The following is a 57,671-nucleotide window of genomic DNA, read 5'->3' as shown; positions in this document are numbered from 1 at the left end:
GTCCTGAGCCGTTTTCCGGACTACGAGCCTCTGGCCGCCAGCAGCTGACGCCTGGCGGCGCGCAACGCGAAGGCAGCCGCGGTTGCCGCGTGTAACGGCGTATCCGACGGTCCGGCGCAAGGTGAAAGGCACAGGCAAGACGTGGTGATCGCAGGCAATCTACTCGTCACGGGCTGCGCCGGCTTCATCGGCTTCCATCTGGCGGAGCATCTGCTGAGGGCAGGGCAGCCGGTCATCGGCATCGACAATCTGAACGACTATTACGACCCGGCGCTCAAGCGCGCGCGCCTCGATCTGCTCAAGCAGCACCGTGGCTTCACCTTCGTGGAGCTCGACCTCGCCGACCGCGCCGGCATGAAGGCGCTGTTCGAGCGTTATCGCTTCGAGGTCGTGGTGCATCTCGCCGCGCAGGCCGGCGTGCGCTATTCCCTGCAGAACCCGCACGCCTATGCGGATTCCAATCTGGAGGGTTTCCTCAACGTCCTCGAGGGCTGCCGGCACACTGCGTGCAGGCACCTGTTGTTTGCGTCCTCATCGTCGGTCTATGGCGCCAACACCAAGTTGCCGTTTTCGGTCCACGACAATGTCGACCATCCCGTCAGCCTGTACGCCGCAACCAAGAAGGCCAACGAGCTGATCGCGCATTCCTATAGCCATCTCTATCGCGTGCCGGCAACCGGGCTGCGGTTTTTCACCGTATATGGGACGTGGTATCGGCCGGACATGGCGCTCTATGCGTTCGCCGACGCGATCACCAAGGGCAAGCCGATCCAGCTGTTCAACAATGGCAACATGCGGCGCGACTTCACCTATGTCGACGACGTGGTCGAGGCGATGGTGCGGTTGATCGGCCGCGCGCCGGAAGGCGACGTCAACTGGTCGGGAGCGCATCCCGATCCGGGTTCGAGCCGGGCGCCGTGGCGGGTCTACAATATCGGCAACAGCAGGCCGGAAGAACTGATGCATGTGGTGGCGCTGCTCGAGCAGGGCTTGGGGCGACAGGCCGAAAAGCAGTTGCTGCCGATGCAACCGGGAGATGTACTGGAGACGTCGGCCGACGTCTCCGACCTGGAGCGTGAAATCGGCTTCCGCCCGCAGACGCGGATCGAGGATGGCATTGCCAGGTTTGTCGCCTGGTATCGGGCCTATCACGACGTCGATCGGACCTAGGCGCCGCGAGAATCGTCGTCGTGTTTCAGCTCGCAGTCAGAGCTTGATCTTCGCGCAAATGCGATCCGCGTTTTGTTGCGACGGAAAACCGCTTCGCACTTTTCCGGATCATGCTTTAGTGCGCTCCTTGCGAGTCCGGGCTCGAGAAAAAAACTGATTCAGTTTGGAACGGAGTGTGGCAATGCGAGTTATCTCTGGTTTTGCGATCGCCTCAGCCGTGATCATGATCTCCAGCGCAATGGTTCCCGCGCATGCGATCGACGTGCAGGTGGCGCGCGCCTGCGATGCCTTGGTCGCGAAGGCATTTCCGCCGCTACAGCCCGGCAATCCCGCTTCCGGGAGCGCGCGGGGAGGCGCCAAAGCCCAGCGGGACTATTTCAACAAGTGCGTCGCCAATGGTGGCAAGATGGACGACGATACGCCTCCTAAATCGAAATAGCGCGCGATCGCGACGCGGGGCGAATTAGCGATGCTTATGGCGAATCTTCGCTGTCGCTGCTGTTCGTGGGGACTGTGCAAGCGCGTGCGAATGCAGCGACAGGCGCGCGAAAGGCGTTCACTCCCACTGTTCAAGCCGGACGCTTCGGTCCCGCTCATTTTAATTAGAATAGCGTTAGCGCGGTTGGGTCCGGCGGAGGCGAAATCGCGTTTGGTCCGATGTTCAGCGTTGAATTCATTTCGCTGGATTGCTCGAGCGCTTCAGGGCACCGTGAGCCGCTTCAATATTCGCAACCGGTCGAAACACTCTGCGATCCTTGATGGACGTGGCAGCAGCAGATTTTGCGTCTGCGGAGCAGCTTTGGTGGAATATCTTGTGTGCAGCTGAGCGCGTCCCTTGAAGCGCGATCGCTGTAACACGGCGACATTGTGATAGCCGGACAATGCACGTTCGGTTGAAACAACTCGGCAGCCATCAATGATCACCAAGCAATATCATGCGCTTGGTAGAGCTTCCGACCCACATTGAGCCGCGTTGTCCAGCCGCGCGCCTCATAGCTGCCGCTGCCAACTCATCTGTACGACACATCAAAGGCCGCCGATCGAGCGCTTCGCGATCAGGTTGTGGAACCTGATTGAGAAAATTTAACTCGGAGCCATGTTGGTCGCAAACCTGCCCCATTAACCGCCTTCCATGTGCGCGGAATAACCTTGTCATCGAAACTTCAATCACATCGCTCATACCCTTAACCGCAGAGCGAGGGCGCGCCATGAAGCAGCACAAAGTTCAACATTTGCATCAGCCGATCGAAGAGGCGTTGCTCGCGACCAATCAATCGCTGCGCAACGAAGTCGTTGCGCTGATGCTTGATATCGCTGAGTTACGTGAAATCCAGGAACGCCCGGGCTCGTCGCGTTCGTTCGGCATGTCTCGAGAGCAGAACACCCCGCGCGTCGCGCTGCGCCGGGTTCACAGCTGAAGTCCGTCAGCCTCTTTCTCATCGGCAGAATATGCGGCCACATCCTCGCCAATCCGGCGAGCATGCTGGCGCGCCTGCAGTTGCGGACATTTCAATTCTAAATTGAATGATGCGCTGGCCCGATGCTCGTTTAGGCGAGCTGGCGGACGTTGCTGCGGTTGCTGCGGATAATCGCGGTCGTGAGGGTGGGGGCGGTCAGTGCTCCAGCGGCACGGACTTGCGTGCCCCGACATCGGACAGACGCTCGCGCAGGATCCAATTCTGCAAGACCAGTTCGACCGCGGTATGCCGGAGCTCGCAATTCTCCGCGACGAGGCGTTCCAGGATGTCGGCCGCCTCGCTTGACGCGGGTTGGTTCCCCTCGAAGACCTTGAGACGCGCCATGGTGTCGATCCTCGCAAAAATGTTGATCAGAGACTGGCTCTGACAAGCGTCAGCACGGAATGGTTCGCGGATTATCGGGCGGACGTGGTTCCGCCTGATGGCCTCGGGTGGGAAAGCGCTTAATTGATAATTCGTGGATCGAGATATGAGCGTTAGGTTTCGTGAAAATAATCCTCAAATATGTTGAAACCCTCATGACACCTAACGTCCTAGTAACTACTGCTGGGCGTGTACGCCCGCAAGCGGCCGGACGCGAAAGTCGCGGGATTAATTTGTTAGAAATTTGTGAAAGTTGCGCTTGACCGGTGGGGCGATTATCGCGGCGAGGCATGGCGCACTCACAATCTGTCGAGAGACCGATTGAATATTCTCATTTGCTTCCCGTTTGAGAATGCAAACAGTGCGCCAGTTATCCCGATCAAACTCTCATACACAGAAAGTCGTATAACTTTTTTTATCGGGCCCTTTCAGCGGAGGAATATTCCCCGTATATTCCGCTCAATACCTTGCAGCTTCGGCGTTTCTTCGCACTATGTGTTGCTGCCGACCGGCAAGTTCGAGGCTCCCGAAAGGCCCCCGGGAAACCCTCAATTTGAATTTCCTGTTGCATTTACATAGCTTATAGGCCATGCGATGATTGCTAATCTAGGGGGCAATGAGATGACCAATGAGGCGTCATTCTACTGAGGAGATCAGTTCCAAGGTCAAACAGGCCGAGGAACTCATGGCGCGGGGGCAGTCCCAGGCCCAAGCGTGCAAGGTGCTGGGCGTTAGCGTGATGACATTTCATCGCTGGCGCAAGCAGGAGGCCGCACGTGGCCACCAGGCGAATGGTACTGTTACCGAATTCGCCGCTCGCACCGATGATAGAGATGGGATCCCCCCTGTCCATAACCGTATTGATGAATTACGGCTGGAAAATGAACGGCTGCGCCGTATCGTGACCGACTTGCTGCTCGAGAAAATGAAGATCGAGGAAAAGCTTGCGCTCAGGTCCGGCGGCGGGAGCGGCTTGCCCCGCCGTGGTGAAGCCCAAAGCTGACGTAAGCTATCCGTTAGTGGATGCGTGAAGGCCTGGGAGCCAGCAGCAGCTGGTCGCTCAGATGTGCCTTCTCCGACCTTGCGCGCAGTTCTGCGAAGATCGGACGCAGTCTGGCCTGTGCAAGGTCCAAGCCCCTGACGATGTCCTGATTCGGCATGTCGGCCGGGAAGCGGGCCGCGCGCAGCTTTGTCTCGATCGCCTTGACCAGCACCTCGACGTCGTCGCGGTGCTGGCCCGCGACGAGCTCGGCGCCCATCAGGCGGATGAGATGGAGGAGGGCCACCAGCGCGGCCTCGGTTTCGCCAGCCGATGAACTCATGCGCGCTCTCTATCCGATATCCGCAGCAGGTCTTGCGAGCTCACAACCCGCCTGATAATACACATATGAATTGTTAACACGAATGTTAATTCCCGATGACCGACCTTTCGGACGCTCGATTGGCGAAGGTACCGGTTAACTTCGGCGCCTTCTCGTTGGCTTTCGCCTCCCTCGAGGCGTTTGCCGTCGCGTTCGAGATGATAATCGTCGTGCTGTCCAGCATCGTCGGCGGCGCGGCCTATCACCTCTTTTACTACCACACGGTTTATAGCAGCAGCTTCGAGGGTTTTCTAGGGATCGGGGTCCTCGCCGCCATCCTTCACATGTTCGTGGCGAAGTCGCAGGGCCTCTACAATGCGCAGGTGCTGGCCGGTCTCGACCGGCGCTGGAGCAGCCTGCTCGGCGGATGGCTGCTGGTCGTTCTGCTGATGACCCTGATCATCTTCCTTTTGAAGGTGGGTTCCGGCGTCTCGCGCGGGTCGGTGCTGTCATTTGGCCTGATCGGCGGCCTCGGGCTGGTCGGCGGACGGATGCTGCTGCAGGCGCCGCTGCAACGCGCGATCGACCGCGGCATGCTGGCCACGCGCCGCGCGGTCGTGGTCGGGATGGCGGACGAATTGTCCCGGGTGCGGCAAGCGAGCCTGCTGCGCGATTTCGGCCTCAGCGAGGTGCGACGGGTCCAGCTCTCCGGATCGTCCGACGACGCCGGCGACCGGGCCGCCGTCGCGTCGGCCATTCTTGCAGCCCGCGAGTGCGGCGCCGACGAGATCATCCTGGCCATGCCCTGGCAGCAGGAGCCGCGCATCCAGTTCGTGTGCGATCAGCTGCGGGCATCGCCGCTGCCGGTGCGGCTGCTGCCGGACCGGACCGCGGAGCGGTTCCTGGCACTGCGGATGGTGGCGACCGGCCCGATCCCGACGCTGGAAATGCAGCGCTCGCCGCTTACTTCGCTCGAGCGCGCCGGCAAGCGACTGTTCGACATCGTGGCGTCCAGCGGCCTCCTGGTGCTGTTCGCGCCGCTGCTGATCGGAACGGCGATTGCGATCAAGCTCGACTCCAGGGGGCCGGTCCTGTTCCGGCAGCGCCGCAACGGCTTCGACGGCAAGCAATTCACCATTCTCAAATTCCGCTCGATGCACGTGCTCGAGGATGGCGATATCATCACGCAGGCCCGCCCGAACGATCCGCGGCTGACCGGGATCGGCGCGACCCTGCGCCGCCGCAGCATCGACGAACTGCCGCAGCTGGTGAACGTATTGCGCGGCGACATGTCGCTGGTCGGGCCGCGGCCGCACGCGCTGGCGCATGACGACAAATATTCGAAGCTGATCGCGAGCTATGCAGAGCGCCAGCACGTCAAGCCCGGCATCACCGGTCTCGCGCAGGTGCAAGGGCTGCGCGGCGCGACGCCGGCGATCGAGGACATGCAGCTGCGGGTGGCGCATGACCTCATCTACATCAAGAGCTGGAGCTTCGTGCTCGACCTGCGCATCCTGCTGCGCACGGTCGGCGCGGTGTTGCGTCACAAGGGTATCTGACGGCTGGGCATCTGGGCGCCAGGCGCGCGTTACTGCGGAATGCTCTGGTTGGCGTCCTTGAACTCCGCCTCGATGATGCGCCGGTTGGCGTCGCCAGCCACGCGATAGGCCTGCCCGATCGCGCCCTTCAGTTCCGGCGCCCGCGTGAGGATCAGGCGGATCTGCCGCTGCAGCAGGTCGACCAATTCGACATCGCGCGTGGTGTCGACCTGCGCCAAAAGGATCAGGCGCGGCGCGATCAGGTCGCTGCGGTTGAAGCCGGTATAGTAAGACATCTTGAGCGCCTTCGACGCGGTCGGGTTCAGCCAGTCGAACCGTCCGGTTGCCGAGGCGAGGCCGAACCAGGCACCGGCGTCCATCGGCGAGAGGCGAAGCGCGCGCGTGAACGCGGCTTCGGCCGCCTCCGGTGACGTCTGCAATTGGCTCCAGCCGTCGCGCAGCCACAGCTCGCCTCTGACCATGCCGACCTCTGCGGCGATCGCCGGTTTGGCGCTCAATGCATCGGCGGCAAGCCACCAGGTCGACAAGGCCAGCGTCGCCGCGCCGATCGCAGCGGCGGCCGGCACGAAGGCCGGCGAGAGACGCCTCGCATTCCGGCCGATCGCGTCAGCCATCGTGTTAGCCATCGTATTAGCCATGGCGCGCGGCCCGGTTGCCGGTCATCAGCAGGGTTCGCCGGGCTCCCTCAAGCTTGACGCAGGTCAGGCGGCCGGTCGCATAGGCACCGGTGTCGACATTGATGCGGTTGCGCAGCAGCTCGGCCTCATGCACCGGCGTATGGCCGTGGACCACGACCTTGCCGAAATCATCTTCCGAGATAAGGAAGTCGTCGCGGATCCAGAGCAGATCCTCCTTGCGCTGCTGGTTGAGCGCGACGCCGGGCCTGACGCCGGCATGGACGAAGAAATAGCGTTTGTGCACATAACAGAGCGGCAGCGAGCGCAGGAAGGCGAGATGGGCCGGCGGCATCTGGCGGATCAATTGCCGGGCGAGCGCCCTGCGTTCGGAAGCGTCGGGATTGGGCGAGGGCGTCAGGCCGTAGGACATCAGCGTTTGCAAGCCGCCAAACTGCCGCCATTGCGCGAGCATGTCGGGATTGACGAGAAATTCCAGCAGGCAGGCCTCGTGATTGCCGAGCAGGCAGACCATGCTGCGGGTGCGGCGGCGTTGTTCGAGCATGGCGATGACATCGCGCGAATCCGGTCCGCGATCGATATAGTCGCCGAGGAACACCTGGATCGGTCGCGCCGGCCGGAACCGACGGATGTCGGCATCGATGCGGGCGCAGATCTCGTGCAGCAGGTCGGCATGACCGTGGATATCGCCGACGGCGTAGATGCAGGTCTCGTCGCCCTCATGTTCGAGATCGCCGGTCTGGCCGACAAGACGCTGGAGGAAGCTGCGCATCTGGCGTCTAGCCCGCCTGCGACCGTGAACGGCTGATCCGCTGTGCCAGTCCTGTTCCGATCACGGCTCCCAACACGATCACTCCGGGCAGCGCCGGCAATTCCGGCAAGGTGAAGCCAGCAAGCAGCAGCGTCAGCAGGACGGCTGCCGCCGATGCAGGGTAGGACCAGTCGCGGCCGCGATTGCGCGCACCGGCCGTGAACGCTGCGATGCCGACGATGATAGCCGCAACTAGAGTCCAGAACATGGCGGAACCGAATTGCGCGATCAAGGCCGCCGCGCTGGTCGCAACCACAGGGCGCGTGGTGGCGCCCTGCCAGTCCATATAGGTCGACGCCAGCGTTGCCGTGGCGCCGGCGCCGCTGCCGAGCGCGGGCAGGTCGGCGAGCAGATTGTGGGTCGATTGCACGAACTCGGACGGTGCATGAACAAAGGCGACCGCAAGCGGCACGTCGGGATGACGGTTGCCGATCGCCGTCGCCAGGGCGATCAGCGCGATCGCTGCCGCAGCAGCAGCGCTGCTCCAGCGGTGCAGATGAAGTTTCCGCGCGGCGAAGGTCATCAGGACGAGGGCGATGCCCGCGGCAATCGCGATCGCGGCGCCGCGCCGCCCAACCCAGCAGGCGCTGGCGGCGCAGAGCAGCGCGCCGGCAGCGAGCAGCCAGCGCAGCCGTCTCAATTGGGCGGCGGTGCGGCCATCGGCGTGTCCGCCGACGTCGAGCGCGCGCGCAAGGCCGAGCGGAACGCCAACGAGAACGACGACCAGGAATCCGTTTGCCGTCTCATCGCGTGCAGCGCCAGACCAGACTTTGACCGGATCGCTTGATAGCAGCAGGATCAGGGCCGCGACGGCCGCGGTTGCTGCAACGGTGCGGGCCACCATATCGGCGCGGCGGGCGTCGATCGCGACAGCGGCGGCGGTGATCATGGCTGACATGAGTGACAGCCAGATCAGCAGCGCGCCGAAGCTTGCGCCGGTGTCGATCGTGATGCTGCCGCTGAGCTGTGCTCCCAGCGTTTCGCCGGCGAACTTCCACACCGGATGCGCCAGGGCCGCCAGCGGAAACATCTGCAGGATGATCCAGAGCATCGGCAGAAGCGCCGCCGCAACAGCGGGACCGGCGACCGACTTGAGGAACGACAGCTCACCTGGACGGATCGCCAGCAGGCTTGCGAGCAGCCCGAGCGACGTCGCCGCGCCGACGAGACCCGTCGCGAGCGATGCGTCGATGAGACCGAGCGGAATCGACGCCCCGATCAAGATGCAGATGAAGGCCGTGACGTTCCACACGAGAGGGGAGGTCCTGCAGAATGGCGGGCGCGCGCGCCCAAGGCAGCGGGATGCCCCGGGCTTGCCGCGAGGTCAACGGAAATCGGGCACGCCAAAGGGGGCAGTGTTATGCCCTGCTATTGCGAACGGCGCAGGGCGAGACGTGGCGTCGAGGTGCGAGACCAGAACAGCGACGCGAAGGTGCTTGCCAGATATCCGACTTGCAGCGCTACGATCGCAGCGATCATGAGCAGCGCGGTTTCCGACCACGACAGGCGCGCGCCCCCGATGGCGGCCAGCAGCGCGACTTCCGCGAGCGCCACCGGCGCCAGCACCAGACAGTGCTGGCGCAGCCCGAGAACGGTGCCGCCGATGAAATTGCCAAGGAAAACAAATAACATAACCAAACCCTGCGCCCGCATGATATCGGGCCGGGCCTAAGCCGGGGTTAACCCGCACGTCGCAGAGCCGTCGGCGCGGTGCCGGCCGACCTCGATGACCTGTGGTTTTGTTAGTCGATTAACATTCAGAACGGACGCAGATCGCCGTAACTATAGGCAGCCCAATAATCGCGGCCGCCATACGGTCCATAGGCGCCATAGAGCGGCGCGCAGGAGTAGCGATCGGGACAGCCGTGCCAGCAAACCCGTTTCCACTGGCAGACGTCGCCACGACAATATTGCAGCCGCTGACAGTTGCCGTTGACCCGTTGCACGGCGCGCGGCCCAGGGGAAATACCCAATTCAGCGGCAAAAACTGAGCTGCCAACAGAACCGCCCAACAGCAAGGCGACCATTCCCAACGCGATCGCCAGTGGCTTCAAGCGGGCCATCGAACCCTCAATTGGTTAACTCAAACCATCTCATTCACAGATAACGGGAACATCGGACAAAAGCAAAGCCGGAGTGACGGCGCGCGGGGCTTTGTCTCACGGCGGTGCGCCGGTGTCGCCGAATTGCCTCACCTCGCTAACATTATTTATCAATTGCATTGCAATATATCGCGGAAACTTGTGATTGTGATAGTCGACGTGTTACGGCACGGCCGGAGTATTTGAATGTCGCGTGCGAATTTCATTCGGGTGATGTTATTGCTTGCGGCCGGCTGTTGGGTCAGCGGTTGCCATTACATGCCGACCAACGGCCCGACGAGCTCCGATGTCGTGGCCGGGCAGCGCGATCCCGAAAGCCTGCCCTATGCGATGGTCAAGATCACACCGCAGATCGAGAATGTGCTGGCGTCATTCGCGCCGCAACTCGCCGGTGGCATCCAGGGCCCGCCGCCGAAGGACATCCGCTTCGGCATCGGCGACGTCGTCAGCGTCACGATCTTCGAGGCCGCGGCCGGCGGTCTGTTCATTCCGGTCGAGGCCGGCGTGCGTCCCGGCAACTACATCACGCTGCCGAACCAGAACGTCGATACCGACGGCAACATCTCGGTGCCTTATGCAGGCGCGATCCGCGCCAAGAACCGCACACCGACCGAAGTGCAGCGCTCGATCGTCGATGCGCTGAAGAACCGCGCGATCGAGCCGCAGGCCGTGGTCGCCCTGATCGAGCAGCGCACCTCGCTGATCTCCGTGCTCGGCGAGGTCAATTCGCCGAACCGCTTCCCCGCCAATGCCGCGGGTGAGCATGTGCTCGACGCCATCACGCGCGCCGGCGGCCCGAAAGGGCAGGGCTTTGACACATGGGTCATGCTCGAGCGCGACGGCAAACGTACCACGGTGCCGTTCGGCCAACTGGTCTACGAGCCCAAGAGCAATATCTACGCCCACCCCGGCGACACCATTTATGTCTACCGCGAGCCGCAGACCTTCGTCGCCTTCGGCGCGTCGGGCGCGCAGGGCCAGTTCAATTTCGAGGCCTGGCGCATCTCGCTCGCCGAAGCCGTTGCCAAGGCGGGCGGCCTGAACGACTCCTCGGCCGATCCGGCCTCGGTGTTCGTCTATCGCGGCGAACTGCCGGAGGTGGCCGCCAAGCTTGGCGTCGACGTCAGCAAATATTCAGGGCCGATCATCCCGGTCGTCTACAACATCAATTTCCGCGATCCGGCCGGCTATTTCCTGGCCACGCGTTTCCAGTTGCGCAACAAGGACGTGCTCTATGCGTCGAACGCGGCATCCGTCGAGGACGCCAAGGTGATGCAGCAGATCCGCCTCGTGACCGCAACGGCGAACGATCCGATCGTAGCCGCCTACAACGCAACCTTACTTCGTAATTCGATCAAGCTTGCGCCCTGATACTGGGGCGTGAGCCGGCACGGCCGGCTTCATGACACGCTTAAGATTAGCTTCCGGCTCAAGCGAGGCGACGGCGTTGCCGTGGCCGGTGCGCTGGTCATCGTGGCTGTTCTGCGCCGTCGTCGCTTTGGCGCCTCTGCCGCTCGGCTCGGTCGGTGCTGTTGCGCCCGCGATCTGGTCGATCCTGCTCGGGATTGCACTGCTCGGGGTGTTGCCGATGCGCCTGCGCGGCAGTCAGCTCATGATCCTCGCCGTGACGGCGTTGTTGACGGCGCTTGCCATGCTGGTGCTGCACGAGCAGTCGGCGCTCCACCCCTGGTCGGGTGTGGCGCCGAACGCGTTGTGGGCGGAGGCCGGCAAATTGCTGCCTGCCGAGTTGCCGCCGGCCGTGTCGATCGCGCGCGGTCAGCCGTTCTATTCGATCGGCGTCGGAATCGTTTGCCTGCTCAGCTTCGCCATCGGCGTCGTGCTCGGTGCCAACCGCGGACTGGCGCGCGGGTTGTTGCGGGCGGTGGCCGCGGCGGGCCTGGTCTATGCGATCTGCGGCATCATCACTTTCGTGATCGATCCCACCCGGATCTACCTGCTGCACGAGAAGCAGGCGCACCTGGCGTGGCTGACATCTCCCTTCGTCAATCGCAACACTGCCGGCATCTATTACGGTTGCTGTGCGCTAATCTGGCTGTTGTTCAGCTGCGAGCTGATCGAGCGGCATTGGCCGCCGCGCCGTGCCGGCCTGTCACGGCTGCTCGGGCGCCTCGATATGCCGGCGCGGCGCCGGCTCGCCGGCCATGCGTTCGGCTGGCTCACTTGCCTGCTGGCGATGTTTCTGACCGGCTCGCGCGGCGGCGTCGGGATCTCGCTGCTCGCCGCGGTCGCGGCTGCCGCGATCTTCTTTCGCAAACGGGTGCCGCGCCGCTACGGCATGATCGTGGTGCTCGGGGTCGGCAGCCTGGTCGCGCTGGCACTGCTGCAGCTTCTCGGCGGCGGCGTTGGCGCGCGCTTCAGCACGATGGGCCTGTCCGATGAGGGACGGTTCTCGACCTATCGCGCAACGTTGCGGATGATCTGGGATCACCCGTGGCTCGGCGATGGTTTCGGGACCTTCGAATGGGTTTATCCGGCCTATCGCACCGACGACATCTCGCTGCGCGGGACCTGGAACCGGGCACACAACAGCTGGCTCGAACTGGCGTCCGACGGCGGAATGTTAATGGCCGGCGCCGCTATGATCGCGCTGCTCGCGGCGTTCGTCGTGCTCGCGCATGGCGTGCGGACCCGTCGCCGCGACGTGATCGTGCCGCTCGCGGCGCTCTGCGCGTCGGTCGCCGGCGCACTCCATTCGATAATCGATTTCTCGCTCCAGATCACCGGCTATGCCGTTGTTATCGCGGCCTTGCTCGGGGCAGGCCTGTCGCAATCCTTCCGCTCCGGCCGGGGCGCCGGCGGTGGCGGCTCCGACCGTGACGCCCGTGCTACGGTCGGACGGCCGGTTAACGCTGATTTCGCGCGCCACGGCCCGGCCGCGGCCGGCGAGGCTATTTAATTGGCGCGATAACTCTGACTATGCTAACGAACTGTTAGTATTCGTTAGGGAGATAGCTGTGTTCACATTTGAGCGATCCGGCGGCTTTTCCGCCCCGCGCCTGGCGACGTTGGTGGTGATGTTGGTGCTCGCGACACCCGGTGGCGCGGCGCTGGCGGAGACACCTGGCGGGCTGATCCAGCTGTCCCAGGCGGTCACCAATTTCAAGGCCAATCCCGAGCAGCTGCTGACCCAGTATCCGAATGCAGGCGTGGAGTTGACCTCGCGGGCGCGCGATTTCGCCCTCAACGATCCGACATCGCTCGATCCGCTGATTGCGCTGCTCGCCAAGGCAAGCAAGGACCAGAAGACGGCGATCGCTGCCGGCCTCGCCCAGGCCGCGCGCATCGTGGTGCGCAGCAACCAGCCCTACGCGACGCGCATCCAGCAGGCGATTGCCGACACCAAGGATCTCGACACCGTGATGGCGTTTGCTGCTGCATCGGGTGACAGCGGCACCGCGGCGACCGGCGCCGGCGGCGCGGGCAGCGCCGGCGCATCCGGCGGCCAGACCAGCGCGCTGGGCGCCAGCGGCGCCGGCGGCGGCACGCTCGAGGCCATCGACGGCAACAGCGTGAACACCGGCATCTTCAGCTTCACCTCGTCGGTCAGCAGTTCGGGCAGCACGACGACCGGTACGGCCACGGGCACCGGCACCACACTCATTTCAACAGTTACCCCCTGAGCGGACGTCCGATCGCCAATGGAGAACTTTCTGCAGCAACGCGCTTCGGTGTCGGCGGCGGGACGCTTCCCAGGATCATTGGAGGGCGCGAGGGCAGGATCTATCCTGCCGGCGCGGCGATAGGACGAGATGCTTCAGCGCAACCAGATTTCGCCGTCTGTCGATCTGAGAAATCGTCCGGCTGAATTGCCGTCGCTGGCGGAAACCTTCGACGCCTTCGTCACCTATCTGCTCCGGCAATACTGGGTCATCCTCGGGACCGCCGCGCTCTGCCTGTTCGGCGGCATCTGCTACCTGGCGACGGCGGCGCCGAGCTATACGGCGCTTGCCACGATGATCATCGACACGCGCAAATTCCAGGCCTTCCAGCAGCAATCGCCGGTGAGCGAGGCCCCCGTCGATTCCGCCGCGGTCGAGAGCCAGGTCGAAATCCTGAAGTCGGAGAATGTGGCGCTCGCGGTGATCCGCGACCTCAAGCTCAACGAGGATCCGGAATTCGTCGGCTCCAGGGCCGGCGCGGTAGGAGCCGTGCTCGATTTCGTGTCCGGCCTGCTCGCCGGCGGGGCGCCGCCCACCGAATTCGACCGGACCCGGCGCGCGGTCCGCACGTTCCAGAAGCAGCTCGACGTCCGCCGCCGCGGCATGACTTATGTGATCGAGGTCAGCTTCCGTTCGCTCGATCCCGAGCGCGCGGCGCAGATCGCCAACGCCGTCGCCGACGCCTACATCGTCGACCAGCTCGATTCCAAATATCAGGCGACGCGCCGCGCCAGTGTCTGGCTGCAGGACCGCATCCAGGAGCTGCGCACGCAGGCATCCAACGCCGAGCGCGCGGTGCTCGACTACAAGAAGACCAACAACATCGTCACCTCCAGCGGCAAGCTGCTCAACGAGCAGCAGCTCGGCGAGCTCAACACCCAGCTGCTCCACGTGAAGTCGCAGGTCACCGACGCCAAGGCCAAGCTCGACCGCATCGAGGCGGTGGTGAAGGGAGGCGTCCCCGATGCGACGGTGGCCGATACCCTGAACAACCAGGTCATCACCAAGCTGCGCTCGCAATATCTCGAGCTGGCCAACCGCGAGGCCGACTGGTCGTCGCGCTACGGCTACAATCATTTGGCCGCCGTCAACCTGCGCAACCAGATGCGCGAGATCCAGTCGTCGATTGTGGACGAGCTGAAGCGGCTCGCCGAAAGCTACAAGAGCGACTATGCGATCGCCCTGCAGCGCCAGAACGAGATCGAGCGCGCCGTGAACGACTCGGTGTCGCAGTCGCAGTCGACCAACCAGGCGCAGGTCACGCTGCGCGAGCTCGAGAGCTCGGCGCAGACCTATCGCTCGCTCTACGACAATTTCCTGCAGCGCTACATGGAAAACGTGCAGCAGCAGTCGTTCCCGGTCAGCGAGGCGCGGGTGATCACCCGTGCCTCGCGTCCGCTCAGCAAGAGCCATCCGCAGACCTTGGTCGTGCTCGCGCTCTCGGCGCTCGGCGGCCTGATCGCCGGGCTCGGGCTCGGCGTGTTGCGCGACCTCTATGACCGGGTGTTCCGCACCGCTGAAATGGTCGAGACGATCCTCGAGGCCGACTGCGTCGCCATCGTTCCCCGCGTCTCGCCGGGCCAGATCAAGGCGCCGGTCGCCGGTCGTCCCAATCTGCCGATCGGTCCGCGTACGATCCGGCGCGGCGACGAGCCGGTGCTGTGGGCGGCGATCGATTCGCCATTCTCGCGGTTCTCGGAAGCGATCCGCTCGATCAAGGTCAATGCCGACCTCAACGTCACCAAGCCGTCAAAGATTCTCGGGCTGACCTCGGCGCTGCCCAACGAGGGCAAGTCGACGCTGGCCTTCGTATTTGCGCAACTGGTTGCCCAGAGCGGGGCCCGCGTGCTCCTGATCGATTGCGATCTGCGCAATCCCTCGCTCAGCCGCAAGGTCGCGGCGACTGCCGAGCGCGGCATCCTCGACGTGCTGTCGAACAATGCGACATTGCAGGACACGCTCTGGCGCGATCCCGAGACCGGCCTCGCCTTCCTGCCTGGCGCCACGCGATCGCGCATCGCCCATTCGCACGACGTGCTTGCCTCCGACCAGATGAGGGATTTCATCGACGGGGCCCGCAGCCACTATGACTACGTGATCGTCGATTTCCCGCCGCTCACGCCGGTGGTCGATGTCCGCATCACCGCCCACTTCGTCGATTCCTTCGTCTTCATCGTGGAATGGGGCAAGACCCAGGTGCAGGTGGTCGAGCGCGCGCTGCGCAGTGCGCGAGCGGTCAACGAGAACCTGCTCGGCGTCGTGCTCAATAAGGCCGATATTGCCGCGATGAGCCGCTATAGCGGCTATGGCGGCAAGAACTACTATTACAACTCGCACTATGGGCGATATGGCTACACCGAGTGAGACGCACGGCGGGATGCCCGGGCGCGCAGCCGCCTGGCTTGCGCGCGGCTTGCTGGCCGCGGTCGCGTGCTCGTCCGTCGCCTGGGGCGCGACCACCTTGCCGGACTTTATCGACCAGACCCGACTCGACGGCGCAAAGGACCTGATCCTTCGCAACGTACCGGTCAGCGACGCCGAGCTCGACAACCTCGGTCCGCTGCTGTCGCGCGCCGTGGCGGAGAAGGATTGCATGCCGGCCATCGATCGCAGCGCGGCGGTGATCCGGCTGCGGCGCGCCGAGAACGCGCTCGCATCCGGCGCGCAGGTCGACGCCCGGATGGGCGAGCTTGACGAAGCCGTCCGCAAATCGCTCGGCTGCGCGCCGGCCGATCCCTATCTCTGGCTCGTGCTGTTCTGGCTTCGCAATATACGGCAGGGCTTGAGCGACGCCAATTTCGACCTGCTGCGGATGTCGTACCGGCTCGGACCCAATGAGGGCTGGATCGTGGTCAAGCGCAGCGCGATGGCGCTCGCAATGTTCGACGCGCTGCCGCCTGATCTTTCGTCCAACGTGGTTGCCGAGTTCGCGCGTCTCGTGAAGACTGAGTTGTACACCGAGGCAATCGATCTGCTGAAGGGACCGGGCTGGGCGCACCGTGACACGCTGCTCGCCGGCCTTGCAGCTGTTCCGCAACGGAACGTCGATATCCTGACCCGCACCATGGCTGACATTGGATACGATCTCGACCGCCGCTCGCCGGCGGAGCGGCGCAATTGGGAGCACAAATCGAACGACCGCCTCGACGAGTCTGCCCGAATGCCGCCGGAGGCGAGCGCTAGGCCATGACGATGGAATTTTGCATCGGACAGCACAACGCGCATTATGAGGGCGTCTATTCGGCGGAGGAGCGCGACTGGCGCCGCGTCTGCGCGGTCGACAAGGCGGATCATATCGCCGGCTTGCTCGGCGCAGCCGCCGCGAAGGTCGGCAATGTGCTCGAGGTCGGCTGCGGCACCGGCGCCGTGCTGGCGCGGCTGTCGGCGATCGGCGTCGGCCGCGACTTCACCGGCATCGACGTGATCGATCCCGCGACCAATCTGGAGATCGACGGCGCCGCTTCAGCCCCATTTCGCTGGTCCAGCTATGACGGCGCGACGATCCCGTTCGCCGACGGATCGTTCGACCTCGTCTATGCCAGCCACGTCCTGGAGCACGTGCCCGAACCGCGGGCATTCCTGCACGAGCTCGCCCGGGTCGCGCGGACCTTCGTCTATGTCGAGGTGCCGTGTGAGCTGCATGCGCGGACCAATCGCCGGGCGTTGCAATCGACGCTCGACATCGGCCATATCAATTTCTACACACCCGACACGTTCCGCCTGGTGCTGGAGACGGCGGGGCTCCACGTCACGGGCTTCGGCACCTATGACCACAGCCTGCCGGTTCACGCCTTCCACTCGTCGCGGGTGAGGGGGCTTGCCAAAAGCATTGTGCGGAAGTCGCTGTTATCGGTCGGCCAGGCGTTCGCGACCCGGCTTGCGACCTATCATTGCGGGGCGCTCTGCCGGCGCGACGAGGCGCAGGCGCTGCCGCGGGACCGGTAAGCCATGGCGCCGCGCGTGGTCGTCTTCAACAACATGATCACACCTTACACCAACCGTCTCTACAACGAGCTGGTCAGCCGCGGGCTGGATCTCGCCGTGCTGTCCTGTACACCGCAGGAGGCCGATCGCTCCTGGGCCGGCTCGTTCACGCCGCGCTACATCACGCGCACGGTGCCGGGTGTATCGATCCCGCTGTCGCGGTCGCGTCACACCCACGTCAATATCGGGATCGGGCGCGCCTTGAACGCGCTCGCGCCCGACCTGCTGTTCGTCAACGGTCTTTATCCCTCGATGCTGGCGGGCGCGGCATGGGCGCGCGCCAACGGCAAGGCGCTCGCGCTGACGATCGACGGCTGGCGCGAGACGATGCCCAACACCGCCTATCACCGTCTGGCGCGGCCCTGGCTGCTGCGCCAGTGCGACGCAGTGGTGTGTTGCAGCGACAAGGGTAGGGCGTATTTCCGCGGCGAGGGTGTTCGCGCCGACGACCTGTTCGTGGTGCCGTTGGTGCCGGCATGGGATTCGCCGGCGGTTGTGCCGGCATTCGACGACCGTCCATTTCATCTGCTGTGGTGCGCCCGCCTCAATGACGACGCCAAGAATGCGATCTTCTTCGAGAACGTCGCGATCGCGCTTGGCCGGATCGTGCCCGGGCTGAAGGTGCGTGTGGTCGGATCCGGCGCCGCCGAACGGCGCATGCTGGCGCGGCTCGGCGGTGCCGGCATCGATGTCAGCCACGACCGCTATCTGCCGTGGCAGGCGATATCGGACGCTTTTCTGCAGTCGCGGCTGTTGCTGCTGCCCTCATTGCTGGAACCGTGGGGCCTGGTGTGCAACGAGGCCCTGCAGTGCGGGGTTCCGTGCCTGGTGTCGCCCCATGTCGGGGCAGGCGGCGAGTTGGTCCGTGACCAGGACAACGGCTATGTTTGCGCGCTCGATGAACAGGTTTGGGTCGACGCGGCGCGCGGCTTGCTCGAACATCCCGCGCACTGGGAGGCGATGTCGCGGCAGGCCCGGCAGAGCGTGCGACGCGATGCGCTTGCCGACGCCGCGGCGCGTTTTGCGGCCGCGGTCGATCATCTCTTGAGGGCTCCGGCCCGGCAGGAGGCCGTGCAATGATCGGCAGATGGTGGCTGCGAACCGATGTCTTTCTGCACGCCTATCTGGTGATGGTGCTCGGCTGCATCTATTTCCTGTTCAATTTCATCGAGGGCATCTCGTTCGCGGAAAGGGCCGGGGAATCCACGCTGTTCCGCGGCGCCTGGCTGCTGCTCTACATCCTCCTGGTGCTGCACATTGCAATCGATCGGAAGCGCTTCGGCCTGCTGATGCTGCAGTCGCATCTCTATCTGACGTTCATCGCCTTCGCCCTGGTATCACTGGCGCTGAGCGCCGACCCCGCCGGCTCGTCGATCAAGTTCGCGATGTATCTGTTGACCACGATGTTCTCGGCGTGGGTCGTGATCAGCTGCCCGGTCGATCGTCTCGTCGATGCGCTGTTCCGGATCGGGATCGTGGTGCTGATCGTTCACGTCCTGCTGTTTCCGGTGATCGGGTCGCAATGGGATTACGACCCGCTGCATCGGCCGACGGTGCTCGGAACCCAGGCCTATGCCGGCGTGTTCGGTCACAAGAACCTCGCGGGCGCATTCTTCGGTCTCATGGTGCTGATCTGCTTCGTGCGCATGCTGGCAGGACCGCGCCGCCAGTTCGGCTGGACGCTGCTGCTGATGGGATGTCATCTTTTTGCGCTCGCCGCGGCCGGCGCCGCAGGTCCGCTGATCAGCATGTTGACGGCGCTTGCCGTGACCTTCGGGCTCGTGCTCGTGGTGCTCGGGCACAGGGGGGCTGCCTCGATCTATTGGCTTGGCCTCGCTCTTGTTGCGCTTGTCGTGTTCGCCCTGCCGAGCGACGAGTTGTACGGGCTGGTGGGCCGCAGCGGAAACCTGACCGGCCGCTCGTTCCTCTGGTCGGTCTGGCCGCACTTCTTCTGGCAGCACCCCTGGCTCGGCTACGGGTTTTCGGGATTCTTCAACGAACTGCCGAACTCGCCGGTGAACGAGCTGACGAGCATGGCGCCGTGGAATACCGAGTTCGGCTCGTTCGAGAACTCCTATCTTGACGCCTTTCTCCAGTTCGGCCTGCTCGGCGGTGCGCTCTATATGCTGCTGCTGGCGCGCGCGTTGTGGAACACGATCGTCTTTGCGTTCGAGCGGACAGGGATGTACTGGCTGGCACCATTCGCGATGCTGCTGTTCGTCGTGATCGCGTCGGCCAATGACTCCAGCCAGCTGCTGCACAATTATTTCGGCTGTGTGCTGGTGTTCTGGTGCTATTTCGGCCCGGAGGCCAGGCTGCAAATGGCGCCGCGGCGGACATTCAACAGATTGCGGGTGAGTGAGGCGTGAGTGCATTGACCGACAGGCTGGACCGGGTGGCGGCTCAGACCCGGGTCGCCGGTGCCGTGAGCGGGTTGCTCCGCCGGCTGCGGCGTGCCGGCGGCAATGTCGCGCTCGGCCTGATCGACCAGGCGCTGCTGAGCGGGTCTGCCTTCGCGCTGACGATCGTGCTCGCCAACGTGCTCGATATCAATTCGTTCGGTAGGTTCAGCGTCGCCTGGTCGCTCTCGATCCTGATCGAGGCGGTGTTTCTGCGCGGCCTGTTCGACGACGGCTTGCCGGCGACTGCGCACCGCATCCCGAAATCGCTATGGCCGCAACTGCGGCTCGGCCTCTATCTGTCGTCGCTGCTCGTCTCGGGTGCGCTCGGTCTGCTCCTGGCGGGTGCGGGCTTTGTGATCACAGCCGTCGGCGGGGAGGCCGGCGGGCTCGTGATCGCAACCGGGCTTGCGATCCCGGCGGTTCGGCTGCAGAGCATGTTCCGCCGGATTTGCTATCTCGATGGGCGGCTGCCGCGCGCGGTGGCGTCCTCGCTGACCTATTGCGTGGCGCTGGTCGTCTCGGCCGGGTTGATGATCGCCCTCAAGCTCACCGGCGCCGCTGCGGCGATGGCGTGCATCGCGATCTCGGCCGCGCTCGCCGGCAGCTTGCTGCTGGCCCACACCAGCGAGCTGGCCTGGCCGCAAGCCAGAATCTTCCGCGGCTCGCTGCGGCGGCTGTTTCGGAACGGGCGCTGGTTCGTCGCGACCTCGTTCACCTACTGGATCGGCAGCATCGGGCTGATCCCGGTCTGCGGCTTCCTGATCGGGCTGGACGCGAGCGCATCGCTGCGGATCCTGCTCTTGGCGTTCGCACCGCTCAGCCAGTTCTGCGCGACGATGTTCTCGGTTCGCCTGCCGGAAATCGCAGCCGAACTGCGCGCCGGCCGGCGCAGCGCTGTCGCCGCTGCCGCGCGCGAAAATGCCCTGCTGCTCGGATCGATCGCGGCCGCCTACGGCACGGTGATCGTGCTCCTCGGCCAGCGCATTCTGCCGCTTGTCATCCACGGACAGAGTTACGAGATCGGCACCGGCAGCCTCGCCTTGATGGGCGCTGCGATGGCGCTCGACGCGGTGTGGCTCGGCCTCGCGCTGCCGCTGTTTGCGACCGGCAAGCCGCAGCGATTCATGCTGAGCCGGATTGCCGGTCTCGTCGCGCTGTGCTGCGTCCTGCCGTTCGCGGCGGATGCCTGGCAGGTGATGGGCGCGGTTGCGGCGATGGTGGCTTCCAGCGCGGCGTCGGTGATCACGGTTGTGCTGACCAATTCGGCGCGGGAGCGGACATGACCGACGACGCGCGCGGCGGCTCGCTCGAAAAGCTGCATATCGGCGCCTTCAATTGCGGCATCGCGGGCTGGATCAATACCGACATCACAATGCACCTGTGGATCGCGCGGGTGCCGTTCGCGGCGAAAGCGCTGCATATCGCTGGCCTCCTGAGCGATACCCGCTATGCCGAGCATCGCCAGGGCAAGTTTGCCGGGCTGCGCCACATGAACCTCACCAAGCCGCTGCCGTTCGCGGATCGCAGCCTCTCGGCAGTATTCAGCGCGCATGTCTTCGAGCACCTGTTTCCCGACGAGGTCGAGCGGCTGGCGCGCGAGATCGCGCGGGTGCTGGCGCCTGGCGGGGTATGTCGGATCGTCGTCCCCGACATGGAGCGGATTGTCGCGCTCTACGATCCGGCGGCGCCGCAGGCTTTCCTCAGGAGCGTGTTCGAGATCGAGCGCCGCAGGGAGGCCGCCTTCGCGCATCACTGGGGCTTTACCCGCGCCTCGCTCGCCGCGCTGTTCCGCGACGCCGGCTGTTCGGAAACCCACACCCGTGCCTATCGCGAGGGCGTCTGTCCCGACATCGACCGGCTCGACAACCGGCCGGACGAGTCGATCTTCTTCGAGGCCATCAAGTGAGCAGGAAAATCGATGCGTCGTAGCGTGAAGGATCGCGCATGCCGTGCCAGACCGGACCGACCGGTAGCAGGAGACTGACCTTGCTGGGTACGATTCAAGCTCGATTTTCCAATGCGGCGCGCCAGCGGCGCGGCGAATTCCTCGTCCGCACCGTGAACCTGCCGCTCGATGCGAAAATCCTCGATCTTGGCGGTGGCACCGGCCGGCACATTCGCGCGATCCTGCCTCGCCATACCGACATCACGGTTTGCGACATATCGGCCGACGATCTGAATGCCGCGCGCGAGCGCTTCGGCTTCAAGACGGTGTTGCTGCGGGAGACCGAGCGCCTGCCGTTCGACGATCAGGCGTTCGACTTCTGCTTCTGCTCGTCGGTGATCGAGCATGTCACCGGGCCGAAGCAGGATGTCGTGACGATCGAGGACGAAGCGGCGTTTCAGAGCATCGCGCGCGAGCATCAGAACCGTTTTGCGGGCGAGATCTCGCGGGTCGCGAAGTCCTTCTACGTGCAGACGCCGTACCGGTACTTTCCGATCGAAAGCCATACCTGGCTGCCGGGCATCATCGTCCTGCTGCCGAGGCGGCTGCAGATCGCGCTGATCAGTATATTCAACCGCTTTTGGTTCAAGCGCACCGCGCCCGACTGGCACCTGTTCGACTGGCGCGAGATGACCGAAACGTTTCCGGACGCGAAGATCTATCGCGAACGCTATCTCGGCATGACCAAATCGCTGATGGCGATCAAGGCCTGAGGCAGCTATCCGCCTGCCAGGTCAATCGTCGCGCCGGGCCAGGACGTTGATCAGCGTGCCGACCGTCGCCTGGCGATCGAGCACCGGCGGGAGCGGGGAGCCGGCAAAGCTGCTCCCCAGCATCGTGAAGCCGGGTTGTCGCAGCAGATCCTGCATGGCCGCCGGCGAGGTGTCGAATTTGGAGAACGCGAGATAGCGAAACAGCGGCCGCGCCGACACGCGTGAAGAGGCCGCATGCGCGAGCTTGTAGCTCCGGCGCAGCAGCGATCCGCGGTTGGGGATGGAGAGCAGCAAAAACCCGCGAGGCCTGAGCACGCGATGCATCTCGGCGAGGCACTGCGCCGCGTCGGGAACATATTCCAACACGCTCGCGCACAGCGCGCCGTCGAAGGATCGATCGGGAAATGGCAGGCTTGCGATGGTCGGGATCTGCTGAAATGTGAGGCGCGCGGCGAGCGCGCCGCCGGCGCGGCGGCCGTGTGCCGCCGCAATCATCTCCGATGATGCGTCGACGCCGGTGACGTCGCAACCGCGTGCGGCGAGCAGGCGGGATAGCGTTCCGGTGCCGCAACCGGCGTCGAGCCAGCGCTGCCCATTGAGGTCCGCGTTCCCGAGCAGGCCGAACATCGCGGCCGTCCGCGCCTTGAAGGTGCGGCTCTGATGCAGCGTCTCCCATCCCGACGAAATCTCGTCGTGAAAGCGGATTTCGGGTCGCTCGCGGGTCTGGCCCATGGTGGCCATGATATTCCCTACCAGTGAAAGCCGCTCACTTTGGCGCGCACCTGCTCGGGCAATCCGATCTCCGACAGTTCGAGCACGACCTGGTCGGGACGGGTCGCCGTCAGCGCCGCAACGAAGCGCGGATCCGCCGTCGTCAGCACAATAATGTCGGCCCACTCGATGGTTGCCGTCACGTCGTCGTTCAACAAGCCGACCAGCTCCGGATTGCGCATCAGGAAATCCCGGTTGGCGCCGATCAGTTGCGAGAGCTGCACATTGGGGTCGTAGATCCGGATGTCGCGCCGCTCGCCGCGCAGGCTCTTCACCAGCCTCACGAAGGGACTGTCGCGGACGTCGTCGGTGCCGGCCTTGAAGCTGATGCCGAGGAACGCGATGCGGCGGCCCTCATGCGACAGGATCCAGTCGGCGCCGCGCGACATGATCATGTCATTGCTCGGCAGGATGCTCTCGAGCACCGGCGTCGACAGTCCGCGGCTGTGTGCAAGGTGCTTCAGCGCCTTGACGTCCTTGGGCAGGCAGGAGCCGCCGAACGCAAAGCCTGGCCGCAAATAGGCCGGCGAGATGTTGAGCCTTGTGTCCTGCATGAAGATGTTCATGACGTCGCGCCCGTCGATGCCGAGCGTCTTCGCAATCGTGCCGATCTCGTTGGCAAAGCTGACCTTGAGCGCATGCCAGCTGTTGTCGACATATTTCACCAGTTCCGCGGTCTCGACCAGCGGCGTGATCTTGGCGCCCGGCAGGTCCTTGTAGAGCGCCATGACGCGGTCGGCGGTTTCCTGATTGAAAGCGCCGACCACGGTCTTGGACGGCGCGTTGAAATCCGCAATCGCGCTGCCCTCGCGCAGGAACTCGGGATTGAACGCAAGGTCGAAATCGCGTCCGATCCTGTTGCCGGAGGCTTCCTCGATCAGCGGCCCGACGGTGCCGCGGGTGGTGCCAGGCAGCACGGTGGAGCGGATCGTCACGGTGTGCGGCGCGTTCTTGGCGCGCAGTCCGCGGCCGATCTCGATCGCGACCTGTCGGATCGCGGTCAGGTCGAGGTTGCCGTTGCCGGACGAGGGCGTGCCGACGCAGACCATCGATATGTCGCTGTTGACGATCGCTTCGGTGGCGTCGGTGGTCGCGGTCAGCTGACCGGTTGCCACCGCGCGCGCCACCTTGTCCGAGATGCCCGGCTCGACGACCGGCGACCTGCCTCCGCGGATCAGGTCGACCTTCGCAACGCTCTTGTCGACGCCGATGATCTGGTGGCCGAGTTCGGTGAAGCAGGCGGCGCACACCGTTCCGACATAGCCGAGGCCGAAAATGCTGACGTTCATGCTTCGACCTTCAACAATCCAGGACGTGCGCGTGGCCGCAGCCGCGTCGCGTTTGACGTGAGTGAGGCGGCTGCGCGTTCAAGACGATACCCGCCCGGCGGCTGCGTTCGCGCTGGAAGTTTGCGAGGTCGGCCGCTCGGCGGGGGCATGCGCGCGCGGTGCACGGCTTTGTACGGGGACCTTCCCGGCGAACAACGCCTCATAGGCCGCGAGCAGCTTCGGCTCCTCATGCGTCCACGACAGCGCGCGCTCGACGCGGTTACGGCCAAATGCCCCCATCGTCTGCCGCAATGCCGGATCGTCGATCAACGTAATGATCTTGCTGGCGAAATCTCTCCGGTCGTTCTTCGCAGCATAGAGCGAGGCGTCGAGTGCCGAGCGGCGGCCTTCGCGAACGTCGAACTGAACGATCGGCCGTCCGAGCGCCATGTACTCCATGATCTTGTTCATGGTGGAGATGTCGTTCATCGGCGTGACGCGGTCCGGATTGACGCAGACGTCAGCGGTCGAGAGCATCGTGAACAGCGCGTCATCCGCGATGGCGCCGGTGAAGTTCACGTAATCGGAGAGCTGCATCTCCTCGCAGAGCTTGACCACCGCATTCCACTCCGGCCCGGTGCCGGCGATGTTGAACTGGATGTCGGTGCGGCCGAGATCGTGCACGATGTGGCCGATCGACTGCAGCAAGAGATCGATGCCTTCCGACTGGCCGATCACGCCGACATAGCCGACGCTGTAGCGCCGGCCACGGCGCCAGGCCGGATCGGCCGGCCGCGAGCGCACCCGGTCGAGATTAGGGCCGGATCGCACCACGAAAACCCGGTTGGCCGGCATGCCGCCGCGCGTGATCGCGATCTCGCGATAGGATTCGTTGGTCGCGATCGAGATGCTCGCCGTCTTGAAGGTGAGATATTCGACCAGCCGCAGCAGCTGCCAGAACAAGTCCTTGCGGCCGAATTTTGCTTCGTAGAGCTCGGGATTGACGTCGTGATGATCGAACACGAAGCGCTTGCCGCCGAGTTTGAACAACAGGCCGATCAGGAAGATGAGGTCGGGCGGATTGCAGCCCTGGATCACGTCGAAGCCGTGCTTCCACGCCACCTTGATCGCGAGCAGCGTTTCCCAGAACAGCGCAACCGGATATTCGATCAGGTAGGCGGCGATCCCGCGCGCTTCCACCGGCATCGGATGGCGATAAATGTGAATGCCCTCGAGGCATTCGTAGGACTCGTCATGACCCCGCCCCTTCGGGCAGATCACAGAAACTTCATAGCCCGCCTTGCGCAGCGACGTTGCTTCGCACCACACCCTGCGATCGAAAGGAACCGGAAGGTTCTCGACGATGAACAGGATCCGCCGCGGTGATGGTTCAGCTCTCGACATCTGAGATGATCTATACCATTGACCTAACAACATCACAATCCGACTAACATCGGCATTAACATGCGCGGCTTCCACTATGCAATCCCGGCACCGATGTGACGGCGACGAGACAGGGACATGGCAGGCAGAGTGAGGGATTGGGGCCAAAGGGCATTGATTGCGCTGGTTTTGAGCGCGCTGCTGCCGCTGGCCTACAAATGGCCGCTGCAGTGGAATGGTTCGACGTCAAGCGATGCGCTGAGTGCGAGCCGCGTGAACGCGGTGATCCCGCCGACGCTTTTCGGCATGACCATCAATGCGATCGGGCAGTCACAGCCATGGCCTGAGCTCAAATTCGACGGCGTTCGGCTGTGGGGCGCGATCTACTGGGCGCAGATCAACCCGGCGCCCGGCATCTACAATTGGGCGCGCTTCGACGCCATCCTGGCGGCGGCCGAGCGAGAACACGTCGAGATCGTTCTCAATCTCGCCTATACGCCGCGCTGGGCCGCGTCGGTGAAGGATGCGCCGCCGGCGTTCACGCCCGGTGCAAGCTCACCGCCGGCCGATCTCGCGTCATGGGACGACTGGGTGCGCGCGGCCGTGGCGCGCGCCGCCGGCCGCATCAAATACTGGGAAATCTGGAACGAGCCCGAGGATCCCAAATATTACTCGGGCGATATCGCGACCATGGTCCAGCTGCAGAAGCGGGCCTACGAGATCATTAAAGCCAGCGATCCCACCTTGACCGTGCTGACACCGCCGTCCAACGGCACGCCGGACGGATATCGCTGGCAGCAGGCCTTCATGGCGCAAGGCGGCGGACAATATGCCGATGTGTTCGCCTTTCACGGCTATACGAGCGAACCCGAGGCGGTGATTGGAATCATTGCGCGCTTCAGGAAAATCCTTGCCGCGCACGACCTGTCCGCGAGGCCGATCTGGGACACCGAGGCCGGCTGGTCGTCCTATGAGGACAATCCAGACGGGTGTCTGGCACGCGCCTACATCCTGAAATGGATCAGCGGCGTCGACCGGTTCTATTGGTACGAGTTTGCCGGAGGCGGCAGCGACTTTGGAAAATTATGGGACCCGGCGGGCGGGCTGCTTCCGAGCGGAATTGCCTACCGCACGATCCAGTCCTGGCTGGTCGGTGCAAGTGTCGTGGCCGCAGGCAGGACGTCGCCGACGACCTGGCGCGTCGAGCTTCGCATGCCGGATGGCCGTAACGGCTTGATCCTCTGGACCACTAAGGGCCGGTCCGTTTACCGGGCCGACCCGCGTTTCAGCCTTTACGAGGGCCTCGACGGCGGCGAAGGGCCTGTCGCCAACGGCGAGGTCGAGATCTCGCCAAAACCGGTCCTGTTGCTGGAATGATAACAATGTTAAGTCCCCGGCAATGAGACAATTATGACGATGTTCTTGGCTTCATTGCGGGCGTTGGGCGCGATACAAGGAGCGCTGTTAACTTGAGGCGATTGACCGACTGTGAAGCAGATCGCGCAAAACTATAAGAGCGGCGAGCTCAAGCTGATCGATGTGCCGGCGCCGCGCTGCCGCCCCGGCGGGGTTTTGGTGCGCACGGCGTTTTCCGCGGTGTCGACCGGCACCGAGATGATGAAGTTCACCGAAGGCCGCCTGTCGCTGCTCGGCAAGGCGCGCGCGCGACCCGACCAGGTGGCCAAGGTGGTGAGCTCGGTCCGTCAGCAGGGGTTGCTTGCGACCTATCAGAAGGTGATGAACCGCCTCGATTCCTACACGCCGCTCGGCTACTCGCTGTCGGGCACCGTCGTGGAAGTGGGCGAGGGCGTCGGCGGCTTCTCGGTCGGACAGCGTGTCTGCTGCGGCGGCAATCAATATGCAACCCACGCCGAATATAATTGGGTGCCGGTGAACCTCTGCGTGCCGCTGCCGGACAGCGCTGCGCTGGACCAGGCCGCATTCACCACGATCGCCTCGATCGCGCTGCAGGCGATGCGCCAGTCGGAGATCCGTTTCGGCGAGACCGCCTGCGTGATCGGCCTTGGCCTGATCGGGCAGATCATGGTGCGGCTGCTGCGCAGCGCCGGTGTCGTGGTCGTCGGGCTCGACAGGCTGGAGGCGCGATGCCGGCAGGCGGAGGCTGCTGGCGCCGCGGTCTGTGCCGTCGCATCGGATGATGCCGCGGCCGAATTCCGCGCCCGGATCGACCAGCTGACCGCAGGCAACGGCGTCGATTGCGTGTTCATCACCGCAGGCAGCGACGATCCCGATCTCGCGTCGCGTTCGGCGGCGCTGCTGCGCGACCGCGGCCGCATTGTCGATATCGGCAAATGCACGCTGAACCTGCCGTGGAGCGAATTCTACGACAAGGAGCTCGACGTGCGCTTCTCGCGCTCCTACGGCCCCGGCCGCTACGATCCGCTCTATGAGGAGGGCGGCATCGATTATCCGATCGGTCATGTGCGCTGGACCGAGAAGCGCAATATGGAGGCGATCGTCGCGCTGCTCGCCGACGGGCGGCTCGATTTTTCCTCGCTGATTTCCGAAACGGTGCCGCTGGAGCAGGCGACGTCGGCGTTCGAGCGCATGAGCCGTGGCGAGGTCGGTCTCGGCATGGTGTTCGCCTATCCGGACGCCGCTCCCCGCGCGATGCAGATGACCTATCGTCCGGCGGTTGCCCTGCGCAGCGGCCGGGTGCGGCTCGGCGTCATCGGCGCCGGCAATTATGCCTCCAGCATGCTGTTGCCGCAGCTTGCGAATAACCAGCGCGTCGATCTCGTCGAGGTCGCCACCAATACCGGCCTGAGCGGCGCCACGGCGGTCCGCAAGTTCGGCTTCGCGCGTGCCTCGACGGATGCGGCCTCGGTGCTCGGCGCCGACGACATCGATGCCGTGCTGATCGCAACGCGCCATGCCTCCCATGCCGACCTCGCGACGCAGGCGCTGCGCGCCGGCAAGGCGGTGTTTGTCGAGAAGCCCTTGGCGATCGATACAAGCTCGCTCGATCGATTGGAGCAGGTGATCCGGGAAACCGGCAACAGCCGGCTGATGGTCGGCTTCAACCGCCGCTTTTCGCCGCTGCTGCAGGGCATGCGCGCGGCGTTCGCGCCGGCAGGACCGCAGACCCTGCAATATCGCGTCATCGCCGGGCCGCTGGAGAAATCGTCCTGGTATCTGCAGGCCGAGAGCGAAGGCAGCCGCTTCGTCGGCGAGGGCGGCCATTTCATCGACGTGTTGTGCTGGTGGCTCGGCGCCGAGCCGGTGCGTGTCTCCGCGAGCACGGCGACCAAGGACGTCGACAATCTCGTCGCCACCTTCGATTTTGCCGACGGTTCGGTCGCGAGTCTCAGCTATCTCACCGGCGGCGATCCGCGGGTGCCGAAGGAAGCGCTCGAGATATCGGCAAGCACGGGTTTTGCCGCCTTCGACAATTTCTCGGGCTTCGAGGTCTGGCACGCCGGACAGCGCACGGCGAAGACAGCGCGGCTCGACAAGGGCCAGCGGCCGATGCTGGATGCCTTCATCGCCGCGGTCGCATCGGGCGCCGCGATGCCGATCGCGCTCGACGGGTTGCTGGCGACCACACGCGCAACGCTTGCCGTGCAGGAAAGCGCGGCCGCCGGGATGCCGATCGATCTGACGGTCGGCGCGGCAGAGCAGCGCGTCGCGCGCGCCTCGACGGCGTGAGATGAATCCGGCCTGGTATCTGCGCAGGCTGCAGCGCATGGAGCCGTCCGAGCTTGCGGGGCGGGTGAACGACCAGGTGCTGCATTTGCTCTGGCGGATCACTCCGCCCGATATCGCGCGGCGTGCCGGCGCCAGGCTCGCTGCCGGCCCGCGGCAGCCGCGCCTGAAGCCGCTGCCTTCGCGGGCCAGCGCTCCGCAACAGGCCGCCGAACGGCTGATCCAGAGCTCCGATCGGATTCTCGCCGGGCACTGGCGGATTTTCGCCAGGGATCATGGGGCCCTCGGCGAACGGCCCGACTGGTTCGTCGATATCAGAAGCGGCAAGCGGGCGCCGGCCGGCGTGCACGCATTCGCGGTTCCCTATCGTGACGAAACCGCGGTCGGAAACATCAAATACATCTGGGAGCCGTCGCGTCACCACCATCTCACGGTGCTCGCGGCCGCGTATTACCTGAGCTCCGACGAGCGCTACGCCAGGCGCGCGGCCGAGCATCTGGTGAACTGGTGGCGCGAAAATCCGTTCCCGCGCGGCCCGCACTGGATCAGCGGCATCGAGCTTGGCGTGCGGCTGATCTCATGGGCCTGGGTACGTCAGCTGCTGCAGAACTGGCCCGGCGCTGCCGCGCTGTTCGAGGACAACGAACTGTTCCTGACGCAACTCTATGCGCATCAATACTGGCTGTCGCAGTTCCCAAGCCGTGGCTCCTCGGCCAACAACCACCTCATCGCGGAGGCTGCCGGGCAGTTCGTGGCGGCTTGCGTGTTTCCGTTCTTCCAGGACAGTGCGCGATGGCGCGAGCAATCGGCCGCCACACTGGCGCACGAAGCCGTTGCGCAGACGCTTGCCTGCGGCAGCAACAGCGAGCTCGCGACCGATTATCATGGCTTTGTTCTCGAACTGCTGCTGGCGGCGGCAGTGCAGGGCGAGTCCTCCGGACATCCGCTTGGCGATGCAGTGTGGACCACGATGTGCCGCATGAGCGACGTCATTGCTGCGATGCTGGACGATCGCGGTCATCCGCCGCGGCAGGGCGATGGCGACGACGGCATCGGCCTGTTGCTCGACGATCACGCCGGCAATCGCTGGCTCGGCTTGCTCGCCAGCGGCGCGCGCCTGTTCGGCGCTCTGCCATGGTGGCCCACATCGCCGGAGCCCGATCTGCGCAGCTTTGTGCTCACCGACGGCATCGAGGCCCGTGCGATCGCCGGGCGGCCCAAGCGCCGCCCGCATCTGCTCGAAGGGGCGGGACAGACCTTTCTGATCGATTCCGACAAGGCTGTGTGGTGCCGTTGTGACCATGGCCCGCATGGCTTCGGCCGCATTGCCGCTCACGCCCATGCGGACGCGCTGTCGCTCGAATGCAGGATCGGCGGTGCGGAGATCTTCGCCGATCCCGGCACCTATTGCTACCATGGCGATCCGCGATGGCGGGCCTACTTCCGCTCCACGCTGGCGCACAACACGCTGTGCCTGTTCGCGCGCGACCAGTCGGGGTCGGGCGGGCCGTTTCTCTGGACAAGGCATGCGCAGAGCCGGCTTGTCGCAGCCAGCGGCCTGGACGATCGCGATGCGGATGCGAACTGGGTCGCGGAGCATTCGGGATATCGCGACGAAGCAGGTGTCGTGCATCGCCGCTCGGTGCAATTGCAGCGTCGGGCGGCGCGGCTCGTCGTCACCGATACCGTGCTGGCTGATGAAGGGCTTGCGGTGCCGGCGAGCCTCAGCTGGCATCTCGGTCCCGAGGTCGAATGCAGGCTCGAAGGGCACAGGGCGCAGCTCGCATGGCCCGGCGGGCGCGGCGAGCTCGATCTGCCGGCGGCCCTCAGCTGGGTGCCGTATCGGGGTGACGAGACCATGCCGGCCGGCTGGTATTCGCCGTCCTTCGATCTCAAGGTGCCGGCGACGACCTTGATCGGCTGCGGTACGCTCGCGGGCGGGCAAAACCTGGTGACCGAGCTGCGCTGGTTTTCAGACCCGGCCGGATCATGAAGATCCTGGTCGCTCACAACAGGTATCAGGGACGCGGCGGCGAGGACGTCGTGTTTGAAGCGGAAGTCGACCTGCTGCGCGCCGCAGGACACAGCGTTGAAACGCTCACGGTTAGCAACGCGGCGATCAATTCGCTCCCCGCGCGCATCACGACCACGCTGTCGATCGCCGATAATGCGGAGGGAAAGCGGGTCGTGGCGGAAGCGATCGACCGCTTTCGCCCCGACGTTGTGCACGTCCACAATTTCTTCCCGCTGCTGTCGCCCGCCGTGTTCGATCTCTGCCGGCAAAAGTGCGTGCCCGCGGTGGCGACCCTGCACAATTATCGCAGCATCTGCACCGGCGGCATGCTGCTGCGCGACGGCCGCATCTGCCACAAGTGCCTCGATCGCGGACACCTCTGGGGCGTCGTGCACCGCTGCTACCGCGGATCGCTTCCGGGCTCGATGGCGTCGGCCTACATGATCGCGCAGCACCAGCGCCGCGGCACCTGGACGCGTCCCGGCCTGCGCCTGATCGCGCTGACGCAGTTTGCCAAAACCCTGTTCACGCAGGCCGGCTTCGATGCCGACCGGATCGACGTGAAACCGAATTTCATGGTCGATCCGGGGGCGCCCGATCCAGCCACGCCGCGCAGCGGGCTACTCTATGTTGGACGGCTGAGCCGCGAGAAGGGCGTCGGCGTGCTGCTCGAGGCCGTTGCGGGGACCGGCGTGCCCTTGCGCGTCGTGGGCAAGGGGCCGGAGCGTGGTGCGTTGGAGGCTCGGGCGTCCGGCAATGTCACGTTCCTTGGCGGGCTCTCGCGCGATGAGGTGCTGCGGGAAATGGCGAATGCCCGGGCATTGGTGGTGCCGTCGCTATGGTACGAAGGATTTCCGATGGTCGTGGTCGAGGCCTTCGCGTGCGGCACGCCGGTCATCGCCTCCGAGATCGGCGGACTTGCCGAGGTGGTGAGCGCCGGCAAGACCGGCGCGCTGGTGCCGCCGGGCGACGCGGCCACGCTCCGAAATCGGATCAGTGAGGTTCTCGGCGCCGCCGAACTGACCGCCGCATGGGGACGGGCCGCACGAGCCGCCTATCTCGAGCGCTACGCGCCGGACGAGAACCGCCGGCTGCTCGAGGCCATCTACGCGCGGGCCGCCGGGGGATGATCGCCGCAGGTCGGCGCTCTGCCCGCGATCGGGCATCGCCGGTTCCATGCCGGCGTTGCTAACATATTGCGGCAAATCTGGTGTTAATTTGTTACAGCAGGGTGTCTGAGCGGCATCGCGCCAGGTTTTTGATCTTGCGGTCGAACGGCGCTGATTCTGCGGGTGATTCCATGGATCTCGCTTGATCGAGCCCGCAAACTGCTGCCAAGGGGCGCTATAACACTGGCCGGTGGGGCGCCGGCTGCGAAGTTTGACGCTTTTTTGCAAAACGTCTCATGCGATGCAGAAATATTTTTTTCAGATCAGAAAATCGCGTCGAAGCGCTCACAGCATCAGCGAAATTCTGCGCTCCCGCGGTATCCCGGGGCCCCGTGAAACCCCGTATAATCGCTACCCTTTTTTGCGTCGCGGCTAACATTGGCGATTGGCCTGCGCCCAATGTTATAGTGCATTGGAAGTAGTGCTAAGTCTCACATAAATCTCAGGGAACCAGGTGTTAACAGCGCATTGCTGATTGACACTCCGGCCTAACGGTCTTAACAATGGACTTAACAAGTTCGTAACCTGGGTCCACATTTGAGTTGCGTCGCAACAAACCAGTTGTGAATCAACAGCTTATGTGTGGGCGAGCGGCTTGAATCCTCGTATCCCAAGCAGGGGCTACATCGATGGCGACTTACAATCTAGACCAGACGGACCTCAAACACGCGATCAACGGAACGATCGATCACTCGACCCAGCAACAGATTCTTGACTATCTGATCAACGCGGGGATCGGATACACCAGCCCGGATAACGGCGCGACGATTCCGGTGCAGGAAGGGGCTGGGATCACCAACCCGGATCCGAACGCCAATGTTCTGATCGAAACCAACCCGATTAACACCGTTAACACCGACGCCAACCTGAAGGCGATCATCGAGGACACCAACAAGGACGTCACGCTGACGGTGAACGGCAGCACCCCGGTGCTGGTCGCGACCGGCCACGGCAACGATCAGGTGTTCATCAACAACACCGGCGACACGACGGTTCTCACCGGCTCCGGCAACGACACCATCTTCGGCGGTGCCGGTCACGACTCGATCGATGCCGGCTCCGGCAACGACGTGCTGGTCGACAACGTCTCCGGTCACAGCACGCTGGATGGCGGCAAGGGCAACGATTTGCTGTTCGGCTCCGGTGCCGACACCCTGAACGGTGGCTCCGGCAACGACACACTCTACGGCGGCAGCTCGTCGCAGCTGAGTGGCGGTGACGGCAAGGACGTGCTGGTGTCCGGCAGCACCGCCGGCAATTCCAGCACGCTGGATGGCGGCAAGGGCAACGATGCGCTGTACGGTGGTGCGGGCAACGACAGTCTGGACGGCGGCGCCGGCAACGACTCGCTGTATGGCGGTTCCGGTGTCGACACGCTGCATGGCGGCAACGGCAATGATCTCCTTGTCGGCGGTGCCCAGACTGCTGCTGAGTTCGGCGGCAACGGCAAGGACGTGCTCTACTCGGGCAGCGATGCGTCGCACGCGACCTCGCTCGACGGCGGTGCCGGCAACGACTCGCTCTATGGCGGCGCCGGCAACGACACGCTGCATGGCGGTTCCGGCAACGATACGCTGGTCGCCGGCTCCGGCACGCAGACTCTGATCGGCGGCGACGGCAAGGACTCGTTCGTCGGCTCCGACACCGGTACGGCCTCGATGGTTGGCGGCTCCGGTCAGGACTACTTCTACCTGAACAACGCCACCAGCAGCGACACCATCGATGGCGGTGGCGGCAACAAGGACTCCCTGACCTTCCTGGATCACGCTTCGACCGACGTGAGCGACATCAGCTCTGGATCGAACGGTTCTATGGACATCACCTTCAGCAATGGTCAGGTGACCCAGATCAGCAACATTGAATACCTGATCTTCAACGATGGTAACTCGACCAAGCTGTAAGATCCTAGGTCTGCACTAAGCGAAAGCGCCGCCCCGACCGAGGTTGAGGCGGCGCTTTTTTCTTTGATCGCCGGCATGGCCGTCAGGAATGGGTAATTGAAATTGAACAATCGAATACGCTGCCGTTGATGATCATGACGCACCTGCGATGAGTTCGACGGCTCGCCTCAAGGGGAAGCGCATGCGCGCATCCCGATTGGAACTTTGTCGGCCGATTCGCGTCGGATGCATCGAATCAATCACAAGTTCCGCCCGGGGCATTTCCGCCAATGGATGTTATAAGTTAGTTCGTCACATTCGGACCACGTAGCTTTTGTAAAGCCGTGCCGCTCGCTTGACACAACGGAGCTGCGCCCGATGGCTATCTGCGGCCCTGGCACCTTTGTTCAAGACGAACGATCGCTGCAGAACTCAGCCGCTTAACGAACTCGCGGAGCTCTCGAATTGGCCAAGAAAAAAATGCTGAATGCCGGCGCTGGATCGACGGTTACCAAGCGCATCCAGCCGCTCCTGACATCGCATGAATGGGACGAGATTCGATTAGACGTCGACGGCGGCGTGAACCCCGACGTCGTCGGGTCGATTACCGATCTTGCCCGGTTGTTCCCGGCGGCCTCGTTCGACGCGATCTGGTGTTCTCATGTCATGGAGCATCTCTACGCCCATGAGGTTCACCCCACGTTCGTCCAGTTCCGCCAAGTCCTCAAGCCGGACGGATTCGCACTGATCATGTCTCCTGACCTCGAGGCGGTCGCGCAGCACATGTTGACGCGCGGTCTCGGTGCGATCGCTTACGTCTCGCCGGCAGGTCCGATCCGGCCATTGGACATGATCTACGGGCATTCCGGCGCGATCGAGCAGGGGCGCTATCACATGGCGCACAAGACCGGCTTTTCGACCGAGCGGATGGGAAACCTGCTGCTCAGCGCCGGCTTTCCGACGGTTTCCGTTCGGAGCGGGAATTTTGAGATCTGTGCATTGGCACTCATGCCGGAGGCCAGGGATGAGCGGATCAGGCCGCAGCTGGAGGCCTGCGGATTCGACTTCCAGGAGACGGTGACCGCCGACTCGTGATTTGCCGATGTTAAACAATGTTATAAGGTTCCCTGGTTAAATCGCGCGAGAACGTGCTCGAAATTGGCTTCGCGGCCTGCCGTGAAACATATCTTTTTCGGGTGACGCGCTGAAAATGCTGCGTTAGCGAACTAACAGTGATACGTTATATCTCGCTGGGACCGGACCTTGCGCAGTCGAAACTTCGAGGCATCCATGACCAAACACCTCTCGCTCGTCGGCGCACCTTCGGTGGAGGCGCTGCCACCTTCGGGCCTCGCTTGTCTCGTCATCGTGGCAAGGCAGCATGGCTTGCATCTGACCCCGTCCCAGCTGATCCACGACAACCTCCTGGGCGATCAGGAAGTCACGCTGGCCGAGCTTTTGAAGTGTGCGAATTCCTCGGGCATGACGGCAAAGGCCGTCACGCTGGACTGGAAGGGTCTGAGCCATCTCAAGAGGGCGCTGCCGGCCATCGTTCGGCTGCGCGACGGCAGCCACATGGTGCTGCTGCGCCTCGAAGGCGACGAGAACAGCTCCCGGGTGGTCCTGCAGGATCCGAACGCGAGCGAGGACGCGCTGCTCGTCATCGATCAGCCGCGCTTTGAGGACATCTGGTCGGGCGACGTCGTCATGGCCAAGCGCGACTATGAGATTTCCGACGAGACGCAGCCGTTCAGCTTCGGCTTTGTCACCGCATTGTTGTTCCGCGAACGGCGCATCCTGCGCGACGTCGCGATTGCGGCGCTGATCCTGGGCTTCATGGGCCTGGCACCGATCATGTTCTGGCGGCTGCTCTCGGACAAGGTTATCTTCTACAAGGCCTACAACACGTTCTATGTGCTGTGTACTGCGATGCTCGTGGTCATCGTGTTCGAGGCGGCATTCTCGTTCCTGCGGCAGTATCTGGTTCAGCGTTTGACGGCACGCCTCGACGTCAAACTGTCGACCTACGTGTTCGAGAAGGTGCTCAATCTGCCGATCGACTACTTCGAGCAGAATCCCGTCGGCCTGATTTCCCGGGATATCCGCGAAGTATTTCGAATTCGCGGCTTTCTGACCGGGCAGTTGTTCGGGACCATTCTCGATTCGACGACGCTGTTCTTCTTCCTGCCCGTCATGTTCTTCTTCAGCCCGCTCATGACGCTGATGGTTCTTGCCTTTGCTGCGATGATCGTGACCTGGCTGATCGTGATGCTGCCCGCCTATCGGAAGAAGTCCTCGGCAACCCTGGCGGCCGAAGGGGCACAGGGAGCGTTTCTGATCCAGAGCCTGAACGGCATGCGGACCATCAAATCGCTGGCGCTCGATGCGCGCCAGCGCCACATGTGGGACGTGCTGGTGGCGCGCGTCGCCAAGGCGCGGCTTGCGGAAGGCATGACCGGAACCGCCATCCAGACGCTGGTGAAGCCGTTGGAGCGGCTGGCGGTGAGTGCTCCCTATGCGTTCGGCGTCTACATGGCCGTGTCGAGTGGCGATCCGGTCTATGTTGGCGCGCTGTTTGCCTTTCTGATGCTGTCGCAGCGCGTTGCCGGCCCCCTGATGCAGATGGCCCAGCTCATCAACCAATATGACGAGGCGCGCACCGCGGTCACGATCGTCGGCAGGCTGGTGAATCAGCCGGCCGAGGAGGGACGCTCCGGCCATGGTGTGAGGGTCCCGCTGAAGGGGCTGGTCGAATTCTCCGGCGTCACGTTCAAGTACAAGGGCGCGGTGTCGCCGGCGCTCAACAATATTTCCTTCGAGATTCCGCTCGGTACGACGCTGGGCGTGATGGGCAAGAGCGGCTCGGGCAAGACCACGATCACGCGGCTATTGCAACGCCTGCACTCCGACTATGGCGGACTGATCAAGGTCGACGGTATCGATGTCCGCGAATACGACGTCGACCATCTCCGGCGCAACGTCGGCGTCGTGCTGCAGGAGAACTTCCTGTTCAGCGGCACGATCCGCGAGAATATTGCGGCCGCAAAGCCCGATGCGACCTTCGATGACATCGTCAGGGCGGCGCGATTGGCCGGTGCCGAGGAATTCATCGACAAGCTGCCGCGAGGCTATGAGACCTATATCTACGAGGGATCCACGAATCTTTCCGGAGGCCAGCGCCAGCGCCTCGCGATCGCGCGAGCGCTGATCGTCAATCCGCCGATTCTGATCCTGGACGAAGCGACCAGCGCGCTCGATGCGGAGAGCGAGACGATCGTGAACGCGAATATTTCGCGGATTGCCCATGGCCGCACGCTGATCATCATCTCGCACCGTCTGTCGTCGCTGACGAAGGCCGACGCGATCCTCGTTCTCAACCGCGGCGTCGTCGACGATATCGGTCGTCATGAGGAACTTCTTGAACGGAACGACATCTACAGCTCGCTCTGGTACCAGCAGAACACTCACCTTGCGCCGGCGGGCCGCAATGAAAAGAACTTCAGGAGTCCGACCCTTGTCTCCTAATCAAGCTTCGCTCGCGACCGTTCGCCAGTTCCAGTCCGAGACCGATGCGATCCGCGAGGCCGCCGAGCCGTTGCTGGCCCGCGCAACGCTGTTCGTCCTGGTGGGGTTCCTCGCCGCCGTCGTGGCGATCATGTGCTTCACGCGCGTCGATCGCGTGATCACGAGCGTGGGCGGCAAGATCGTTCCCGTCGATCAGATCAACGTCCTGCAGGCTTTGGACGCGTCCATCATCAAGACGATCGATGTTCGGGAAGGTCAGCAGGTTGAGACGGGACAATTGCTCGCGACTCTGGACTCGACGTTCACGGCGGCCGATGTCACGCAGTACAAGCTGCAGGTTGCGAGCCTTGAGGCGCAGGTCGCCCGGGACGAGGCCGAATTGTCCGGAAAGCCGTTGTCGTACGGCCAATCCAACGATCCTGATGTCACCAGGTACAACTCCTTGCAAAAGGCGCTCTACGACCAGCGCGTCGCGCAGTACCACGCACAGGTGAACAGCTACGATTCCAAGATCAGCCAAACCGAAGCGACGATCCAGAAGTCGAAGAAGGACGACGAGCGGTACAGTCAGCGTGCCGAGATCGCCGGCAAGATCGAGGACATGCGCTCGACGCTCGCCGAAAGCGGCAGCGGGTCCAAGCTGAACCTGTATCTGTCGCAGGACACGCGCCTGGAGCTGCTGCGTCAGATCGACAACACGCACAACACTTTGCTGGAAGCGCAGCACCAGCTGGATTCCTTGAAGGCGGATCGCAACGCCTTCACCGAGCAGTGGAACGCGCAGCTGAGCCAGGATCTGGTCACGACGCGCAACAACCTTGATACGGCCCGCTCACAGTATGACAAGGCGATCAAGCATCAGGACCTCGTGCGGTGGACGGCTGCCGAGCCATCGGTCGTCTTGACCCTCGCCAAGCTCTCGGTCGGGTCCGTGCTGAAGCCGGGTGATCCCTTCATCACGCTGATGCCGCTCAAGACGCGGCTCGAGGCGGAGATCCAGATCCTGTCTCGCGACGTCGGCTTCGTCCGGCCCAACGACCCCTGCACGATGAAGGTCGATGCGTTCAACGCGGCGGAGCACGGTACGGCCGAAGGCAAGATTCGCTGGATCAGCGAAGGCGCCTTCACGAACGACGATGATGGAAAGCCTGTCGACGCCTTCTATAAGGCGAGGTGTTCGGTCGACCAGACCAACTTCAAGGATGTTCCGAAGACCTTCCGCCTCATCCCCGGCATGACGCTGCAGGGTGATGTCAATGTCGGCACCCGCTCGGTGGCGATGTATCTGCTCGGCGGCATGCTGCGCAGCGCAAAAGAAGCAATGCGCGAGCCATGACGGTATCGACGCGTTCCCTTCTCGACTTGCTGCGCCCCGGCTCGTCCCGTTCAGACTCGAAGCCGTTTGAACGGGGGCTGGAGGCGTACGAGAACCAGCAATATCTCGAGGCGTTGCGGTTTTGGCGGCTCGCCTCGCAAGCCGGCGATCCGGAGGCGGATTACCGGATCGGGCTGCTCTATGCGCGGAACGAGGGCGTTATCGGCAGCCTTCCGGATGCGGTCGCGTGGTACGAACGCGCCGCCCTGAAGGGACATACCGAAGCCCAATTCCAGCTTGGCTTGATCTACTTCAACGGCGTCAACGCCACGGTTGGACCGAACAGGCCAGAGATGTGGCGGCAATCCACTGCGGCGCGTCTGGGCGACAAGGCGGTCAACCTCCACGATCTGGTTTTCCCGAACGGAATCGGCGTGCCCAGGGATATCGACGCCGCGTTCCTCTGGTTATCGGTGGCGGCGGAGGCCGGCAAAGCGGAGGCGCAAGCGATCCTTGGCGATATGTACGCCAACGGGCAAGGCTGCACGAAAGATCACGCTGCCGCCCTGCGCTGGTACGAGGCCGCGGCCGAGCAGAAGGCGGCGGCCGGTGAGTTCGCGCTTGGCGATGTGTATTATCAGGGGCGGGGCGTTCCCGTCGATTTCGCGGAGGCCGCGATCTGGTATCACAAGGCCGCGGAACAGGGACATGTTCGCGCACAGGTTGCGCTGGCTTTCATGTGCCTCAAGGGTACCGGGCTCCCCGAAAATGTCGAAGAGGCCGCACGGCTGTTCCAGAGCGCCGCTGCGCATGACGATACGATCGCGCTCTACAACATTGCGCTGTTGCGGTTGAGCGGCAAAGGGGCTGTCAAGGATCTCGACAGGGCCGAGACCGCATTGCGCAAGGCGGCGCGGAAGGACTTCCTGCCGGCGATCCAGGCGCTCGCTGAGTTCTATGCGCTCGGGACTGCCGCCGAGCCGGATCTGCGCGAGGCTGCGTATTGGTACGAGAAGGCGGCCGAGCGCGGCGATACGCAGGCGCAGTTCCTGACCGGACGCTTCTATGCCACCGGCACCGGCGTTCCGCCCAGCATTCGCCAGGCTGCGAAATGGTTCGAGCGTGCGGCGGAGGGCGGCCATGCCACGGCGGCCCACAACATTGCGGTGTTCTATCTCAATGGCAGGGGCGTGGCGCGCGATGTCGCCACTGCGATCAAGTGGTTCGAGCGCGCGTCCGAGGGAGGCATTAGCGCCGCAGGCGTGCAGCTCGGCCGGCTCTACTCGGCGGGCAACGGCGTGCCGCGCGATCAAGCGCGTGCGGCGGAGTGGCTCAGCAAGGCGGCCGACGGCGGCGATGCCGATGCGAAGACGGCCTATGCGATGTTTCTTATCCAGGATGAACCGTCCGCGGAGCGTCTTGCGCAAGCACGTGCGCTGCTGACCGACGCTGCCGAGGCGGGCCATCCGGCTGCGGCATTTCAGCTGGGCGGGCTTCACATGGGAAGATCCGGCGGCGCCATCGACCTTCCAGCCGCAGCCCAATGGTTCAAACGTGCGGCAAGCGCCGGTCACGTCGAAGCCCAGCACACTTTGGCGCTACTGTATTCCGATCCCAAGAGCGGCCTCAAGGATCCGCAGGCCGCCGCCGGCTGGATCGTCAAGGCCGCGGACGGCGGCAACGCTGCGGCGCAGTTCAAGCTTGCGGTGATGTATTGCACCGGACAAGGCGTCGAGCAGGACCTCGCCAACGGCGTCACGTGGTACGAGGCGGCGGCGCGCCAGGGCCATACGACGGCGCAATACAACCTTGCCGTGATGCTGGGCCGGGGACAGGGCCGCGATGCCGATCCGGCGAAGGCGGCCGAATGGTTCGAGGCCGCTGCGAAGCAGGGCATGATCGAAGCCCAACTCGCAATTGGCGATGCGCTGCGCGCCGGCAACGGCGTCGCACAGGATCGCGATCAGGCGCTGTACTGGTATCGACAAGCGGCACAGCAGAACAACGAAGGCGCGCGACGTCGTCTGCAGGCAATGGGCGAGAGCGTTGGCTGAGATTGTTGGAGGCGGAATCGCGTCGCGCGCAGGCAACGGCAGAGATGATGGACAGCTTTGTTTTTGAGCGCGAAGGCACGGAAGCGGGCAAGTCCGCGTGACAATCTAGGCAGAACTAACAATGGTTTTCACATCGACGACAGAGAGATTGCGCTAATGTTGCGTTCGCGGAAGAAATGTTCATTGTACCTCTGGTTGTGTGATCGATAAGGATCAAGAGGTCACGATCCGGGCATGTCAGGCAGCGTGATCTCGGGATCGAACTTCCGCGCGACCGGGAAAGAGAAACTGGACCCGGCGCTGAGCGTTGGCAGGAGATTGAGTGGCAATGAACAAGATGGTCGAACGGAGCGTCAGGGATACAAAGGATATGTTGCCCGTTGCCAGTCCGGTTCAGCAGGACGACCATCCGCAGAGCCTGTTCCTGGATCCCGACGTAGGCGATCTCCAGTCAGGATCGCGTCTGCGCGGCGCGATACTGGAGTATTCGGGGCGTGGGATTTCGGGTTGGATTGTCGATGCCCAGTCGCCCGCTTCAACCGTTTCGATCGCACTTTTTGTCGGTTCCCACTGTGTCGAGGAGGGACGGACAGGCCGATCTATGCCGGCCCGCGTAGGTCCGCGGAGCGTGATCGGACGTCCCGGATTTCGTATCGATCTATCCGCGCCGGGAGTGCGCCGTCGCTTGGCGCGCGCCCTGAGAAACGCGCTTGTGGAGCCTAAGCGTGCGCAGATCTATCTGCGTATCAGCCTGAATGATGGCGAGTACTACGAAATACCCCTGTTCGAGAACTATACGCCAGGCGAATTGATCGTCGCGCTGGGGTTCTCGACCGCGGACTACGACGACCTGTTGTTTCCGAGCAACAACAGGATCGTTGCTGGACTGGCGGACGCGCCTCCCAAGGAGGTGCGCTACATTTGCTTCTACCTCCCGCAATTCCATTCATTTGATGAAAATGACAGGTGGTGGGGGCCAGGGTTTACCGAGTGGACCAACGTCGCGCGCATGCGTGCCCAGTTTCCGGCACACGAGTCCCCATGGTTGCCGGCCGATCTTGGATTCTATGACGTCCGGCTGCCGGAAACGCGTCGTCAGCAGGGCGAGCTGGCGCGCCAGTACGGCATCGATGGATTTTGCTACTACGTCTATTGGTTCCAGGGCCGAAGGTTATTGGAAAAGCCGCTTCAGCTGCTGCTCGAGGACGGCGAGCCGAACCTGCCTTTCTGCATTTGCTGGGCAAACGAGAATTGGTCTCGTCGGTGGGACGGCTCGGACGCTGAGCTTCTGTTGGGACAAAACCACTCCCTGGACGACGATGTCCGCTTTATCGACGACATGGCCGACCTGCTGCTCGATGAGCGCTACATAACTGTCGACGGTCGAAAGGTCATCGTCATCTACAGGCCGTCATTGTTGCCGGACAAGCAGCGCTTGTTCGAGATTTGGCGCGAGCGAGCCAGAGAACTCGGAATCGGCGAGCTTCTCATTTGCAATGCGATGACGTTCGGAGAGTTCGATCCGCGCGACGTCAATTGCGACGCGGCAATCGAGTTTCCTCCGCACACGGTCTCGACAAGGGAGGTGCCGCCGACCGAAGTCGATGCACCGCCGACCTTCGCTGGAAAGGTGTACGACTATGTCGACGCCATGCGATCGTCGATCGGCAAGATCTACGACTTTCCGTTCTTTCCTGCGGTGATGCCGCGTTGGGACAATACGCCTCGCAAGGGGCCGCGCGGTCACGTCTTTACCAGGTCCAGTCCGGAAGCGTTTGAGGTTTGGCTTCGCGATGCAACCCTGCGTGCCAAGGGCAACAGCTTTTCCGAATCATTGGTGTTTATCAATTCCTGGAACGAGTGGGCGGAAGGTGCGCATCTCGAGCCGGATTCGCGCCATGGACGGGCGTTTCTCGAGGTCGTGCGAAGGGTCGCTTCGGCTGAGCCCATTTCGGCCCAGATTCGAAATAGCCCGGATTTGCTGGATTGCCTGAGTAGGCAGGAGCTTGAGTGGGCGGTAAAAGAAGCCTCGACGCATGTCGAAGTGCTCGCAAGCCTGCACCGGTCGGGCCTCACCCATTCGGGGGTGCAGCGCGTAAGAAGCGGCACGCCAGTGGAGGCAGAAGGCGCGTCCGGTAATCCGGCAGGTTCGTTGCTGGTGATCGAGAACATCAATTCTCAAACCGGCGAACGGGTGATTGTCGATCCGCGCTATGAGATATTGGTGCGGGGATGGATTTGCGCGGGCAACGCCTTTGAGGCCAGCCGACAGAGAACGGGATTCCTGGTCCTGTCGGGGCTTACTCCGGATGGCGCAGCAAACGGCGGCTATTGCCTGATCGTAGATTGGCACGAGCGCGTGGACGTGAAGGAGTATATGAAGGCCGAGAGCAAGGACTGCTATTTCGGTTTCCAGCTGTCCTTCTCGATTCGAGATTTGCCGGATGGTGAATATCAACTTGCGGTTCTGGAGGTCGGCGACGGGACTAGTGCACTCGTGCGGTCTCGCCACTCGATCATCGTGAGACGTTGAGGTCGCCACCGATGCTCGCAAGTGTTGTCATCGCGTGCTACAAGCATGAGCAGTATCTTGAGGAATGCCTTGAGACTGTCTATCAACAGACGTTTGCCGACATCGAGCTCGTCATCGTAGACGACAATTCGCCGGACAAGAGTTTTGAAGTCGCGCAGAGGGTCCTCAAGAAGAGGTCGTTCGGAAAGCGCTTTGTTTCCTGCAAGCTGCTCAAGAACCCTCAAAATCTTGGCGCCCACTACACCTGGAACAGGGCATTATCGCTGACGAACGGCGACATGATTTTCCTTTTGAATTCGGACGATGCCTTTTCCAAGGATCGGGTTCGGCTGTTCGCGGATAAGCATGCCAATGATCGGCTGTTCTTCGGCTTCTCGGCGGTTGAGCCAATCGACGAACATGGAAAGTCGATCAGCAACTTCCAGTTTCCAACGCGCCTGCGCTATGCGATCGATCGGGCCCAGATCGCAGGTGCGCCGTTGTCATGGACATTTCTGGATTCTCAGATCGCGGCATCGACCGGAAACTTTGTCTTCAGCCGTGAACTGCTGCGGCAGGTGGGTTGGCTTGCCGATCTCAAATACTGCCATGACTGGGACTTTGCGTTGCGCGCGGTAACCAAGGTCGAGCCGACCTATCTCGAAACCGACCGCTATCTGTACCGACTTCATTCAACCAACAGTTTCCGAAGTCTGAGCAAGGTGGCAGAGAGCGAGACAAAGGCTTGCATGATGTCGTATTGCCTGAATGCAATCGCGTCACGGCCTCAGAACAAGACCTGCCTCAGTCCGTCGAATTTCGGCGATTCATTCTATGACTTCGTGAAGCTGCACCCGAACTTCAACTATTGGGTGAAGCAGATCTACGCGCCCTATCATGTAGAACACCGGACGGTGGAGTCGAACGATCGGACCCGGCCGGTTCGCTGGCGCTGATCGAGCAATGCAAGGCTAGTCTTGTCCGTTCCGACACAATCGGAACGGGGCCTTGATTGGGATGGAGACCGAGCGATTGCTTCGTCGCTTCGTCGGCTGGGAGCCTGGCGTCCGATCGAATTGCGCCGACGAGAGGTCTGGAGCGTGCCGCAGCCGCCGCAGGGTGCTGGAACTCAAAAAGCTGAACGCGCCGGGCGGGAGGCTTGCGGATAACGATGTCAAAAGCATCGTTCTTGTAAGCCCGAACGACTGGCGGACTGCTTCATTCCCGTCGTCCATCGGCGATCTCCGATCGTTCCGGTCCTGTGACGCGGTTTTCGTGCAAATGACGTCGAGCCCCTTGCTCTATTGTATTGATTTTCCTCGAAATAACCTTACAAGAGTTAATTGTGAGCACTGCGTGTTATAGCCTTATTCTTGTAGGATATGTGCGCTAATAGGGAATTCGTGGTGCGAACCAATGTTAATAGCTTGTTGATCTCGTGGAGCGGCTCAGGTTGGACATGGAAATTCCAGCATTGTCTAGTTTCAGCTCAGGCGTGAATCTCGATACGCTTCCAGCAAGTGAGATCGAGACAAGGCTTAGAGATTTCTTTTCCGGGCGGATCGCAAATCCGAAGCCCGACGAGCTGATCCAATCGGTCAAGCAGTTGGAGCAGCAATTCGGTGATTACAAGGAATTCCAGTTTGCAAAGGCGGCGGCGCTTGTGCAGGCATGCGATTTCGCCGGAGCGCGTGGAATCCTTCTCGACCTCGTCAAGCAGATGCCATCCGACTCGCGGGTGTTGCATCGCCTGGCAATCGCGGCCCTCAATATGGGGTCCGCCCATGAAGCGCAGGATGTCTATCTTGCCGCGCTCATTGCGGCCCCGAAAAGTGAAAATCTGCGGCGAGAGTTTGCCGGCCTCCTGCGCGTGATGGAGGCCAAGAAGCTCTACGCCGGGGTCGATCGCAAGAAGCACGGCTTGGCGGTGGTGTGCGCCATCAAGAACGAAGGCGACGATCTGCTGGAATGGCTACACTTCCACAAACTGGTCGGCGTTGATCACTTCTACCTCTACGACAACGGCAGCACTGATGATACTCGTGCCGTGATCGAGTCCTTCCCGTGGCCCGAAATGATCACCTATCATTTCGTGGAAGGGGAATTCGGCCAGATGCGCGCGTTCTCGCATGCGATCGACAGCTACCGCAATTGTGCCGAATGGTGCGCCTTCATCGATGCCGATGAGTATCTGTTTCCGACGCAGGCCGGCAACATCAAGGACGTCTTGACCGAGCTCGGGCCGGCGCCGGCGGTGGCGGTGCATTGGTTGAACTTCGGGTCGAACGGTCACGACGCGAGGCCGGCCGGTCTGTGCATCGAATCTTTCACGCGTCGTGCTCCGGACGATTTCCCGGATCATTTCATCATGAAGTCAATCGTGCGGCCTGACACCATCGTGTCCTATCTGCATCCCCATCAATCGCTTGTCTTGGGTTGCTACGTTCACGAGGACGGCACGCCTGTCTTCCCGATCGGCGGGCGCTGCACTGCTCCGAAGCGGAACAAGCTCGTGATCAATCACTACTACACGAAGTCGCGGCAGCAATTGCTGAAGAAGCGTGAGCGGGGCAGGCCGCTCGGCGATGGAGATCCTGAAAAGATCCGCGCAATGGAATTCTTCACGTTGCGCGATCGCAACGATGTCGAAGACGCCACGATCCAGAGGTTTCTTCCGGAGCTGAAGAAACTGATTCAGGGCTGAATTCAAGGGAACAGCGATGTCCTCGCTGGAGGAGGGCGCGCCAGGCGGCGCGCCCGATCGTGTGCTTGAAGTGATTCTTGATCGCCGCGATCGGCTACTCTGGCCGCAGCGATCGGCTACAGCGGTTCCAGCCGGTATTTCGCAAGCAACTGCTGTGCGGCGACGAGATCAATCTCTGCCGGCCTTTGGAAGATCGACATGTTGTTGGCGCGCGCGATTTCGCGAGCGACCGTCCGCACCGAATGGTAGTGGGGACGATTCTCGAAGTCGTGAATTGCGATGAAGGCTCCCGGTGCGGCGTGAAGCACGCACTGTACGAAGCAAGCCACGCGAAACCGGCCGTCAACGAAATACAGGTCGGCGGTCTTGCTTTCCGGACGCTCCCAGACACGTTCGTGATACTCGGGCCACGAGCGCTCCTTGTCCTTTTCCACGGGATAACCCCACTCGCGCAGCTTGCCGATATCGACGTGCAGCAGCAAAGGCTTGGTGCTCGCGTCGCCCGTGGCGTCGGCAACGTTGGCGAGCCATTCCGCGGAGGAATCAATGGAAATGACCCACTCCTTCTTGGTTTGACAGGCCAGCCAAGTGCTTCCTCCCGAGCCAAATTCCAGATACCGCGTCGAGAGGTCCACGAAACTTTTGAACAGTGTCAGTTCCTGACCGTCCATTGCGATGTTCATGACGGGATTCCGTGGTTTCTCGAGTTGTTGTCTGGCGGGTGGCTGCCAATCCACCGTCGGAAGGCGGTCGCGGCTTTTCAAGCAGCGATGATATCTGGTTGAGTCGTCATCGCGCTTCTCGACGTCCTGTTGGCCATCCACGCCGGTGATTGGAAAGATCGGCGACTACTGGTTCAAGCCGACGCGCTCCACCTTGTAGCCGCCCTCCAGGATGGCGCGCCACCAGGGTTGCTCGTCGACATACCAGCGCACGGTCTTGGCGATGCCGGTCTCGAAATTCTCCTCGGCGCGCCAGCCGAGCTCGGTTTCGAGCTTGGTGGCGTCGATGGCATAGCGGCGGTCGTGGCCGGGCCGGTCGGCGACGAAATTGATCAGCTGGCGGCGCGGGCCTGCCGCGGCCGGCACGACCTCGTCGAGCAGGTCGCAGATGCTCTCGACCACGTGCAGGTTGGTGCGCTCGTTGCGGCCGCCGACATTGTAGGTCTCGCCGACCTCGCCGCGCTCCAGCACCAGCGTCAGCGCCTTGGCGTGATCCTCGACGAACAGCCAGTCGCGGATGTTCTTGCCGTCGCCATAGACCGGCAGTGGCTCGCCGGCGAGCCCCTTGATGATCATGTGCGGGATCAGCTTTTCGGGGAAGTGATAGGGGCCGTAATTGTTGGAGCAGTTGGTCACCAAGGTCGGCAGCTCGTAGGTCTCGCGCCAGGCCCGCACCAGGTGATCGGACGATGCCTTGCTGGCCGAATAGGGCGAGTTCGGCGCATATGCCGTGGTCTCGGTGAACAGCCCTTCGTCGCCGAGCGAACCGAACACCTCGTCGGTCGAGATATGCAGGAAGCGGAACCGGTCGCGCTTCTCGGGCGAGAGCGAACGCCAGTGGCGCAGCGTCTCCTGCAGGATCGTGAAGGTGCCGACGATGTTGGTCTGGATGAATTCGCCGGGGCCGTCGATCGAGCGGTCGACATGGCTTTCCGCGGCAAGGTTCATCACAGCATCGGGCTGATATTTCTCGAACAGCCGGCGCAGGTTCTGCGCCTCGCAGATGCAGGCCTTCTCGAAGGTGTAATTCAGGCTTTCGGCGGCACGGGGCAGCGAGGCCAGGTTTGCCGCATAGGTCAGCTTGTCGATGTTGACGACGCGGGCGTGGGTGTCGCGCAGCAGGTGGCGGACCACGGCGGAGCCGATGAAGCCGGCGCCGCCGGTGACGAAGATCGTCGATCCCTTAAACCGCATGTTTGAATACCTCCGCCGCGCGCGGCTCGCCGTGGAATGAGCGGTAGACCGACAGCAGGTACTCGCCGTAGCTGCTCTTGGCGGTCTTCTGTGCGACCCTCGCGAACGCCTCGAGCGAGATGTAGCCCTGGCGCAGCGCGATCTCCTCGGGGCAGGCGATGCGCAGGCCCTGGCGCTGCTCCAGGATCTGGACGAAATGGCTGGCCTCGACCAGCGAGGAATGGGTGCCGGTGTCGAGCCAGGCAAAGCCGCGGCCGAGCACCTCGACATAGAGGTCGCCGCGTTCGAGATAGGCCTTGTTGACGTCGGTGATCTCGATCTCGCCGCGCGGGGATGGCCTGATGCCGGCCGCGATGTCGACCACATCATTGTCGTAGAAGTAGAGGCCGGTGACCGCGACGTTGGATTTCGGCCGCTTCGGCTTCTCCTCGATCGAGAGCGCCCGGCCGGTGCCGTCCAGCTCGATCACGCCGTACTGTTCAGGCGCGTTCACGACATAGCCGAACACGGTGGCGCCTTTCTTGCGGATCGAGGCGGACGACAGCATGCTCGGCAGGCCGTGGCCATAGAAAATGTTATCCCCTAACACAAGGGCAACGGAGTCATCACCGATGAAGTCGCGTCCGACGATGAAGGCGTCGGCAAGACCCCGCGGGGTCTCCTGCGTGGCATAGGCGAACCGGACACCCATCTCGCTGCCATCGCCAAGCAAGCGCTGGAACAGCGGCTTGTCCTGCGGCGTGGAAATGATCAGGATATCGCGGATTCCGCCCAGCATCAGCGTCGACAGCGGATAGTAGATCATCGGCTTGTCGAACACGGGCAGCAGTTGCTTGGAGACGACTGTCGTCACCGGATAGAGGCGCGAGCCGGTGCCACCGGCAAGGATAATGCCTTTCATGGTCCCTCACAATTTGACTATCAGAACATAACATATAGCGTGCGCTGCACAAGTTTGTTATGAGAAGGAAATTAACATTTCAAGCGCGTCAAACTGGAACAAATGTTAGATGAACGTCATCAAGACCGAGCTTCCTGAAGTTCTGATCGTCGAGCCGAAGCTGTTCGGCGACCAGCGCGGCTTCTTCCTCGAGACCTACCAGGCTCCGCGTTATGTCGAGCACGGCATCACGCGTCCGTTCGTGCAGGACAACATGTCCCGGTCGGCCTATGGCGTGCTGCGCGGGCTGCATCTGCAAAACCCGGTCACCCAGGGCAAACTCGTCTCTGTGCTGCGCGGCAAGGTGCTGGACGTTGCCGTCGACGTGCGCGTCGGCAGTCCGAATTTCGGCAAGCATGTCGCGGTCGAATTGAGCGAGGAGAACCGCCGGCAATTATGGGTGCCGCGCGGCTTCGCCCACGGCTTCGTGGTGCTCTCGGAGACCGCCGACTTCTTCTACAAATGCGATGACTTCTACAGTCCCAAGGACGAGCTCTCGATCCGGTGGAATGATCCCGCGATCGGGATCAAGTGGGGCGTCGACAAGCCACAGCTGTCGGCCAAGGATGCGGACGCGCCGCTCCTCGCCGACGCCAGCAACCTTCCGACCTATGGACAAATCTGATGCGGATCTTGTTGACGGGAACACGCGGCCAGGTTGGCAGTGCGCTCAAGCCTTTGCTGGAGAGCCACGGCACGATCATCGCGCCGCCCACCGCGGAGTTCGATCTGTCGAAGCCGGAGATGCTGACGAGCCAGCTTGAGAGTCTGAAGCCCGATCTCATCATCAATCCGGCGGCCTATACCGCCGTCGATCGCGCCGAGGACGAGCGTGAGCTGGCGTTCCTGGTCAACGCGAAGGGACCTGAAGCGATCGCCAAATGGGCTGCAACGAACGGCGTGCCGCTGGTGCATTTCTCCACGGACTACGTCTTCAATGGTTCTGGCGACAGGCCGTGGCGCGAGGACAGCCCGACCGAACCGCTGTCGGTCTACGGCGCCAGCAAGCTTGCCGGTGATGTCGCGATCCAGGCGGCGGGCGGGGCGCATCTGATCGCGCGCACCTCATGGGTTTATGCCGCAAAGGGCACGAATTTCCTGCGCACCATCGCGCGGCTCGCCGGCGAGCGTAAGGAGCTGCGGATCGTGGCCGATCAGATCGGTGCGCCGACCACGGCATCAGCGATCGCCGGTGCGGTCGCCGGCATCGTCCTGCCGAACCTCACCACGTTGCACGATCAGCTCGTGCGCCGGGGAGGTGTCGTCAATCTCGTTTGCGCCGGCGAAACCAGCTGGCATGGCTTCGCAACCGCCATTGTCGGCGGGCTGAGGTCCCGCGGGGTCACGCTGGCGGTCGAGAACATCGCTCCGATCGCAGCGGCCGAATTCCCGACCAAGGCGATGCGTCCGGGCAATTCGCGGCTGGATCTGTCGCGGCTGAAGGCGCAGTTCGGCGTGGCGATGCCGACCTGGCAGGAAGCGCTGGCGCGCGAACTGGATGCGTTTGTCCAGCTCGGCGCGCCCGCCCACGCTTAGGGCCGCTTCGGAAGCGGATGCCGGTGCGCGTGAAGAAAACGCGTCAGACAAGAAAAGAGCCTTGGTTCTGATTTGATCAGAACCAAGGCTCAAGGATTGAACCGGCCGGCGGCTATCGTCGCCGGGCGCGAGCGCTCAGCGCGGCCGACCGATGCTGTCGTAGGTGAAGCCGTGCGCGGCCATCTCGTCCGGACGGTAGATGTTGCGCAGGTCGACGACGACCGGATGCTTCATCTCCTGCTTGATGCGCTTGAGATCGAGCGCGCGGAACTGGCGCCACTCGGTCACGATCACCAGCGCATCGGCCTGGCGCGCGCATTCATAGGCATCCTTGCAGTACTCGATCTCAGGCAATTCCTTGCGCGCCTGCTCCATGCCAATGGGATCGTAGGCACGAACCTTGGCGCCGAAGTCGATCAGGCCGTTGATCAGCGGGATCGAGGGCGCCTCGCGCATGTCGTCCGTGTCGGGCTTGAAGGTCAGGCCGAGCACGCCGATGGTCTTGCCGCGCAGCTCGCCGCCGAGCACGTTGGCGACCTTGCGCGCCATCGCGCGCTTGCGGTTGTCGTTCGCGGTCAGCGTGGCCTCGACGATTTTCAGCTGGACGTCGTGGTCGAGCGCGGTCTTGAACAGCGCACGGGTGTCCTTCGGGAAGCAGGAGCCGCCATAGCCGGCGCCGGCATGCAGGAACTTGGTTCCAATCCGGTTGTCGAGCCCGATGCCGCGCGCGACCTCCTGCACGTTCGCCCCGACCCTCTCGGAGAGATCGGCGATCTCGTTGATGAAGGTGATCTTGGTGGCAAGGAAGGCATTCGCGGCGTATTTGATCAATTCCGCCGTGCGTCGCGCGGTATAGAGGATCGGCGCCTGGTTCAGATAGAGCGGACGATAGACTTCGCCCATCACCCTCTTGGCCCGGTCGTCCTCGGTGCCGACGACGATGCGGTCGGGATGGCGGAAATCCTGGATTGCGGCGCCTTCGCGGAGGAATTCGGGGTTCGACGCAACGGCGAAATCGGCGTCGGGATTGGTTTCGCGGATCAGGCGTTCAACCTCGTCGCCGGTGCCCACGGGCACGGTCGACTTGGTCACCACCACGGTGAACTTCTTGAGCGCCGCGCCGATCTCCTTGGCAGCAGCATAGACGTAGCTCAGGTCCGCATGGCCGTCGCCGCGCCGCGAGGGCGTTCCGACAGCGATGAACACGGCATCGGCGTCCGCGACGGCGCCCGCGAGCTCCGTCGTGAAGGTCAGCCGTCCGGCCGCGGCGTTGGTGTCGACGAGCTTATCGAGGTCAGTTTCGTAGATCGGGATCTTGCCGCGCTTCAGGGCTTCGATCTTGCCGGCGTCCTTGTCGACGCAAACGACCTGATGGCCGAAATCGGCAAAACACGCTCCGGACACGAGACCTACATATCCCGTTCCAACCATTGCAATCTTCATGAATCCGCTCGTCGATCAGTGTGGAGAGGAGGAGTTAGCACTAGCACAATTGGCGCCGACAACGCCAAGTTTTATAACGCATAGTTTGTGTTGGAGGTCGGCGGCTTTTTGTGCAAACGGTGATCGCCCCAGTGCAGCTGAGCGCCCGCTAGTCACCTCGGGCGCACCATGGACACATTCTCAACTTGAAATCGACCGACATTCGAGCTGCCGTTTGAGGGTGGACATGAGCATGAAGACGATTAGCAAGCAGAAGCCCTCAGGAGCTGAATACGCGTCGTTGCAAACGCGGTTCTCCAGATCCGATCGCACGACGTTTTCCGGGTTTGTCTATGATCGCGCCGATCTCGGCCGGCGTTACACTGTCGACCTGCTCGTCGACGGCGAGCCATACATGTCATCATTGTGTGACGAGTTCGTAACAGAGCTTGCCGACGCCGGGATCGGCGACGCTCGATTTGGCTTTACGTTCAACGTGCAGGATCAGGTCAGCGCGAACGCTGGGATCATTGAGGCAAGGTTGGCAAATATCGGCACTCCCGTCGGTGCTCCGATTCGCTGCGATGTCGCTGCGCCGGAAGCGCGATGGCACCGGATCGGCGATATCGAGTGGGTCGGAGGTCTGCGCTTCGAAGGCTGGCTTGCTCAGGACATCGACGAGGACATCGAAATCCTGATCGCGCAACGCCCGGTGATGACCGTGAAGCCGACCGGGTGGACCAACGTTGCGCGGGGCGGCGAGTTCGGCGTCGGCCGCCGGATCGATTTTCATCTGCCCGAGCATTTTGCGGACGGTCGCATGCGCGGACTATCCGCGCGGACGATTTCGGGACGGAGTCTGATCTCGGAGCCGATTTCCTTTGTCGCTTTCGATCGCGGATTGGAGCAAACGCTCGCGGATCTCGGGCGCTGGGATAGCGAGCGGCTTCGTGGAGAGCTGTTCGACCGGGTGTTGCCGGCCTCGATGCCGTTTCACGCCTATCGCGGCTGGAAAGAGCGCTTCTCGCCGACGACACAATCTGAACAGTCTGACGTTGCATCCGAGGCGGCAGTCGTCCTGATCGGCGATGTCAGGGTGGACGAGAGCATCGAAAGCCTCGAAGCCCAACGGCACTCCGCCTGGTCGGCGGTGTCCCTGCCGGCGCGAGCGTTCAGTCAATTCGATCCCATGGCAGCGCGCGAGTTTGTCGACGGCGATGCCGCCGGCAGTGCGTTCTTTGTGTTTTGTCTGAGCGGAACGATCCTCGCGGAAGACGCCTTGCAGCGCTTCGCCGATCTCTTCGCGTCCGAACCCGGCTGCGATATGGTCTATGGCGACGTCGAAGTTGCTGCAGGCGCCGGCGCTGTCTGGCCGCTGGCGTTCTCCGCATTCGATCTCGAACGCGCGCTCGAGCAGGGCTATGGGGCGTATTGTTTTGCGGTGCGTCGGGAGCCTGCCGTGGAAGCGCTGCTATCGGCGACGTCGCTCTACGACATCTTCCTTTGCTGCGCGGAGCCGGATCGAACCTATCATCTTCCGGGATCGGTTGCGGCATTGCCGCGGATTGATGCATCGGCCGCTACCTCCGAACTGGTCGCCGCGAGCAAGGCGTATTTTGCCAGAGCCGGCATCGAGGCCAATGTCGAGCCTCGGAAAGCGGGTCTTCTTCCGGCCGTTCAGGTCAAGCGCGCCGTCGATTGGAGCGAGCGCACCACCATCATCATCCCGACCAGAAATCGCGCCGAGCTGCTCAAGCGATGCATCGAGACGGTCATGCCGGCGGCAAATGAGACGAACGCCCGGATCCTTGTCGTCGACAACAGCTCGACCGAGCCGGAAACGCTGGACTATCTGGACAGTCTGTCCGCGCAGGAAATCGACGTGATCTCGGTCGAGGGGCCCTTCAACTTCGCATTCATCAACAACGCCGCCGTCGCTTGCGTCGATACGGAGAACATCTGCTTTCTCAACAATGACGTCGAGGCGCTCGACGACAGTTGGTTGGCGGAGATGCTGTGGCGGCTCGCGGCTCCCGACGTCGGAGCCGTCGGTGCAAAGCTGCTCTGGCCGAGCAGCGTCGTGCAGCACGGCGGAGTGGTGCTGGGAGCCAATTTCTCGGCCGCGCACGCCTTCAACGACCGGATGGATGGTGATCCCGGCTATGGCGATTTGCTTCAGGTGGCGCACGAATGTTCGGCGGTGACGGGGGCGTGCCTCCTGATGCGCAAGCGCGATTTCGTGGCCGTCGGCGGCATGGACGAGATCCGCTTTCCGATCAGCTTCAACGATATCGATTTGTGCCTGAAGCTGCGCCAGCTCGGAAAGCGGATCGTGTTCACGCCGGACGCGAAACTCGTTCATCTGGAGTCGGCAAGCCGCGGTCGCGATTCCGCGCCGGATCGCAGGGCACGCTTCAGGCGCGAGCTGTCGATCCTGCGCGCGAAATGGGGCGAGGTGCTGCTCGACGATCCCTATTACAGCCCACTGCTGGGGCTGGATTCGACGCCGTTCTCCTCGCTTGCATGGCCGCCGCGATCATGGAAGCCGCGTGCCAACCTGCCGCCGGTGTCGACCGCTCCTCCGATCGGGTTGTAGCAGGACGTCATCGACCGCCCAGTCGCGTACGGCAGCAATCGTTGCATCGGCATCAAAGCCTGGCTGCAGCTGCAGGTCCGTGCTTCGGCCGCGCCCCGGAGGCGTCGAGCTCCATTCCGTCGCGGCGATCGGCAGGCCGGTTGCCAGCAGCGCGTCCACCAACGGATGGCCAAACGATGGTTCGCCGATGTCGAGAACCAATTTCGTGATGCCGTGACCTTCGATGAGCGTGGCGACGTCGTCGACGACAATATCGCCGGTGACGATGACATTCGTGCGCTGCATCAGCTTGAGATCGTCGAGGGTACTTCCCAGCACGATGATCTCGACGTCTTCGTCGGCGTCGGCCAGTTGATCGCTCAACGCTCGTATGAAGCGAAATTCCGCGGCGTTGGCGTGCAGGACCAGCAGGCCGAGACGCGCGGGGCCGCTCACGGCGGGATACAGCGCCGGCGGCGCGGGCGGGTCGCTCAGCCTCACGGCTTGCAGGCCGAGAACCCCTTCCGAAAAGGCCGCGCCGTGGTCATCGATCGCAGTCACGCGCCGCGCCCCGGCGACCAGGCTTGCCCAGTCCGGATGAACGCCTGATCCAACCGCCGCGCGCGTTGCAAGCGCGGTGTCGGTGATCAGGAGGTCGTAGGCAAAGTGTTGCGTGAGCTGCGCCAGACATGCGCCGGGAATGCGGTTCGGCTCTGCGATCTCGAGCGATCGGATTCCGAGATCGGCGAGAGACTTCAGAAGAGCTTCGCGGCCCTCAGGCGTCGCAACGTCGAGTACGATCGACTGCGGCGCTCCGCCATCCGGATCGAACATCGCAGCCAGCTGGCGTTGTCCCTCGGAGCGGATCTGCACGATCACACCGTGCTGATCCTCTGCCGCCAACTGCCGGCAGCGCCTGATGGCAATTGCGCGGCCGGCGAACGAGCCGCAGAGGATGACGGATGGGCCGGCGGCGACCTGCTGGTTCGTGAGCAGCTTGAGCTCAAGCGCGGCGCGGCAATCGCGGAGTGGATCGGCAAGCAGGAATGCGGCGCAGTCCGTCGCATAGCGCCGGTAACGGTGTTCGAGAACGCGAAGATTTCGCATCACGAGCGAACGCTTCTCGCCCAGAAACGAGCGCGAGCCCTCGTGCCCGACGAAAACCGAAGGAATGCACACGTTGCGGAAGCCGGCCTCCGCTGCGCGCAGGCAGAAGTCGACGTCTTCGAGATAGCCGCGATAGAAGTCGTCGGAGAGCTCGCACACGGCGTCGAGGCATTCGCGGGTAATGTAGAGGCAGAACCCGATGCCGTTGGGGATGTCGATCGCAATCCCGGAATTTGCCCTGCCTGCAAGTTCATCCAGCAATTCGATTTCGCCGACCGCGGGCAGGGGATTTGACCGGTTCGGGATTGGAAAGCTGGTGTATTCGCCGTTGTTCGACAGCGGGGTCGCCGTGCCCACCCTCGGCGTCGATTGCACGGCGCTGCGCAGGCGTTGCAGCGCGTATTTCGGCACGATCGTGTCCGAGTTCAGCAGCACGACGTCGCCGGCGCCGGTCTCGCCGAGCGCCCGGTTGACCGCGCCGACAAAGCCAAGATTGTGCTCGTTGGTCAGGAGCCTGATGCGGAATTCGGCGGCGAGCTCATTGAGCAGGCGCTTGATGTCGGGCTCGGGCGACGCATCATCCACGACGATGATGGTCGAGCCCGGCGTGCAGGCGAGCGCATTCAACGCGCTGTCGATGCAGGCTCGCGTTGCGGCCAGATCCCGGTATACCGGGATGATGATGGTGAGCGGAGGAGGTTCGCCGTTTCGAAGGCGAGCCGGCCGGCGTGGTACGGTCCGATGATCCGGAACGCGGTTGGCCGGGAGTTGAACACTTGCGATCACCCGGTCCGCCTGCGTGATCTGCAGGCGCTGCGAGGTCGCGGATGCGGGCCGGATCAGACGGAAGCTCGCAGCCTGTCGCCCGTCACGCGCGAATCTGTGGCGTGGATCGGCGGGAAGCTGGATCGTGCTGGATTGATCCGCCTGCGCCAGCGAAAGGTGCGGGTCGTCCGGCCCGCGCCACGTCACCCATCCCTTCACCTCTTCATCGAGAAAGTCGATGCGGGCGCAGCTGTCCTGGCCGCTCTGTTCGAGCAGAAGGAGGGCGCTCCTGACCGAATCCGGATCGTCATCACGCCGCGTGACGCTTCGCGCCGCCTCGATCTGCTGAAGGTCGTCGCCCCAAGCCATCATTCGCCGGGCAGCGACCAGATCGTCCGGCTCGAGCTCGAGCGCCCTCGCCACGCCGGCGATGGCCGCATCCCTGAGATCGAGATGAAACAGCGCTTCCGCGCGCAGCAGATGGGCGCGGGCGCCCGGATGCGGCAGGATCCGGCAGCGGCGGTCGGCGAGCGCGAACGCCAGGCGGAAATCACGCGCCTCGAGCGCCCCGACAGCGGCCCGCTCGAGATCGACGTGGTGGAGCGTTTTGGACGTAAAGGCGATCCTGCGCGCGTCGGCGGTCAAGTGGCGCCCTTATCTGCCCGCATGGTCAGCCTGCCGTCTTGACGGCGCCCTGCCGGCTCCGGAACACGCGCACCCGTCCCTCGAGGCGGGGTCCGTCCTGGTGCGGCATTGGAGTGGCGGGTTCGACGCGCCGCGGCTGCTGGGGCGCGAGCGGGGCTGCCTGCACCCGGCGCTCCTCGAGATTGAGCTTGAGGCCCACCAGCGGTTCCCGTCCGGAAGGACCCGACACCACAATCCGGTTCCCGGTGACCCGCAGGGTCGGAGCCCCCAGGAAGATGGTTTCAGCCGCGATGGCGTAGCGATCCGCGCCGGGACCCGAGGCTTCCAGCGAGAACCCCGTGATGGCCAATGCGCGTCCCCG

At 63.2% G+C, this 57,671-nt stretch carries 49 protein-coding genes (2 of these 49 only partly in view); 32 read left to right on the top strand and 17 right to left on the bottom strand.

What is annotated here, in order from left to right:
* From J2R78_RS01960 to J2R78_RS01945, 4 genes are all read left to right on the top strand, one after another.
* Nucleotides 1-48: the 3' end of a hypothetical protein gene (locus J2R78_RS01960; protein WP_253609517.1), read on the top strand. The gene continues 369 nt to the left of window position 1, outside the view; only the last 48 of its 417 coding nucleotides appear in the window; the start codon falls outside the window, past its left edge; it ends in the stop codon at nucleotides 46-48.
* Between the two features lie 93 nt (nucleotides 49-141).
* Nucleotides 142-1,170 carry an NAD-dependent epimerase gene (locus J2R78_RS01955; protein WP_375166971.1) on the top strand — a complete coding sequence of 343 codons (1,029 nt, stop codon included), beginning with the start codon at nucleotides 142-144 and terminating at the stop codon, nucleotides 1,168-1,170.
* Nucleotides 1,171-1,351: 181 nt separating this feature from the next.
* Nucleotides 1,352-1,609, top strand: a complete 258-nt coding sequence (locus J2R78_RS01950; RefSeq protein WP_225641843.1) for a hypothetical protein — start codon at nucleotides 1,352-1,354, stop codon at nucleotides 1,607-1,609.
* Between the two features lie 769 nt (nucleotides 1,610-2,378).
* Entirely contained in the window at nucleotides 2,379-2,588 is a 210-nt protein-coding gene (locus J2R78_RS01945; RefSeq protein ID WP_016841790.1) for a hypothetical protein, read from the top strand.
* Nucleotides 2,589-2,783: 195 nt separating this feature from the next.
* Here J2R78_RS01945 and J2R78_RS01940 read toward each other — a convergent pair whose 3' ends face one another.
* Nucleotides 2,784-2,972 carry a hypothetical protein gene (locus J2R78_RS01940; protein ID WP_028331611.1) on the bottom strand — a complete coding sequence of 63 codons (189 nt, stop codon included), beginning with the start codon at nucleotides 2,970-2,972 and terminating at the stop codon, nucleotides 2,784-2,786.
* Between the two features lie 667 nt (nucleotides 2,973-3,639).
* Here J2R78_RS01940 and J2R78_RS01935 point away from each other — a divergent pair.
* Nucleotides 3,640-4,014, top strand: coding sequence for a helix-turn-helix domain-containing protein (locus J2R78_RS01935; protein ID WP_018270679.1), 375 nt, complete (start codon nucleotides 3,640-3,642; stop codon nucleotides 4,012-4,014).
* Between the two features lie 13 nt (nucleotides 4,015-4,027).
* Here the strand turns inward: J2R78_RS01935 and J2R78_RS01930 are convergent, their stop codons facing one another.
* A complete protein-coding gene (locus tag J2R78_RS01930) occupies nucleotides 4,028-4,333 on the bottom strand; it encodes a hypothetical protein (RefSeq protein ID WP_092079551.1) in 306 nt (101 codons plus the stop codon).
* A gap of 119 nt (nucleotides 4,334-4,452) precedes the next feature.
* On the opposite strand from J2R78_RS01930, the gene J2R78_RS01925 reads away from it, so the two are divergent.
* Nucleotides 4,453-5,871, top strand: a complete 1,419-nt coding sequence (locus J2R78_RS01925; protein WP_253609516.1) for an undecaprenyl-phosphate glucose phosphotransferase — start codon at nucleotides 4,453-4,455, stop codon at nucleotides 5,869-5,871.
* Between the two features lie 29 nt (nucleotides 5,872-5,900).
* Here J2R78_RS01925 and J2R78_RS01920 read toward each other — a convergent pair whose 3' ends face one another.
* From J2R78_RS01920 to J2R78_RS01900, 5 genes are all read right to left on the bottom strand, one after another.
* Nucleotides 5,901-6,485, bottom strand: coding sequence for a hypothetical protein (locus tag J2R78_RS01920; RefSeq protein WP_253609515.1), 585 nt, complete (start codon nucleotides 6,483-6,485; stop codon nucleotides 5,901-5,903).
* A gap of 16 nt (nucleotides 6,486-6,501) precedes the next feature.
* Entirely contained in the window at nucleotides 6,502-7,278 is a 777-nt protein-coding gene (locus J2R78_RS01915) for a metallophosphoesterase family protein (RefSeq protein WP_082654012.1), read from the bottom strand.
* A 7-nt stretch (nucleotides 7,279-7,285) separates the two neighbouring features.
* On the bottom strand, nucleotides 7,286-8,569 hold the full coding sequence (locus J2R78_RS01910; RefSeq protein WP_253609514.1) for a hypothetical protein: 1,284 nt from the start codon (nucleotides 8,567-8,569) through the stop codon (nucleotides 7,286-7,288).
* Nucleotides 8,570-8,685: 116 nt separating this feature from the next.
* Nucleotides 8,686-8,970 (bottom strand): hypothetical protein, encoded by a 285-nt coding sequence (locus J2R78_RS01905; protein WP_225161239.1) that lies wholly within the window; start codon nucleotides 8,968-8,970, stop codon nucleotides 8,686-8,688.
* 104 nt (nucleotides 8,971-9,074) lie between these two features.
* A complete protein-coding gene (locus J2R78_RS01900) occupies nucleotides 9,075-9,380 on the bottom strand; it encodes a hypothetical protein (RefSeq protein ID WP_253609513.1) in 306 nt (101 codons plus the stop codon).
* Nucleotides 9,381-9,605: 225 nt separating this feature from the next.
* Between J2R78_RS01900 and J2R78_RS01895 the strand changes: the two genes are divergently transcribed.
* The 11 genes from J2R78_RS01895 (at nucleotide 9,606) to J2R78_RS01845 (ending at nucleotide 22,143) form a co-directional block, all read left to right on the top strand.
* A complete protein-coding gene (locus tag J2R78_RS01895) occupies nucleotides 9,606-10,790 on the top strand; it encodes a polysaccharide biosynthesis/export family protein (RefSeq protein ID WP_253609512.1) in 1,185 nt (394 codons plus the stop codon).
* Nucleotides 10,791-10,821: 31 nt separating this feature from the next.
* Complete coding sequence (locus J2R78_RS01890; RefSeq protein ID WP_253609511.1) at nucleotides 10,822-12,336, top strand: O-antigen ligase; 1,515 nt, start codon at nucleotides 10,822-10,824, stop codon at nucleotides 12,334-12,336.
* A 58-nt stretch (nucleotides 12,337-12,394) separates the two neighbouring features.
* The gene (locus J2R78_RS01885; protein ID WP_253609510.1) at nucleotides 12,395-13,060 is read left to right on the top strand and encodes a hypothetical protein; all 666 of its coding nucleotides are present in this window, start codon (nucleotides 12,395-12,397) and stop codon (nucleotides 13,058-13,060) included.
* A gap of 129 nt (nucleotides 13,061-13,189) precedes the next feature.
* Nucleotides 13,190-15,463 carry a polysaccharide biosynthesis tyrosine autokinase gene (locus tag J2R78_RS01880; protein ID WP_253609509.1) on the top strand — a complete coding sequence of 758 codons (2,274 nt, stop codon included), beginning with the start codon at nucleotides 13,190-13,192 and terminating at the stop codon, nucleotides 15,461-15,463.
* A gap of 13 nt (nucleotides 15,464-15,476) precedes the next feature.
* A complete protein-coding gene (locus J2R78_RS01875; RefSeq protein ID WP_253609508.1) occupies nucleotides 15,477-16,289 on the top strand; it encodes a hypothetical protein in 813 nt (270 codons plus the stop codon).
* Nucleotides 16,286-17,044: a bifunctional 2-polyprenyl-6-hydroxyphenol methylase/3-demethylubiquinol 3-O-methyltransferase UbiG gene (locus J2R78_RS01870; RefSeq protein ID WP_253609507.1), complete on the top strand. Its 759-nt coding sequence runs from the start codon at nucleotides 16,286-16,288 to the stop codon at nucleotides 17,042-17,044. Before J2R78_RS01875 ends, J2R78_RS01870 begins: the two co-directional genes overlap by 4 nt.
* A 3-nt stretch (nucleotides 17,045-17,047) precedes the next feature.
* Nucleotides 17,048-18,163: a glycosyltransferase family 4 protein gene (locus tag J2R78_RS01865; protein WP_253609506.1), complete on the top strand. Its 1,116-nt coding sequence runs from the start codon at nucleotides 17,048-17,050 to the stop codon at nucleotides 18,161-18,163.
* Nucleotides 18,160-19,452, top strand: a complete 1,293-nt coding sequence (locus J2R78_RS01860) for an O-antigen ligase (protein ID WP_253609505.1) — start codon at nucleotides 18,160-18,162, stop codon at nucleotides 19,450-19,452. Before J2R78_RS01865 ends, J2R78_RS01860 begins: the two co-directional genes overlap by 4 nt.
* Nucleotides 19,449-20,768 carry a polysaccharide transporter gene (locus J2R78_RS01855; RefSeq protein WP_253609504.1) on the top strand — a complete coding sequence of 440 codons (1,320 nt, stop codon included), beginning with the start codon at nucleotides 19,449-19,451 and terminating at the stop codon, nucleotides 20,766-20,768. The genes J2R78_RS01860 and J2R78_RS01855 overlap by 4 nt, the downstream gene beginning before the upstream one ends.
* A complete protein-coding gene (locus J2R78_RS01850) occupies nucleotides 20,765-21,391 on the top strand; it encodes a methyltransferase domain-containing protein (RefSeq protein ID WP_253609503.1) in 627 nt (208 codons plus the stop codon). The genes J2R78_RS01855 and J2R78_RS01850 overlap by 4 nt, the downstream gene beginning before the upstream one ends.
* Before the next feature lie 80 nt (nucleotides 21,392-21,471).
* Nucleotides 21,472-22,143 (top strand): class I SAM-dependent methyltransferase, encoded by a 672-nt coding sequence (locus J2R78_RS01845; protein WP_253609502.1) that lies wholly within the window; start codon nucleotides 21,472-21,474, stop codon nucleotides 22,141-22,143.
* 21 nt (nucleotides 22,144-22,164) lie between these two features.
* On the opposite strand, the gene J2R78_RS01840 is transcribed toward J2R78_RS01845, so the two are convergent.
* The 3 genes from J2R78_RS01840 to J2R78_RS01830 form a co-directional block, all read right to left on the bottom strand.
* On the bottom strand, nucleotides 22,165-22,884 hold the full coding sequence (locus tag J2R78_RS01840) for a bifunctional 2-polyprenyl-6-hydroxyphenol methylase/3-demethylubiquinol 3-O-methyltransferase UbiG (RefSeq protein WP_253609501.1): 720 nt from the start codon (nucleotides 22,882-22,884) through the stop codon (nucleotides 22,165-22,167).
* A gap of 8 nt (nucleotides 22,885-22,892) precedes the next feature.
* Nucleotides 22,893-24,203, bottom strand: a complete 1,311-nt coding sequence (locus J2R78_RS01835; RefSeq protein ID WP_253609500.1) for a nucleotide sugar dehydrogenase — start codon at nucleotides 24,201-24,203, stop codon at nucleotides 22,893-22,895.
* A gap of 78 nt (nucleotides 24,204-24,281) precedes the next feature.
* A complete protein-coding gene (locus J2R78_RS01830; RefSeq protein WP_225641875.1) occupies nucleotides 24,282-25,586 on the bottom strand; it encodes a glycosyltransferase family 4 protein in 1,305 nt (434 codons plus the stop codon).
* 117 nt (nucleotides 25,587-25,703) lie between these two features.
* Between J2R78_RS01830 and J2R78_RS01825 the strand changes: the two genes are divergently transcribed.
* The 12 genes from J2R78_RS01825 (at nucleotide 25,704) to J2R78_RS01770 (ending at nucleotide 46,404) form a co-directional block, all read left to right on the top strand.
* A complete protein-coding gene (locus tag J2R78_RS01825; protein WP_253609499.1) occupies nucleotides 25,704-26,942 on the top strand; it encodes a glycosyl hydrolase in 1,239 nt (412 codons plus the stop codon).
* Nucleotides 26,943-27,053: 111 nt separating this feature from the next.
* Nucleotides 27,054-29,234, top strand: a complete 2,181-nt coding sequence (locus J2R78_RS01820) for a Gfo/Idh/MocA family oxidoreductase (protein ID WP_253609498.1) — start codon at nucleotides 27,054-27,056, stop codon at nucleotides 29,232-29,234.
* A gap of 1 nt (nucleotide 29,235) precedes the next feature.
* Nucleotides 29,236-31,224, top strand: coding sequence for an alginate lyase family protein (locus tag J2R78_RS01815; RefSeq protein WP_253609497.1), 1,989 nt, complete (start codon nucleotides 29,236-29,238; stop codon nucleotides 31,222-31,224).
* Nucleotides 31,221-32,375, top strand: a complete 1,155-nt coding sequence (locus J2R78_RS01810) for a glycosyltransferase (RefSeq protein WP_253609496.1) — start codon at nucleotides 31,221-31,223, stop codon at nucleotides 32,373-32,375. The genes J2R78_RS01815 and J2R78_RS01810 overlap by 4 nt, the downstream gene beginning before the upstream one ends.
* A 668-nt stretch (nucleotides 32,376-33,043) precedes the next feature.
* Entirely contained in the window at nucleotides 33,044-34,315 is a 1,272-nt protein-coding gene (locus J2R78_RS01805; protein ID WP_253609495.1) for a calcium-binding protein, read from the top strand.
* Nucleotides 34,316-34,774: 459 nt separating this feature from the next.
* Complete coding sequence (locus tag J2R78_RS01800; protein WP_141340804.1) at nucleotides 34,775-35,389, top strand: methyltransferase domain-containing protein; 615 nt, start codon at nucleotides 34,775-34,777, stop codon at nucleotides 35,387-35,389.
* Nucleotides 35,390-35,584: 195 nt separating this feature from the next.
* Complete coding sequence (locus J2R78_RS01795; protein ID WP_057020230.1) at nucleotides 35,585-37,819, top strand: peptidase domain-containing ABC transporter; 2,235 nt, start codon at nucleotides 35,585-35,587, stop codon at nucleotides 37,817-37,819.
* Nucleotides 37,809-39,155: an HlyD family type I secretion periplasmic adaptor subunit gene (locus tag J2R78_RS01790; protein WP_076833256.1), complete on the top strand. Its 1,347-nt coding sequence runs from the start codon at nucleotides 37,809-37,811 to the stop codon at nucleotides 39,153-39,155. The genes J2R78_RS01795 and J2R78_RS01790 overlap by 11 nt, the downstream gene beginning before the upstream one ends.
* Entirely contained in the window at nucleotides 39,152-41,188 is a 2,037-nt protein-coding gene (locus tag J2R78_RS01785) for a tetratricopeptide repeat protein (protein WP_253609494.1), read from the top strand. The genes J2R78_RS01790 and J2R78_RS01785 overlap by 4 nt, the downstream gene beginning before the upstream one ends.
* 328 nt (nucleotides 41,189-41,516) lie before the next feature.
* Nucleotides 41,517-43,721 (top strand): glycoside hydrolase family 99-like domain-containing protein, encoded by a 2,205-nt coding sequence (locus J2R78_RS01780; RefSeq protein ID WP_168856485.1) that lies wholly within the window; start codon nucleotides 41,517-41,519, stop codon nucleotides 43,719-43,721.
* An 11-nt stretch (nucleotides 43,722-43,732) separates the two neighbouring features.
* On the top strand, nucleotides 43,733-44,656 hold the full coding sequence (locus J2R78_RS01775) for a glycosyltransferase family 2 protein (RefSeq protein ID WP_168856486.1): 924 nt from the start codon (nucleotides 43,733-43,735) through the stop codon (nucleotides 44,654-44,656).
* A 503-nt stretch (nucleotides 44,657-45,159) separates the two neighbouring features.
* Nucleotides 45,160-46,404 carry a glycosyltransferase family 92 protein gene (locus J2R78_RS01770; RefSeq protein WP_253610061.1) on the top strand — a complete coding sequence of 415 codons (1,245 nt, stop codon included), beginning with the start codon at nucleotides 45,160-45,162 and terminating at the stop codon, nucleotides 46,402-46,404.
* A 116-nt stretch (nucleotides 46,405-46,520) separates the two neighbouring features.
* Here the strand turns inward: J2R78_RS01770 and J2R78_RS01765 are convergent, their stop codons facing one another.
* The 3 genes from J2R78_RS01765 to rfbA form a co-directional block, all read right to left on the bottom strand.
* Nucleotides 46,521-47,087: a hypothetical protein gene (locus tag J2R78_RS01765; protein WP_225161215.1), complete on the bottom strand. Its 567-nt coding sequence runs from the start codon at nucleotides 47,085-47,087 to the stop codon at nucleotides 46,521-46,523.
* A gap of 165 nt (nucleotides 47,088-47,252) precedes the next feature.
* Nucleotides 47,253-48,320 (bottom strand): dTDP-glucose 4,6-dehydratase, encoded by a 1,068-nt coding sequence (rfbB, locus tag J2R78_RS01760; protein WP_057020236.1) that lies wholly within the window; start codon nucleotides 48,318-48,320, stop codon nucleotides 47,253-47,255.
* On the bottom strand, nucleotides 48,310-49,221 hold the full coding sequence (rfbA, locus tag J2R78_RS01755) for a glucose-1-phosphate thymidylyltransferase RfbA (protein ID WP_018270712.1): 912 nt from the start codon (nucleotides 49,219-49,221) through the stop codon (nucleotides 48,310-48,312). The genes rfbB and rfbA overlap by 11 nt, the downstream gene beginning before the upstream one ends.
* Nucleotides 49,222-49,330: 109 nt before the next feature.
* Between rfbA and rfbC the strand changes: the two genes are divergently transcribed.
* Nucleotides 49,331-49,885 carry a dTDP-4-dehydrorhamnose 3,5-epimerase gene (rfbC, locus tag J2R78_RS01750; RefSeq protein WP_225641889.1) on the top strand — a complete coding sequence of 185 codons (555 nt, stop codon included), beginning with the start codon at nucleotides 49,331-49,333 and terminating at the stop codon, nucleotides 49,883-49,885.
* Nucleotides 49,885-50,796, top strand: a complete 912-nt coding sequence (gene rfbD, locus J2R78_RS01745) for a dTDP-4-dehydrorhamnose reductase (protein ID WP_253609493.1) — start codon at nucleotides 49,885-49,887, stop codon at nucleotides 50,794-50,796. The genes rfbC and rfbD overlap by 1 nt, the downstream gene beginning before the upstream one ends.
* Before the next feature lie 135 nt (nucleotides 50,797-50,931).
* On the opposite strand, the gene J2R78_RS01740 is transcribed toward rfbD, so the two are convergent.
* Together J2R78_RS01740 and J2R78_RS01735 are read right to left on the bottom strand one after the other, a co-directional pair.
* Nucleotides 50,932-52,239: a UDP-glucose/GDP-mannose dehydrogenase family protein gene (locus tag J2R78_RS01740; RefSeq protein WP_057020237.1), complete on the bottom strand. Its 1,308-nt coding sequence runs from the start codon at nucleotides 52,237-52,239 to the stop codon at nucleotides 50,932-50,934.
* Nucleotides 52,240-52,639: 400 nt separating this feature from the next.
* The gene (locus J2R78_RS01735) at nucleotides 52,640-53,011 is read right to left on the bottom strand and encodes a hypothetical protein (RefSeq protein ID WP_253635990.1); all 372 of its coding nucleotides are present in this window, start codon (nucleotides 53,009-53,011) and stop codon (nucleotides 52,640-52,642) included.
* A 27-nt stretch (nucleotides 53,012-53,038) separates the two neighbouring features.
* Between J2R78_RS01735 and J2R78_RS01730 the strand changes: the two genes are divergently transcribed.
* On the top strand, nucleotides 53,039-54,814 hold the full coding sequence (locus tag J2R78_RS01730; protein WP_253635989.1) for a glycosyltransferase family 2 protein: 1,776 nt from the start codon (nucleotides 53,039-53,041) through the stop codon (nucleotides 54,812-54,814).
* Here J2R78_RS01730 and J2R78_RS01725 read toward each other — a convergent pair.
* Together J2R78_RS01725 and J2R78_RS01720 are read right to left on the bottom strand one after the other, a co-directional pair.
* Complete coding sequence (locus J2R78_RS01725; RefSeq protein ID WP_253610060.1) at nucleotides 54,755-57,034, bottom strand: glycosyltransferase family 2 protein; 2,280 nt, start codon at nucleotides 57,032-57,034, stop codon at nucleotides 54,755-54,757. The two genes, J2R78_RS01730 and J2R78_RS01725, sit on opposite strands and share 60 nt — an antisense overlap.
* A gap of 301 nt (nucleotides 57,035-57,335) precedes the next feature.
* Nucleotides 57,336-57,671, bottom strand: the 3' end of a protein-coding gene (locus J2R78_RS01720; protein WP_225641897.1) for a hypothetical protein. 591 nt of this gene lie beyond the right edge of the window; only the last 336 of its 927 coding nucleotides appear in the window; its start codon lies beyond the right edge, outside the window — the gene reads right to left on this strand; the stop codon is at nucleotides 57,336-57,338.

The organism is Bradyrhizobium sp. USDA 4538 (assembly GCF_024171045.1).
Lineage (GTDB): Bacteria > Pseudomonadota > Alphaproteobacteria > Rhizobiales > Xanthobacteraceae > Bradyrhizobium > Bradyrhizobium australafricanum.
The sequence above is the reverse complement of the archived record's forward strand: the minus strand, read 5'-3'. Positions and strand labels throughout refer to the sequence as shown.

Bases quoted from the DNA above. Each gene is read 5' to 3' on its own strand.
- J2R78_RS01770 (WP_253610061.1), top strand. From the start codon at position 45,160: ATGGAAATTCCAGCATTGTCTAGTTTCAGCTCAGGCGTGAATCTCGAT.
- J2R78_RS01930 (WP_092079551.1), bottom strand. From the start codon at position 4,333: ATGAGTTCATCGGCTGGCGAAACCGAGGCCGCGCTGGTGGCCCTCCTC.
- J2R78_RS01800 (WP_141340804.1), top strand. From the start codon at position 34,775: ATGCTGAATGCCGGCGCTGGATCGACGGTTACCAAGCGCATCCAGCCG.
- J2R78_RS01890 (WP_253609511.1), top strand. From the start codon at position 10,822: ATGACACGCTTAAGATTAGCTTCCGGCTCAAGCGAGGCGACGGCGTTG.
- J2R78_RS01810 (WP_253609496.1), top strand. From the start codon at position 31,221: ATGAAGATCCTGGTCGCTCACAACAGGTATCAGGGACGCGGCGGCGAG.
- rfbA (WP_018270712.1), bottom strand. From the start codon at position 49,221: ATGAAAGGCATTATCCTTGCCGGTGGCACCGGCTCGCGCCTCTATCCG.
- J2R78_RS01785 (WP_253609494.1), top strand. From the start codon at position 39,152: ATGACGGTATCGACGCGTTCCCTTCTCGACTTGCTGCGCCCCGGCTCG.
- J2R78_RS01730 (WP_253635989.1), top strand. From the start codon at position 53,039: ATGCGCGGACTATCCGCGCGGACGATTTCGGGACGGAGTCTGATCTCG.
- J2R78_RS01825 (WP_253609499.1), top strand. From the start codon at position 25,704: ATGGCAGGCAGAGTGAGGGATTGGGGCCAAAGGGCATTGATTGCGCTG.
- J2R78_RS01860 (WP_253609505.1), top strand. From the start codon at position 18,160: ATGATCGGCAGATGGTGGCTGCGAACCGATGTCTTTCTGCACGCCTAT.
- J2R78_RS01830 (WP_225641875.1), bottom strand. From the start codon at position 25,586: ATGTCGAGAGCTGAACCATCACCGCGGCGGATCCTGTTCATCGTCGAG.
- J2R78_RS01780 (WP_168856485.1), top strand. From the start codon at position 41,517: ATGAACAAGATGGTCGAACGGAGCGTCAGGGATACAAAGGATATGTTG.
- J2R78_RS01805 (WP_253609495.1), top strand. From the start codon at position 33,044: ATGGCGACTTACAATCTAGACCAGACGGACCTCAAACACGCGATCAAC.
- J2R78_RS01865 (WP_253609506.1), top strand. From the start codon at position 17,048: ATGGCGCCGCGCGTGGTCGTCTTCAACAACATGATCACACCTTACACC.
- rfbB (WP_057020236.1), bottom strand. From the start codon at position 48,320: ATGCGGTTTAAGGGATCGACGATCTTCGTCACCGGCGGCGCCGGCTTC.
- J2R78_RS01935 (WP_018270679.1), top strand. From the start codon at position 3,640: ATGAGGCGTCATTCTACTGAGGAGATCAGTTCCAAGGTCAAACAGGCC.
- J2R78_RS01835 (WP_253609500.1), bottom strand. From the start codon at position 24,203: ATGAACGTCAGCATTTTCGGCCTCGGCTATGTCGGAACGGTGTGCGCC.
- J2R78_RS01775 (WP_168856486.1), top strand. From the start codon at position 43,733: ATGCTCGCAAGTGTTGTCATCGCGTGCTACAAGCATGAGCAGTATCTT.
- J2R78_RS01740 (WP_057020237.1), bottom strand. From the start codon at position 52,239: ATGAAGATTGCAATGGTTGGAACGGGATATGTAGGTCTCGTGTCCGGA.
- J2R78_RS01950 (WP_225641843.1), top strand. From the start codon at position 1,352: ATGCGAGTTATCTCTGGTTTTGCGATCGCCTCAGCCGTGATCATGATC.
- J2R78_RS01920 (WP_253609515.1), bottom strand. From the start codon at position 6,485: ATGGCTGACGCGATCGGCCGGAATGCGAGGCGTCTCTCGCCGGCCTTC.
- J2R78_RS01875 (WP_253609508.1), top strand. From the start codon at position 15,477: ATGCCCGGGCGCGCAGCCGCCTGGCTTGCGCGCGGCTTGCTGGCCGCG.
- J2R78_RS01725 (WP_253610060.1), bottom strand. From the start codon at position 57,034: ATGGCTTGGGGCGACGACCTTCAGCAGATCGAGGCGGCGCGAAGCGTC.
- J2R78_RS01905 (WP_225161239.1), bottom strand. From the start codon at position 8,970: ATGCGGGCGCAGGGTTTGGTTATGTTATTTGTTTTCCTTGGCAATTTC.
- J2R78_RS01945 (WP_016841790.1), top strand. From the start codon at position 2,379: ATGAAGCAGCACAAAGTTCAACATTTGCATCAGCCGATCGAAGAGGCG.
- J2R78_RS01850 (WP_253609503.1), top strand. From the start codon at position 20,765: ATGACCGACGACGCGCGCGGCGGCTCGCTCGAAAAGCTGCATATCGGC.
- J2R78_RS01840 (WP_253609501.1), bottom strand. From the start codon at position 22,884: ATGGCCACCATGGGCCAGACCCGCGAGCGACCCGAAATCCGCTTTCAC.
- J2R78_RS01795 (WP_057020230.1), top strand. From the start codon at position 35,585: ATGACCAAACACCTCTCGCTCGTCGGCGCACCTTCGGTGGAGGCGCTG.
- J2R78_RS01735 (WP_253635990.1), bottom strand. From the start codon at position 53,011: ATGAAAATCGATCCGGCGGCCGACGCCGAACTCGCCGCCCCGCGCAAC.
- rfbC (WP_225641889.1), top strand. From the start codon at position 49,331: ATGAACGTCATCAAGACCGAGCTTCCTGAAGTTCTGATCGTCGAGCCG.
- J2R78_RS01765 (WP_225161215.1), bottom strand. From the start codon at position 47,087: ATGAACATCGCAATGGACGGTCAGGAACTGACACTGTTCAAAAGTTTC.
- rfbD (WP_253609493.1), top strand. From the start codon at position 49,885: ATGCGGATCTTGTTGACGGGAACACGCGGCCAGGTTGGCAGTGCGCTC.
- J2R78_RS01815 (WP_253609497.1), top strand. From the start codon at position 29,236: ATGAATCCGGCCTGGTATCTGCGCAGGCTGCAGCGCATGGAGCCGTCC.
- J2R78_RS01900 (WP_253609513.1), bottom strand. From the start codon at position 9,380: ATGGCCCGCTTGAAGCCACTGGCGATCGCGTTGGGAATGGTCGCCTTG.
- J2R78_RS01915 (WP_082654012.1), bottom strand. From the start codon at position 7,278: ATGCGCAGCTTCCTCCAGCGTCTTGTCGGCCAGACCGGCGATCTCGAA.
- J2R78_RS01940 (WP_028331611.1), bottom strand. From the start codon at position 2,972: ATGGCGCGTCTCAAGGTCTTCGAGGGGAACCAACCCGCGTCAAGCGAG.
- J2R78_RS01880 (WP_253609509.1), top strand. From the start codon at position 13,190: ATGCTTCAGCGCAACCAGATTTCGCCGTCTGTCGATCTGAGAAATCGT.
- J2R78_RS01895 (WP_253609512.1), top strand. From the start codon at position 9,606: ATGTCGCGTGCGAATTTCATTCGGGTGATGTTATTGCTTGCGGCCGGC.
- J2R78_RS01870 (WP_253609507.1), top strand. From the start codon at position 16,286: ATGACGATGGAATTTTGCATCGGACAGCACAACGCGCATTATGAGGGC.